Below are 45,601 nucleotides of genomic sequence, written 5' to 3' on the forward strand. Positions count from 1 at the left end.
GTTCCTGTACGTCACGCTGCCGCAGGCCCTGCGCGTGATGCTGCCGCCGCTGCTGTCGAGCTATGTGGCGCTGCTCAAGGACAGCTCGCTGGGTGCGCTGATCGCCACCAACGAGCTGATGCTGGCGGCGCGCGGTGTGGCCGGCCTGCGCAGGTGGGTGCTGCCCGATGCCGAGCGCGTGGACGTGGACCCCGAGGTGCTGGCCGCCTGCGATGAGGCCGTGCGCGTGCTCGAAGGCCTGGGCATGCGGCGCGTGGAGCGCACGCTGCCGCAGAGCCTGGCCGAGTCGATGCGCGTGGCGGGCAGCCTGATGAGCGCCGAAGGCTATGCGAGCCTGGGCGCGCTGTTCGAGCAGGAGGGGCTGGAGTTCGACCCGCATGTGCGCCGGCGCATCCTGTTGGGGCGCGACATCGGGGCGGCGCAGTACCTGCAGCTGCTCAGGCTGCGCGAGCAGGCCAAGGCCGAGATGCTGGCGGCCATGGACGGGGTGGAGGTATGCGTGTTTCCGACCAATGCCATCGCCGCCATCCCACTCGCCGAGGTGGACGAGTTGGCGACGCCGCTGTCGCGCTTCGGCCGCTTCGTGAACCTGCTGGACCTGTGTTCGCTGGCTGTGCCGGCGGGCTTCACGCGGGCGGGCATGCCGGTGTCGCTGCAGCTCATTGCCCGGCCGTTCGACGAGGCCACGGCGCTGCGTGTGGGCCAAGCGTTCGAGCGTGCGACACCTTGGCACCGGGCCGTTCCGCCGGGGTTGGACGGCTAGCCGGCCCCCTTCCATTGCCACCTGCCTGCTCTCGTCCGTGCCGCGCGCACGGCGGGGGCGACCTTGTTCCGAAGGAGCGAACCATGCGTGCCATCGTCGTTGTGAAGTCCCTGGCGTCCTTTATTACCCTGGCCCTGCTGGGGCCGCTGTGCCACGCGCAGAACGCAGGCGGTGGTGCCTTGGCCCGCATGGCGCGCAGCGGCACGGTGCAGGTGGGCTACATCCCCACGCCCGGCACGTTTGCCTTCCGCGATGCGGCAGGCCATACGGTGGGCTATTCGATCGATGTCTGCATGAAGGTCGTGGAGGCCCTGCGCAAGCAACTGGGCCGGCCGGACCTGCGCGTGGAGTTTCGCCCGCTGGAGGCGGCGCAGCGCATCCCACTGCTCAAGGCCGGCAGCATCGACCTGGAGTGTGGTGGCAACACCAACACCGTGGGTCGGCAAAAGGAGGTGGATTTCTCGCACACTCTGTTCACCACGGGAGTGCGCTTCCTCGCGCGCGATTCGGTGCAACTCGATGGTGGGCAGAGCCTGTGGCGGCGGCGCATTGCGGTGAGCAATGGCACGACGGCGCAGGAGACGGTGCAGCGCGAGCAGGAGATCGCCATGACCGTGGTGGCCACGGACGCCGAGGGCGTGCGGCTGGTGGAAGAGGGGCGCGTGGACGCCTTCGCGCAGGACGACATCCTGCTGTACGGGCTGATCGCTGCATCGGCGCCGAGGGACCGGCTGCACGTGACGGGCCGGCACCTGACGGTGGAGCCCTATGCCTTCATGCTGCCCAAGGACGATGCGCCGCTGCGCGAGGTGGTGGATCGCACGGTCCTGGGCCTCATGCACTCGGGCGAGCTGGCGGCCCTGTACCGCAAGTGGTTCGACACGGCGCTGCTGCGCATCCCGATGAGCGCCCACATGCGCGAAAACATCCGCTACCCCAACAAGCACGGCATTCCCTGAAGCGGTGCCCTGGGGCTCCTTCGCTTCCTCTCTCTCTTTCTTTCCATTCCTGTCTCTGCAGAGCATCCCATGAGCAACAGCATTCCCTTCATCAGTGACCAGCAGGTTTCCGAGGCCCTGGACTACCGCTCGGTCGCCGCCGTGCTGGACGAGGCCTTTGCCAGCCTGGCCGCCGCAGGTGCCGCCGTGCACCGCCGCCAGCGCACCGACTGCCGCCACCTGCGGCTGAGCACCATGGGTGCGGTGTGGGCCGACCGGGGCGTGGGCGGGGTCAAGGTCTACCCCACGGTGCGCGGGCAGTTCAGCTTCTCCATCCTGCTGTTCGACCTGGCGAGCAACCGGCCGCTGGCCCTGCTCGACGGCAACGAGCTCACGCGGCTGCGCACGGCGGCCATCACCACGCTGGTGGCGTCCAAGGCGGCCGCACAGCGCCCGCGCAAGCTGGCGCTTTTCGGCACGGGGCTGCAGGGGCGCGCACAGGCCGATGCGCTGTGCGGTTGGTTCGGGTTCGAAGAGATCGCGCTGGTGGACCCGGCTGGCGATGCGGCCTGGGGCCAGGCCCTGGCCGTGCGCACGGGCAGCCGTGTGGCCTTCACCACGGCCGAGGCGGCGGTGCGGGATGCCGACATCGTGGTCACGGCCACGCGTTCGTCCACGCCTGTCTTCGATGGCGCGTGGCTTGCGCCGGGGGCCTTTGTCTCGGCCATCGGCACCAGCACACCCAAGGGGCGCGAACTGGACGACGCCACCATGGACCGCGCCGGCCGCATCATCGTGGAGTGGAAGCCGCAGAGCCTGGAGGAGGCCGGCGAGGTGGTGCTGTGGCCGGGGCAGAGCGCGAACTCGCCCTTCATCGATCTGCCGCAGCTGTATGCGGGCGAGGCCCCGTGGCGGCCCGCCGGCCCGGCCATCACGGTGTTCAAGTCGGTGGGCATCGGCCTGGCCGACGTGGCGGTGGCGCAGCTGGCCGTTTCGCGCATCCTGCATGCAGGGGCGCAGCCATGAAGGTCTGCGTCATCGGCGCCGGCGTGATCGGCTGCGCCACGGCCTACCAGCTTGCACGCCAGGGCTGCGAGGTGCAGCTGATCGATGCGGCACAGGCTCCAGGCCTGCAGACCAGCCACGCGAATGGTGCGCAGCTGAGCTACAGCTATGTGGAGCCTTTTGCTTCGCCGGCCACGCTGCGGGCGCTGCCGGGGCTGCTGCTGTCGCGCCATTCAGCGGTGCGCTTTCGCCCGCGCTGGGACTGGCGGCAGTGGGCCTGGGGCCTGCAGTTCCTGCGCGCCTGCACCGCGCGGCAATCGCTGAGCGGAACGGCGCAGCTGCTGCAGCTGGCGCAGTCGAGCCGGGTGGTGCTGGCGCAGTGGATGCGTGACGAGCACTGGGACTTCGGCTTTGCCGAGAACGGCAAGCTGGTGCTGTGCCCCACTGCCGATTCGCTGCGCCACCAGGAGCGGCAGGTGCGCCTGCAGGCCGGCATGGGCTGCACGCAGGAGGTGCTGGGCGTGCAGGAGTGCCTGGACAAGGAGCCCGCGTTGCGCGGTGCCACTGCGTTGCAGTTCGCCGGGGGGGTGTGGACGCGCGACGAATGCGTGGGCGACCCGCACCGCCTGTGCCTGGCCCTGGTGGAGAGCGTGCGGCGCATGGGCGGCACGGTGTCGCTGGGTGTGCAGGCGCAGGGCTTCGTGCGCCGGGGCGAGCGCATCGCGGCGCTGCGCACCGGCGTGGGGGACATCGCGGCCGATGCCTTCGTGCTGGCTGCGGGCCCGCGCTCGCCCCAGCTGGCGGCTCCGCTGGGCCTGCGCCTGCCCATCGAGCCGATCAAGGGCTACAGCATCACGGTGCCGTTCCGCTCTGGTGCGGTGCGGCCGCGCGCGAGCGTGACGGACCTGGGGCGCAAGACGGTGTTCGCGCCGCTGGGCGGGCAACTGCGCGTGGCTGCCATGGCCGAGGTGGGTGCCATGGGCCTGGCGGTGCCGGCCCGGCGCGTGCAGGCCATGGTGGAGGCGGTGGCGCAGACCTACCCGGACCTGTGCGTGCTGAACGACCCCGCCACCTGGGCGGGCCTGCGGCCGGCAACGCCGACCTCGGTGCCCATCGTCGGGCGCTGGCGCGGCAGCAACCTGTACCTCAATGTGGGGCATGGGGCGCTGGGCCTGACGCTGGCGGCAGGCAGCGCGGCGGCCTTGTCACAGCACGTGCTGCAGCCTGCCTGAGTCGATCGATCAGGCGCCTTGCGGGATCGGGCTGCGCATGCCCGCGTTGATCAGGTTCCAGGCGTTGATGGTGCCGATGGCAAAACCCAGCTCGGCGATCTCGGTGTCGTTGAACTGGGCCTTGAGCAGGGCGAACTCCTCGTCGCTGGCGTCGCTGTGCGGCGTGGCGGTGATGATCTCGGCCCAGCGCAAGGCGGCACGCTCGCGCTCACTGAAGAACGGGGCTTCGCGCCAGCCGGCCACGGCGTTGAGGTGGCGCGGGTCCATGCCGTCCTTGACGAGATAGGTCCAGTGCATGTCCATGCAGTAGGCGCAGCCGTTGATCTGCGAGACGCGCAGGAACACGAGTTCGGCCAGGCGGGCGCCGAGGCTGCCCTTCTTGATGGTTTCGGACAGGTTGACGAGGCCCATGAAGGCCTTGTTGGCGAGCTGGTGGTAGGGCAGGCGGGCGGTGTGCTGGGACATGGTGAAGACTCCTGGGAGATGAAGGGTTGATAACTGGAAGGCGCCGGGCCTTTCGTTGCCTTCCATACCCTTCAAGACGCGCGGGCCTGTGCCGTTGTGACAGCCGGGTCCAAAAATTCTTCAATCCAGCGTGAGCGGGATGCCCTGCAGCTTGTCCGGGTTGCGGATCGCGTAGATGGCGACGATGCGCTCGCCATCGGTCACGATGGCCTGGGCCGATTCGAGGCGGCCGTCGATGTAGCGCAGCAGGCCCGGCTCGCCGTTGATGAGCACGGTGCGGTAGACCACCTGCTCGGCCATGCGCCGCCACTGCGCCCAGAACAGGTTGGCGATGCGGAAGGCGCCCACCAGCGGGTGCGGGAAGGACTGCACCTTGCCACCGCCGTCGCCGATCAGCATGGCGTCTTCGGACAGCAGGGACTCGATGGCATCGCGCTGGCCGCTGTGAGCGGCTGCGATGAAGCGTTCGAGCAACTGGTGGTGCACCTTGCGCGGCACCTCGAAGCGGGTGCGGGCCTGCTGCACGCGTTCGCTGGCGCGGTGCACCATCTGGCGGCAGGCGGCTTCGCTCCTGTTCAGCTGGGCGGCGATCTCGGGGTAGTCGTAGTCGAAGACCTGGCGCAGCAGAAAGGCGGCACGCTCCTCGGGGCCCAGGCGTTCGAGCACGTAGAGGAAGGCCACCGACAGCTCGCCCGCCAGTTCGGCCGCGGCTTCTGGCGTGCGCTCGTCGAGCTGCTCCACCAGCGGCTCGGGCAGCCACCAGCCAACGTAGGCCTCGCGCTCGGCCTTGGCGGCACGCAGCCGGTCGATGGACAGGCGCGTGGTCACGGTGACCAGCCAGGCCTCGGCCGATTGCAGGGCCGCCGTGTCCGTGGCGCTCCAGCGCAGCCAGGCGTCCTGGACCACGTCCTCGGCATCGGCGCGCACGCCCAGCATGCGGTAGGCGATGCCGAACAGGCGCGGGCGCAGGGCGGCGAAAGTGGCGTCGGCCTCGGGGGCCAGGGGGGCTGCGGTCATGGTCGGGCTCCAAGCATAGTCTGGTGCATACCAGACGTGCGAGGGGTCCGTTCTGTGACAGCTTCTTTCTAAAAGATCAGAGCGTGCGGCGCAATGCTTCGAAGAACAGCGCCGACTGCAGACGCTCGCCCATGGACTGTTCGCTCACGTGCTGGGCGAGTGCGGCGCTGGCCGGGGCCAGGGGGCGGCCGGTGGACTGCGCCAGCACCTGCGCCATGCAGGCGCGCTCCAGGTAGTACAGGTCGTCGTAGGCGTAGTCGATGCGGTCGCCGCAGACCACCACGCCGTGGTTGCCCAAAAAGCCGATGTCGGCGGCCTGCAGCACGCCGGCGATGCGCTCACCCTCGCGCACGTCGAGCGCGAAGCCGTTGTAGTGCGGGTCCACGGCCGTGCGGCCATGGAAGCGCATGGCGTTCTGCGAGAGGGTGGTGTCGAGCGCACGGTCGGTGGTCAGCGTGAGCGCCGTGGCATAGGGCATGTGGGTGTGCAGCACGCAGGCCTTCTTGCACAGGCGGTGGATGGCGGCATGGATGAACATGGCCGTGGGCTCCACCTCGTGGCGGCCGGCCAGGCGCTGGCCCTGTTCGTCGATGAGCACGATGTCCTCGGCCTGGACCTCGCTCCACATCAGGCCGCGCGGGTTGAGCAGGAAGCGGCCGGATTTATCGGGCAGCTCCACGCTGAAATGGTTGCATACGCCTTCGGACAGGCCGTGGTGGGCGGCGGCACGAAGCGCCAGGGCAAGGTCTTCGCGCAGCTGGCGCACGCTGGGCGAATCGAAGTCGAGGGTGGGGGTGCTGTGGTTCATCGGGGTTCCTGAGGTCATGGGTGCATTCATTGTCACGCGTGCAATGGACGTGCCTGCCACTCGGCCTGGGCCTGCAGCACGCTGGCGGGGCTGCGGCCGGTGATGGCTTCGTAGACGCCCGGGGCGGTGGCCCCTTCGGTGCTGATGAGCAGTACGCGCGCGTCCGGCCCCAGGCCGGCTTGGGCGGCAAGGGCGGGGTCGGCCATGAGGGCGGCCAGCCCGGCCAGGCCTGCGGCGCCCGATTCGCCGCTGAGCACGGGCACGTCACCCGCCGCGCCGGCGGCCAGGGTGCGCATGGCCTCTTCGGCCTGGGCGTCGCTCACGGTCATGAACAGGTCCACCGCGGGCTGCAAAAAGCGCCAGGCCAGGGGCGAGGTCTCGCCGCAGGCCAGACCGGCCATGACCGAGTCCACGCCGCCCGTGGCGCGGCTTGCGCGGCCTGCGATGGCGCTTTGCAGCAGGCAGTCGGCCTGATCGGGCTCCACGGCGATGAAGGTGGGGCGCTGCTCGCCGTAGCGCTCCCACAGGGGCGCCACGACGCCGGCGGCCAGGCCGCCCACGCCGCCCTGCAGCAGCACGTGGGTGAAGGGGCAGGCACCGTCGCCGCGTTCGGGGGCCTGTTCGAGCAGTTCATCGACCAGGATGCCGTAGCCCTGCATCACGTCACGAGGGATGTCCTCGTAGCCCTCGTACGAGGTGTCGGAGACCACCCACCAGCCGTGGGCACGGGCCAGGCGCTCGGCCTCCTGCACGGAGTCGTCGTAGTTGCCGGTGATGCGCACGACCTCGGCGCCCAGGGCGCGGATGGGTTGTTCGCGCTCAGCGCTGACGTGGGCATGCAGCACGATGACGCAGCGGCAGCCCATGCTCTGTGCTGCGGCGGCCAGGGCGCGGCCGTGGTTGCCATCCGTGGCGCTGATGGCCGTGAAGCTGGCCAGGACATCGGCGTGCCGGCCCGCGAGCAGATCGACCGGGGCCCAGCCCGCACCGGGCCATTGGCGCAGCACCAGGCGCAGCAGAGCGACGGGAGCACCCAGCACCTTGAAGCTGGCCAGGGGCGAGCGCGCGGATTCGTCCTTGAGGTGCAACTGCCCCAGGCCGAGCTGGCGAGCCAGGTGGGGCAGGGCGTACAGCGGCGTACCGCCACTGCGCAGCTGGCGCCAGCCGGCCAGCCACTGGCGGCTTTCGCGGGCGGTGGCGAGGTTCATCACGCGCTGCAGGGCGGGGCCGTAGGGTCGGCGCGAGGCCGCAGGGTTGGTGAAGAGCATGGGTTTCCACGGTCAGACGGTGGTGGGCAGGCGCACGCGCGCGAGTTCGGCGAAGTAGCGGGCGCCCATGGGCAGCACGGCGTCGTTGAAGTCGTAGGCGGCGTTGTGCAGCGGCACGCCGCCGGGCGTGCCGGACTCGCCGTTGCCGATGAACATGAATGCACCGGGGACCACTTGCAGGAAGGCACCGAAGTCCTCGGAAATCATCATGGGCGTGACGTCGGTGTCCAGCCGTTCGGCGCCGATCACGGCCCGGGCAGCAGCCACGGCCACCTCCACGCAGGCGGGCCAGTTCACGGTGGGCGCGAACTCGTGCGTGTAGGTGAAGTTGCACGTGGCGCCATGGGCGGCGCAGATGCCCTCGCAGATCTCGCGCATGCGCTTTTCAAGCAGGGCCTGCACGGCGGGCGAGTAGCTGCGCGTGTCGCCCTTGATGGTGGCGTGCGTGGGCAGGGCGTTGCGGATGCCGTCGGTGGTGAACTCGGTGCACGAGACGACGGCCGGCTGGCTCGGGTCCACCGATCGCGCCACCACGGTCTGCAGCGCGAGCACGATCTCGGCACCGATGACCAATGGATCGATGGCCATGTGCGGGCGCGCCGCATGGCCGCCGCGGCCGGTGATCTCGATGGCGAAGTTGTCCTCGCTGGCCATGATGCCGCCGCTTCGGATGGCCATGTGGCCGGCCGGCATGCCGGGGATGTTGTGGGCGCCGTAGATCTCATCGACCGGAAAGCGCTCGAACAGGCCGTCGGCCATCATCGCCGCCGCCCCCTTGCCGTGTTCCTCGGCGGGCTGGAAGATGAAGTGCACGGTGCCGTCGAAGTCGCGCCGCTCGGCCAGCAGCTGCGCCGCGCCGAGCACCATGGCCATGTGGCCGTCGTGGCCGCAGGCGTGCATGCAGCCCGCGTTCTGCGAGGCATGGGCCCGGCCCGGGGCCGCCTCGCCCATGGCGAGGCCATCCATGTCTGCGCGCAGGCCAATGCTGCGCGGGCTGCTGCCCACGCGGAGGCTGGCGACCACGCCCGTGCCGCCGATGCCGCGGTGCACCGTGAGGCCCAGGGCCGCGAGGTGGCGCGCCACATAGTCGGCGGTGTCCACCTCGTTGAAGCCGGTCTCGGGATGGCGGTGCAGGTGGTGGCGCCAGCGCACGAGCTGCTGGTCGAAGTCGGTGGGGGTGGGCGGGTTGGTGGTCATGGCGGGCGCTCCAGGTGTCGGACGGTTCTTACCCATTGTTGGGGCGCATGCCCGGTTAAAACCACCGCAATACCGCGTTCAATGAAGGATCTGTCTCACAATCGGAAGAACCGTGATGCATTTGTTCCATCGCCCTTTGGTATCGTGGGTGGACCCATGAACCTCGACCGCCTGGACATCCAGATCCTCAACCTGCTGCAGGAAGACGCTTCGCAGCCCTTGCGTGTGCTGGCCCGGAAGGTCAACAGCTCTCCAGCCACCTGCCAGCGCCGCATCGCCATCCTGCGGGCGGAGGGCATTCTGCTGCGGCAGGTGGGGGTGGTGAACCGGCAGCGCGTGGGGCGCCCGCTCACGGTGTTTGTGTCGGTGGAACTGGACAAGCAGAACGATGCGCTGCTGCGCAACTTCGAAGCCAAGATGGCGGCGCAGGACGATGTGATGGCCTGCTACGAGGTATCGGGCGAGTTCGACTTTCTGCTCATCATCAACTCCGCGTCGATGGAGCGCTACCACGCGTTCACGCGCGAGGTGTTCTCGTCGAACAACAATGTGCGCAACTTCAAGAGCACGTTCGCGATGAACTGCTCCAAGTTCGAGACGCGCGTGGCGCTGGATGTGCCACCTGAACCCGAAAAGAACGACGACGAGGACTGATCAGGCCGCAGGCCGGGTGAGGTCTTCGAGCCGGGTCAGGAAGGCCATGGCATTGTGCGTGTTGTCGGCGCACATCTCGGCCGAGGGCTGCAGGCCGCTGCAGACTGCGGGGCGCTCGGGCTGCCCAAAAATAAGGCAGCGTGCATCGTCGCCGAGCTGGATGCAGCGCACGCCCGCCGGCTTGCCCTCTGGCATGCCAGGGATGGGCGAGCTGATGGACGGGGCGGTGCAGCAGGCGCCGCAGCCGGGTCGGCACTGCATCGCTATTGCTATTGTTTTGATAGCTCAGGCGGCGTTCAGGCGGCTGGATGCCCAGAGTACCTGGTCGACCACCGCGCGCACGCGTTCGCGGTGGACTGGCTGCACCAGGGCGCCCGCCTCGTCGAAGGCCGCACTGGCCTGGCCCAGGGCAAAGGCCTTGGGCGCGAGCCAGCATTCCAGGTTGACCAAAAGTGGGGCCAGATGGCTTTGCGAGCGCAGGCCGCCCAGGCCGCCGTTGGAGGCGCTGAGCATGCCGACCACCTTGCCGCGGAAGGACTTGGTGCCATCCTGCCAGTCGGGGTTGCCGGCCACGGGGCTCGAAGCCCAGTCGATGGTGTTCTTGAGCAAGGCGGTGTAGCTGCCGTTGTACTCGGGCGAGCAGATGATCCAGGCGGGATGCTCCCACAGCACCTGCTTGAGGCGTACCACGTCGGCCGGCGTGCCCTGGGCTTCGAGGTCGGCGTTGTACATGGGGATGTCGTAGTCCGACAGCTCCAGCAGCGTGACCTCGGCGCCGGCATCGCGGGCGATCGCGGCGGTTGCGTGGGCCAGGCGGCGGTTGAACGATTGCTGGCGCGTGCTGCCGGCGAAGACGAGGAGGGAGTTTGCGTGCATGGTGCTGCATTGGAGCACAGGCGCCGGGCAGGATTCCTGCAAGCGCTGGGCTATCTGTGCCCCTGCGGTGGAGCCAATCGCCACACCAGCGTGACCAGGGCCAGGACAAAGGCCGCCAGACTGAGCAGGGCGCGCCACAGGTGGCGGCATTCCCCTGTGCTCGCATCTGGGCTCAGTCCTTCGGAAGGGCCCGCGGAGTGCGGGCATGTGCCTACTGTGCCCGTGGCAATGTTGTGCTGCCTTGACCATTGATAAGACCCATCTCGCTGCGCACGCGCGAGAGCGTGACATCGGTGACGTCCAGGTAGGACGCCAGGTGCCGCAGGGCGATGCGTTCTGACCAGTCGGGGAGCTGGGCCAGCAAGCGGGCGTGGCGCTCGCGCGCACCCCGTTGCAGGAACTCCTGTTCGCGCTGCATCTTTCCGTCCAGCAAGGGCGCACAGCACCCGGTGTTCGAGTGCGGCCCAGGGCGCCCAGCCATCAGTGGGCGTGGCGGTGCAGGGGGCCGGCAAGGCCAGCGCCCATACCCGGCTGTCTTCCAATGGTTCCACGTGGAACATCGCGGGCTGCTGCCGCAGGCTTGGGGTGATGGGCCAGAACAGGGCCCCATCGAGAAAGAAGTTCTTGTTGGTCTCCGCACCGTCCCTGTCCACCAGATACAGGCGCAGGGCGCCGCGCTCCACCCACCACAGGTGGCGCTACGACTCTCCCGCGCGCAAAAGGGGTTGGCCACGCATGGCCTGGGCGCTGGCCCACGACGATGCCACCGGTACGGGCGGATCGCCCACCAGTCCGGTGAGAAAGCGGGTCAGAGGGCTGTGGGCAGACACGGTGGGCGCAAAGTGGGAAAATCCCGGGTTGCCCGCCGGGGCAGGGTGCAGGTTGGCACCCCCGCACCGGGCGGGGCCGGTGCGCACGGCAGGCCCAAGGCGGGGCCTGCCCCATGCGCCGCATCGGGATTTTTGATTATCGGGCCCGACAGGCCCCCGGAGCGCTCCCATGTTGTACCCCCAGGAATTTGATGTGATCGTCGTCGGCGGTGGCCATGCCGGCACCGAGGCCGCGTTGGCCGCCGCCCGCATGGGCAGCAAAACGCTGCTGCTCACGCACAACATCGAGACGCTGGGGCAGATGAGCTGCAACCCCAGCATCGGCGGCATCGGCAAGGGCCACCTGGTCAAGGAGGTCGATGCGCTGGGCGGTGCCATGGCGCTTGCCACGGACGAGGGCGGCATCCAGTTCCGCATTCTCAACAGCTCCAAGGGGCCGGCCGTGCGTGCCACGCGGGCCCAGGCCGACCGCATCCTGTACAAGGCCGCCATCCGGCGCATGCTGGAGAACCAGCCCAACCTGTGGCTGTTCCAGCAGGCGGTGGACGACCTGATGGTGGAGGGCGACCGCGTGGTGGGCGCCGTCACCCAGGTGGGCATCCGCTTCCGCTCGCGCACGGTGGTGCTCACGGCCGGTACCTTCCTCGACGGCAAGATCCACGTGGGCCTGAACAACTACTCCGCCGGCCGGGCAGGGGACCCGCCAGCCGTGTCGCTGTCGGCACGCCTCAAGGAACTCAAGCTGCCCCAGGGCCGCCTGAAGACGGGCACCCCCCCGCGGCTGGATGGGCGCAGCATCGACTTCTCCAAGTGCACCGAGCAGCCCGGCGACGGCATGCCCGGCGGCGTGAACGAAGGGGCTGTGCCGGTGTTCAGCTTCATGGGCAATGCGGCCATGCACCCACGGCAGATGCCCTGCTGGGTGACGCACACCAACGAGCGCACGCACGAGATCATCCGCAGCGGTTTTGACCGCAGCCCCATGTTCACCGGCAAGATCGAGGGCGTGGGCCCACGCTACTGCCCCAGCGTGGAAGACAAGATCAACCGCTTTGCCGACAAGGACAGCCACCAGATCTTCCTCGAACCCGAAGGCCTGACCACGCACGAGTTCTACCCCAACGGCATCAGCACCAGCCTGCCGTTCGACATCCAGTACGAACTGGTGCGCAGCATGCCCGGGCTGGAGAACGCGCACATCCTGCGCCCGGGCTACGCCATCGAGTACGACTACTTCGATCCGCGCTCGCTCAAGAGCAGCTTCGAGACGCGCCAGATCGAGGGCCTGTTCTTCGCCGGCCAGATCAACGGCACCACGGGCTACGAAGAGGCGGCAGCCCAGGGGCTGTTCGCCGGCATCAATGCCGCACTGCAGTGCCGGGGCGACGCGCCCTGGTTGCCCGGCCGCGATGAGGCCTACCTGGGCGTGCTGGTGGACGACCTGATCACCAAGGGCGTGAACGAGCCTTACCGCATGTTCACCAGCCGCGCCGAGTTCCGCCTGCAGCTGCGCGAGGACAACGCCGACCTGCGCCTGACCGAGATGGGCCGCAAGATGGGTCTGGTGGACGATGCGCGCTGGGATTCCTTCAGCCGCAAGCGCGATGCGGTTTCACGTGAAACAGAACGCCTCAAGGCCACCTGGGTGAATCCGCGCAACCTCCCAGCCGCTGAATCCGAGCGCGTGCTTGGCAAGAGCATCGAGCACGAATACAACCTGTTCGAGCTGCTGCGCCGGCCCGACGTGGCCTACAACGCGCTGGTGGGCATGGATGGCAGCAAGTATGCATCCGCCGAAGTTTCACGTGAAACACTGGGTGATCTGGCAGAGTCCGTGATCGAGCAACTGGAGATTGCTGCCAAGTATTCGGGCTATATCGACCGGCAGAAGGACGAGGTGGAGCGCGCCGCCCACTACGAGAACCTCAAGCTGCCCGACGACCTGGACTACATGCAGGTGGCGGCACTTTCCATCGAAGCGCGCCAGATCCTGACACGCCATCGCCCCGAAACGCTGGGCCTGGCCTCGCGCATCTCGGGCATCACGCCTGCGACGGTGTCGCTGCTCATGGTGCACCTCAAAAAGGGTGCCTTCCGCGGTATTGCCGGTGCACGGACGACGCATGCTGAGCCCGCCGCGCATTGAACGGCCCGTGGCCCGAAAGGGCACGGCAGGGCGACGCACACGCCAGCGGGGCGAGCTGCTGATGGTGCGCACCGTGGCGGTGGTGGCCGTGCTCTTGCTGTTGCTGGGCATTCCCTTGTGGATGAAGCACGAACGTGACAAGCGTGCGCCGGTGGCCAAGCAGCCCACCGCTGCCAAGGTGGCGACGACGCAGGCTGCCCCAGTGGCGGCCGCAGCCCCTGCAGCGGGGGGCATCGGCCATGGCCTGACCTTTGCCTTGCTGGTGGACGAGGCCAAACTGCCGGCCGAGGTGGCCCGCCTGGGTTGCGCGGGCGAGCCCCGCGCGACGGACCGCCCTCTGAAAGACGACCATCCCTGCAACCATCGGCAGGGCGATACCTCGTGCCGCGTGGTCCTGCCGGTGCTGTGCATACAGCCCGGTACCGCAGCCAAACCTGCGGGCGGCACCGACACTACCTATGCTGGCTGGACCGGTGGGCAGCTGGCGCCGACCCAGCCCGTGATGGGGGCGATTCTGACCTCTGCTGCCTTGGCATCGGCACGGTGCGAAGCGGAGCTGGGCAGCGGCTGGCGCATGGCCAGCGTGCAGGATGGTTTGAACACGGGAAGCTTGAGCGGCACGCGCACCACCAATACCAGCCTGGGCCAGGGCACGCGCTACTGGGTGCAGACCAAGGACCAGCCCGCCAACTGCTGGGACAGCGCGGGTTCCTGAGCGCACCCATGCCGCGGTGGTTCCACGTGAAACCATCACGGCATGCTCTGCGGCCCCGGCTGCCTACCGAACAACGGACACCTCGAATTCCATGAACACCCCTTCCTCCATCACCGAGGCGTTTCGTCCCTCGCTGCTCTCGGCCGCCCAGCAACTGGGCGTGCCATTGTCCGAAGCGCAGGCCAATGCCCTGCTGTGCTACCTGGACCTGATCCAGAAGTGGACCAAGGTCTACAACCTCACGGCGGTGCGCGATCCGAAGGAGATGCTGACCCACCACCTGCTCGACAGCCTGGCTGCGGTGCCACCGCTGCGCCGCACGCTGGCACAGGCCGCCTTGCCGCCAGGGCAGGGCGCCCGCCTGCTCGACGTGGGCGCCGGCGCCGGCCTGCCCGGGGTGGTGATCGCCATCTGCTGCCCCGATGTCGATGTGAGCTGCGTGGACACGGTGGCCAAGAAGGCGGCCTTCATCCAGCAGGTGGCGGTATCGCTCAGGCTGACCAACCTGCGCGGGGTGCATGCCCGGGTCGAGAACCTCGACGGTCCTTTCGATGTGGTGACCAGCCGCGCCTTTGCCTCGTTGGTGGATTTCACCACCTGGTCGCGCCAGGCCCTGGGGCCGCACAGCGTCTGGCTGGCGATGAAGGGCAAGCACCCGGCCGAGGAAATCGCGGCCCTACCGGCCAGCGTGCAGGTGTTCCACGTGGAACCACTGGCCGTGCCAGGGTTGGATGCAGAGCGTTGCATCGTCTGGATGCGACCCGCATAAGCAACGCCGCGGGAAAAAAGCCGGTCCCGCATCGGCGGGTCGCTTAAACTTCCCCGCTCACCGGCTGGATTCGCGGCAGGCTCTTTCCAGGGGATTTTCATGTTTGGCATTGCAGATTACGGCGCTTTCGTGGCGGCCATCGTGTTGTTCCTGGCGATTCCCGGTCCGGGCAACCTGGCGCTCATCACGTCCACCAGCAAGGGCGGCATCCGCGGTGGCCTGGCCGCCACGATGGGGGTGATCGCCGGTGACCAGGTGCTGATGTGGGCAGCGGTGGCTGGCGTGGCCGCCCTGCTGTCCACCTACCCCGCAGCCTTTCATGCCGTGCAGTGGCTCGGCGCCGCCTACCTGGCCTGGCTGGGCTTCAAGATGCTCACCGCCAAGCCTGGGGCCCAACCCATCCTCAACATCGAGCCGCGCCACTACTTCAAGCAGGCCGGCCTGATCACGCTGCTCAACCCCAAGGCCATCGTGTTCTACATGGCCTTCTTTCCGCTGTTCGTGGACCCGGCCCGCCACCAGGGCCTGCTGACCTTTGGCGTGATGGCGGCCACCGTGGCGGCGCTGACATTTGCCTACGGCCTGATCGCCGTGCTGCTCACCCACCACCTGGCGGAGCGCATGCGCGCCAACCCCACCATCGGCCGCGTGCTCGAAAAAGTCGCTGGCGTGTTCCTGATAGGTTTCGGAATCAAGCTGGCCATTTCGAAGTAAACGAGGCACTCAAACCCCATGGCCCAGATCTTTTGCATTGCCAACCAGAAGGGTGGCGTCGGCAAGACCACCACCACCGTCAACCTCGCCGCGGGTCTGGCCAAGATCGGTCAGCGCGTGCTCATGGTCGACCTGGACCCGCAGGGCAATGCCACCATGGGCTCGAACCTGGACAAGCGCAAGCTCGACCTCACGGTGTACGACGTGCTGCTCGAATCCGCCTCGGTGCGCGAGGCGGCCGTGCTGAGCGAGAAGTGCGGCTACCACGTGCTGGGTGCCAACCGTGAATTGGCCGGTGCCGAGGTCGAACTCGTGGCGCTGGAGCACCGCGAAAAGCGCCTCAAGGCTGCGTTGGCCGAGGCCGCTGCAGACTACGATTTCGTGCTCATCGACTGTCCGCCCTCGCTGTCCATGCTTACCTTGAATGGCTTGTGCTCGGCCCATGGCGTGATCGTGCCCATGCAGTGCGAGTACTTCGCGCTCGAAGGCCTGACCGACCTGGTCAACACCATCAAGCAGGTGCATGCCAACCTCAACCCCGACCTGCAGATCATCGGCCTCTTGCGCGTGATGTTCGACCCGCGCATCACCCTGCAACAGCAGGTGAGCGAGCAGCTCAAGGACCATTTCGGCGACAAGGTGTTCAACACCGTGATCCCGCGCAACGTGCGCCTGGCCGAGGCCCCGAGCTACGGCCTGCCGGGCGTGGTGTTCGACCCGCTGGCCAAGGGCAGCCAGGCCTTCATCGAGTTCGCGCAGGAGATGGTCGAGCGCGTGCAGAGCATGAAGGCGCTGGGCAAGAAGCCCGCCGTTGTCTGATCGAACATCTGCCTGTTTGCTATCAAATTCATAGTATGAATGTGACCCCCGATATCGTCCTCGTGCTGCCCGGCTGGCAGAGCTCCGGGCCCGAGCACTGGCAGAGCCGCTGGGAGGCGCTGCATGGCTTTGCGCGTGTGGAGCAGCATGACTGGATGCGCCCGCTGCGCGGTGACTGGACGGCGCGGCTCGAAGAAACCATCGTCGACGCCCCTGGCCCCGTGGTGCTGGTGGCGCACAGCCTGGGTTGCATCCTCACCGCCTGGTGGGCCGCGCATTCATCCAACACCCACCGGGTGAAGGGGGCGCTGCTGGTAGCCCCCGGCGATGTGGAGCGCGAGGACATCGCCGGCTACCTGCCGGGCTGGTCGCCCATCGCGCGCCAGCCGCTGCCGTTCCCTGCCGTGCTGGTGGGCAGCCGCAACGACCCGTATTGCAGCTTCGAACGGGCCGAGGGCCTGGCCCAGGCCTGGGGCGCGCGTTTCATCGACTACGGCGAGCGGGGGCACATCAATGCCGAGTCGGGCCTCGGTGACTGGCCCGAGGGCCAGGCCCTGCTGGCCGGGCTGCGGTCGTCCGCCATGCCGCTCTCCACGTCCTGATCCACCATGTCCAAAACCAATCTCCTGGAGACGGCGCGCACGTTTCCCAAAGCCTGGTCGTCCCGCGTCATCGGCCGAGCCGCCAATGCCAACGTCAAGGTGCTGCGCATGGACGACGGCGCCTACCCCGACGAATCGCACGACTTCGACGAGGCCCTGCTCGTGGTCGAGGGCTGCATGCGCCTGGACCTGCAGGGTGAAGTCACCGAGGTGCAGGCCGGCGAAGTGTTCATCGTGCCTGCAGGCGTGCCGCATGCGGTGGCACCGGGCAGCCATGGCACGCTGGTGATCATCGACCAATGATGCGCGCGCGGCGCCGTCCCTGAATTCCAGAACACACAAGAAGAAAGCGATCTTTCATGGTCACCAAGAAACCCAAGGGCCTCGGACGCGGCCTCGAAGCCCTGTTGGGCCCCAAGGTCAGTGAAGCCACCGAGCAGGCCCAGGCCGCCGATGCCGGCCTGCCCAACACGCTGACCCTGGCCGAGATGGTGCCCGGCATGTACCAGCCACGCACGCGCATGGACGAGGGCGCGCTGTACGAGCTGGCCGAGAGCATCAAGGTGCAGGGCATCATGCAGCCCATCCTGGTGCGCCGCCTGGCCGATGGCGAGAACGCCGGCAAGTACGAAATCATCGCCGGCGAGCGGCGCTTCCGCGCCGCGCGCCTGGCCGGCCTGGACCGGGTGCCGGTGCTGGTGCGCGACGTGCCCAACGAGGCGGCGGCGGCGATGGCGCTGATCGAGAACATCCAGCGCGAGGACCTGAACCCGCTCGAAGAAGCGCATGGCCTGCAGCGCCTGGTGCGCGAATTCGGGCTCACGCACGAGCTCGCGGCCCAGGCTGTGGGCCGCTCGCGCAGCGCGGCCAGCAACCTGCTGCGCCTGTTGAATCTGGCCGAACCGGTGCAGACCATGCTCATGGCCGGCGACATCGACATGGGCCATGCGCGCGCGCTGCTCTCGCTGGAGCGTGCAGCACAGATCACGGCTGGCAACCAGATCGCAGCCAAGAAGTTGTCGGTGCGCGAGGCCGAGGCCCTGGTCAAGAAGATCGGCGCCGAGTTCAGCCTGGTGCCGCAAAAGCCCAAGAAGGATAATTCGCGCGACATGCGCCGGGTGGAGGAAGAGCTGTCCGACCTGCTCATGGCCGAGGTCGAGGTGCGCGTGAAGAAGCGCGTCAAGCGCGCCGGCAAGGTCGAGGACATGGGCGAGCTGGCGATCCAGTTCGGTTCCATCGATGAACTCAATGGATTGATCGAGCGCCTGCGCGGCTGACGGCCGCCCACCCCGGGCGGGTGGGGGTGCGAGCCCCTTGGTTTGGGGCCACGTGACAAAGTGCACACAATCTTGCCGCAATGGTCGGCGGGGTGTGTTGCGGTGCGCCATGCCGGCCTACACTGCGCTCCATTCCATCCCGCGGCACCAGCTGCGGGGGAGTTTCTGGAGAGACCATGCCATCGCGCACCCCCCCATCGCCACTGCCAGCAACCGCGCCCTCCCTGGGCCGGACCGGCGTTGCGCTGGCCGATGGCGTGATCGCATGCTCCCGCTCCACGCCAGCCTGGCAGGGGCCTTGCGGCCGCTGATTCCCATGCCTCTGCGCCTTCTGCCCTGGCCCCTTCCTGCGCTGCTGGCGTGGGCCGCCGCGTGGCTGCTCTATGCCGGACTCCTGCGGTCCGTGCCGCCCGTCGCGGCGCTGCTGGCCGCTTGTCTGTTGGGCACGGCGGCCAGCCTGCTGGGCAGCAGCTGGTGGCGCCGTGCGCTCATTGCCCTGGGCTTTCCGCTGTCGCTGGCGGCCAGCGGCATGGCCAGCCTGCCGGCCTGGGCCTGGCTGGTGCCGCTGGCGCTGCTGCTGGCGGTCTACCCCCTCAATGCCTGGCGCGATGCGCCCATCTTTCCCACGCCGCGCAATGCGCTGCAGGCGCTGGCCGTGCAGGCGTCCGTGGCGCCGGGCGCGCGCATTCTGGATGCCGGTTGCGGCCTGGGCGACGGGCTCATTGCCCTGCGCCATGCCTACCCGGACGCACGCCTGGAAGGGCTGGAGTGGAGCTGGCCGCTGCGCCTGGCCTGCGCTCTGCGCTGCCCCTGGGCCCAGGTGCGCCGCGGCGACATGTGGCAGGCCGACTGGAGCGGCTACCAGATGGTCTACCTGTTCCAGCGCCCCGAAAGCATGGCCCGCGCCGCCGCCAAGGCCCAGGCCGAGATGGCGGCCGGCACCTGGCTGGTGAGCCTGGAGTTCGCCGTGCCCGGCCTGCTGCCCCGTGCCCAGCTGCGCGCACCGGGCGGCCGTGTGGTGTGGATCTACCGCTTGCCCGTTACCGCCAGGGAGGGCTGAAATGCAGCGCTACAACTGTTTTTCCTACCGGCCGGCGGTTACAGAAAAGATACATCCTTTTGCTACATTGCGCCCTGGCTACAGACCACACAAGAACCTAGAAATTCACAGCCACAGGGGGCTTGCAGCAGCAGCAGCGAGGACCAGCGCCAGGAGGGAGCGCTCGGGCCTGCACAGCCTTCCTTGTCCGGTCGACAACCTCCCTCGCCAGCGGCATGCCGCGCGCGGCACCCTCTGCGGTGCCTGCCGCAGCATTTCTGTTGCAGGGGCACGTCGCCGGGGTTTTCTGGTGAACACCCGATCCATTTGCAAGGAGTATCCATGACATCCCGACCCCAATTCCGCCCGCGCCTGCTGTGGGTGCTGGCGCTGAGCGCCGCCCTCACGGGCTGCGCGACGATGCAGAGCCACGACAAGCTGGCCAGCGACGTGCAGGGTGCCGGCCGCAGCGGCGGCATACCAGCGGCCATTGCGCAGCTCGAATCCTCGGCCAAGACCGAGGAGGAGAAAACCGCGCTGCTGTACAACATGGAACGCGGCGAGCTGCTGCGCATGGACCGCCGCTACGCGGACAGCACGAATGCCTTCCTGCTGGCCGACGTGAAGGTCAAGGAATGGGAAGACACGGCCAAGAGCAACCCGCAAAAGCTCATGGGCACCGTGGGTGCCGCGCTGATCAGCGAGCGCCTGAAGGCCTATGAAGGCCAGGACTACGAGAAGGTCTGGCTGACCACGCGCCTGGCGCTCAACCGCGTGGCCGTGGGCGACGTGGAGAACGCCCGCGTGGACATCAAGCGCACCCATGAGCGCGAGGCCATCATCGCCGAGTTCCGCTCCAAGGAAACCCTGGCGGCCGAGCAGGAAGCCAAGTCCAAGGGCGCGACCTCGGGCGGCAAGGAACTCAACGGCTACCCCGTCGAGACCTTCAACGACCCCGAAGTGCTGGCCCTGAAGAACGGCTACCAGAACGCCCTGAGCCACTACCTGGCCGGCTTCCTGTACGAGATGCTCAACGAGCCGGGCCTGGCCGCGCCGGGCTACCGCAAGGCGATCGAGCTCAAGCCCGAGACCGGCGTGCTTGAAGAAGGCCTGCGCGGCCTGGACAGCCGCACCAGCTTCACCTGGAAGCGCCGCCAGCGCATGACCGACGTGCTGTTCGTGGTCGAGGCCGGCGACGCCCCCGCGCGCAAGCCCCGTGCCTTCACCCTGCCGGTGCCCGTGGGCAGCCGCTGGACCACGGTGAGCGTGTCCTACCCCGTGATCGAGCCCTCGCGCGATGCGCCGCTGACCAACCTGTCGGCTGCCGGCACGGACTTCAAGCTCGAGAAGGTGGTGGACGTGAACGTGATGGCACGCCGTGCCCTGAAGGACGAAATGCCCGGAATGGTGCTGCGCGGCTTCACCCGCGCCGTCGCCAAGGGCGTGATGCAGGACCAGCTGCAGAAGAAGGGCGGCCTGCTGGGCGGCATCGTGGGTGCCGTGGCAGCCTCGGCCACCGAACAGGCCGACGACCGCATGTGGCGCATGCTGCCCGGCCGCGTCTACGTGGCCCGCGGCTACCTGCCACCGGGCGAGCACACCGTGACCATCAACGGCCGCGCGCTGCCCCAGCCCGTGAAGGTCGATGGCCAGTACGCCCTGGTGCCCCTGCGCCTGTACGACAACAGCGTGCTCATGGGCGACGTGGCATCGGTCGGCCAGCTGGCCGCCGCTGCGTCGACTGCCGCCGTGGCGCCAGCGGCCGTCGAGGTGCCTGCATCGTCCACCAAGACGATCTCCACGACGACGACGACCAGGACAAGCACCACCACTACCACCAACCGCACGCGGCCTGCGGCCAAGCCCGCGCAAGCGCCCGTGACCCCGGCCAAGAACTGAACCTGACAGACGTTTTCCAAGGAGCCTATCCATGACCATCCGCACCCACCTGACCGCCATCGGCGTTGCCCTGATGGCACTGACCGGCGCAGCGGCGCACGCCCAGCTGCACGACCCGGCCACCCCGATCGCCGTGGCGTCCAAGGTGGCGCTGCGCGGCGAGGCCAACAACATCGCCGTGCGCGAGATGCGCATCGTGCGCACCAACGACATCCTGGTGGTGCAGGCCGACATGGCCAACATGGGCCGCACCGACCGCACCGTGTTCTACCGCTTCAAGTGGGTGGACCAGGTGGGCAACCAGGTGGGTGACGGAGAGTCGTGGAAGCAGATGAGCGTGCTCGGCCTGGGCCAGCAGACCGTCAAGAGCGTAGCCCCCACCAGCGCCGCAGTCGACCTGCGCCTGGAAATGAACGTAGAACCGCGCTGAGCATTCCAGCGCCGACCGGAGAAACAACCATGCAACGCAATCACAGCATCCAGCGCACCGCGCTCGTCCTGGCCTTCGCGGCCAGCACCCTGGCCCTCTCGGCCTGCCAGAACCTGTCTTCGCCCACCGTGCGCTTCGACCGCCAGGTCAACTACGGCGACGCCAAGGCCGTGGAACTGGTGACCAACGAGTTCGGCTCCACCGACCTGCAGATGATCGCCGAGAAGATGACCGGCGGCCTGCTCGAAACCGGCATCTTCCAAGGCCGCCCCACGGTGACCATCTCCACCGTGAAGAACAAGACCAGCGAGTACATCGACACCACCAACGTGATGAACTCGATCCAGACCGCGCTGGTCAAGTCCGGCAAGGTGCGCTTCGTGCGCTCCATCAACGAGATGCAGCAGGGCGTGGACGAACTGCAGCGCCAGAACCAGAGCGGCCTGTACAAGCAGGGCACCACCGCCAAGGTCGGCCAGATGACGGCTGCCAAGTACACCATGGAAGGCGAGCTGACCAGCATCGTCAAGCAGAGCAACACCACCAAGGACGTGTACTACAAGTTCACCCTGAAGCTGTTCGACGTGCAGGAAGGCACCGTGGAATGGCAGGACGAGAAGGAAATCCGCAAGACCAGCAAGCGCTGAGCCAACGCGGCACTGAAAGGACTTCACCATGCAACGCAGAACCACCCGGGCCGCCGCACTGAGCGTGCTGGCCATCACCTTCGGCGCCAGCAGCGCCCAGGCACAGAACGCAGCCCCGAAGATCGCCGTGACCGACCTGGCCTATGCCCAGCAGGTTTCGGAATACTTCGTGGCCGGCGCCTACCAGCGCAGCGCCCAGATGAGCGCTGGCGGCAGCGCGAGCCACGGCATGTACGGTGGCTCGGGCAGCCACTCCATGCAGGCCTCCGAGCAGGCCAGCGGCACCTTCGTGGCCGGCCGCTACAGCTACATCGAGCAGCGCGAGCTCGGCGGCTACACCAACGACCTCAAGGGCGCGCTGCTGCAGGGCACCTACTTCCGCCTGGTGCAGGGCAAGGGCTTCGACGCCGGCAAGCCGCAGAACAGCAAGGCCGAACAGGTGCTCAACCAGGTGCAGACCGGCAAGATGGCCGCACCCCAGGCGCAGAACCAGGTGGCCAACGTGATCGCGCGCATCAAGAAGGGCGAGTTCGCCGGTGCCGACTACGTGCTCTTCGGCGTGGTCTCCAGCATCAACTTCACCGATGCGCTCTCGCCCCTGCAGGGCACGACCAGCGCCACGCGCCAGTACGGCCTGCAGCTCTTGGCCGACTTCTCGCTGATCAACACCCGCACCTACGAGATCAAGGCCGCGTTCTCCGCACAGGGCGAAGGCAACGACACCAAGATCCTGTCCAACCGCGGCGACATCGCCCCGCCCAACCGGGCCAAGGTGATGAGCGAGACCTCGCGCAGCCTGGCAGGCAGCGTGTACGAACAGCTGGCCACCCAGCTGGGCTATACCGACGCCCACCTGGCCCGCGGCGTGCGCCCGGCCGCTCCCCCGCCACCGCCCGTGGTCTACCAGGGCGGCGGCCAGCCCATGCCGGCACCCCAGGCCGACCAGGTGCTGATCCTCAAGTGATTGCCCCTCGCGCAGCGTGGATGGCCAGCGCCATCCCGACCCGCGCCCTCAAGGCCAGCCTGGTGCTGGCCTTTTTTGTGGGCGGCTGCGCTGCAGCGCCCGAGCCGCCAGCGTCGGCTGCAACGGCCTTCGCGCCCTATTCCTTGCCGGGGGCGGGCGGGGCGGGCGTGCAGGCCTTGCAGCGGCCCGCGCGCACGGCGCCGCTGCGCTACCGCGTGATCGTGGTGCCCGGTTCGGGCTGCGCCGGCATGGGCCCGCTGGCCGACCGCTACTTCGCCGGCCTGTTGCATGCCGAGGTGCTGGTGCTGCACAAGCCCGGTGTCGATCCAGGGGCCCGCACCGCCGCCGGTGCATGCCCTGCCGACTTCGTGCAGGCGGATCGCCTTTCTGCCTGGCGTGACCATGCCCGGGCCGCGTTGCGCGCGGATGCCCGCCTGCGACAGGCGCAGGGTCTTCCAACCATCCCCCAGCTGCTGGTCGGCATCTCCGAAGGGGCCGAGCTGCTGCCTGCGCTGGCGCCCGAGGTGCCGGGCCTGGCGGGCCTGGTGTTGTCGTCGGGCAGTGGCCTGGACCCGCGCGAGGCCGGGGCCCTGCAGGCGCAGCGCCTGGGTGCCGCAGCCGACTGGGAGGCCCTGGGCCGCCTGCAGGCCGGCCTCCAGCCCGACAGCACGCTGGCGCAGGGCCGCAGCCTGGGTTATTGGCGCGACCTCTGGCACTGGCCACTGGCGCGGCCCCTGCGCGAAGGGCCCTGGCCTGTGTTGCAGGTCTGGGGTGCGAACGATGCCTTGGTGCCCGTGGAGGCCTTTCGCCGCGGGGCCGGGCAGGCGCAGGGCCGCCAGGCGCCCTGGTGCGCGCGTGAACTGCCCGGTGCCGACCATGGCCTGCAAGGCCCCGGCGGTGACGGGGTGCAGCAGCTCTGGGCCTGGCTGGAACAGTGGGGCAGGGCGCCGCTGCAAGGCCTGTGCGCACCGCTCTCCCGTTGAAAAGGCCTCAGGGGACCGCGTAGATCAGCTGGAATTTCGTGTTGTTCAGCATGTCCGCCAGGCTGGTGCCGTAGCCCAGGAAGAACTGCGTGCCGCGCAGGCCGCTCACATTGACCAGCTCCAGGATAGTCACGGTCTGCGACGCCGTCAGCGTGCCCTGCCAGGCCGGCGCCGGTGTCGATGCGCCGTTGAACAGCGCCCAGCCCTGCGGCGTCAGCACCGCCACGCCCACGCCGGGCACCAAGGCCACGACATAGACCACGCCGCCCTGGCCCACGTCGCGCGATGCCGGCTGCACGCGCCCGGTCAGGCGCAGCGATTGCACCGTGCCCTCGGTCGTGCCCGAGAAACTGGCCGGCGTCAGCGGCCCGCCGCCGGGTGCGGGCGGCACGCGCGCACTGTCGGCGCTGAAGCCCACGCGCGTGGTGATGGGTGTCAGGTCCACCGCCTCGAAGGCCGTGTGCGGCACCGTCTGCACCTGGGTGATGGTGGCGCTCTGCCACAGCCGGCTCGGATCGCCCGTGATGTACATGTCCGAGCCGCCGTCGGCGATGTACATGCCATAGCGCTTGAGCGCGTTGAGGATGGCCTTGGCCTGCGCCGTGTAGTTCTCGGGCACCGGGTAGTCGGCACGCAGGCGGAACAGCTGGCCCATCGCCGGCTTGGCGGCCGAGGCATCGCCATTGCGCGTGAGGTGGCGCGCCGGCCAGGTGTAGCTTGTGCGGATCTTGCTGCTCTGGATGGTGAAGCGCAGCGCGTGCTGGATCTCGCCGGTGCTGGCCTCCTCGGCGCGCAGCAGCAGCGGGAAGATCGGAAAGCCCGCTGCGTCCGACGAGGTCCAGCCCGCGGGCCGCAGCGCGTTGGAGCGCAGGTCGAACGCCGCGCTGCTGTAGATGTCCCAGCCGCCATCGGCGCGGGCATAGCTCAGGTAGCTCTCCCACAGCATGCAGGTGTCGGTGTCGACACTGAGGATGTGGTGGTCGTTGTAGATGGCCTTGTTGCTGCTGATGCCGCCCTCCACCTTGGGCTGCAGCGGGAAGGGCAGGCGCGCCGGGCTGGTCAGGCCCGTGCAGGGGCGCGCCAGGCTGCCGTCGGCACGCGCGCAATCGCTTTCATCGGGTGCGCCATCGCGGTCGAAGTAGACCGCCGGCCAGGTGATTTGGCTGCCCTGCACCACGTTGTACGGAATGCCCCAGTACTCGCTGCTGGCCATGTCCTCGCTCTGGCCCAGGTCCAGGTGCAGGCGCCGGCTGCCGGTGCTGATGGTCTGCAGGAAGGCAGCGGACTGCGGGTGCACCGGCAGCTGGTCGATGCGGGTGTTGAACACATGGTCCGCCGGCAGCACGGGGCAAGGCCCCACGGTGGGCGCGGCCACGGCGGCGCTGGCCAGCAGCGCCAGCGAGGCCAGCAGGGCAAGGTGGGGGCGGGGCATGGCGGGGTCTCCTGGGTACTCGCCAGGATGCTGCCACGCCTTGTTACATCGTGGCGGGTGCAGTTGTAACGGCCGGCAACCAGCAGCTGCAGCTTCTAGGGAGAATCGTATCTCGGCTGCAGTCCCGCCCATGCCTGCTGAAGGCGAAAACCGGCTTGCTCAAGCCAGTGCTCCCGCGCAAGGGCCGCCCCGCCGCGCCTTCACCCCCTCCCGACCCGCGCAGGGGTTCGAGTGGGGTTTAAGGCGCGAAGCGACTCAGGGGGTGTGCGCTATCTTGGTCGGTACATCTTGAAGAGCTGTTCGGGGCCCACGGTGAAGTAGTCGGCGGGGCCCCCTGCGCGCAGGATGTGGCCCGCGGCGGCCGTGTCGTAGATACCCTCCTTGAGCAGCGCCTTGTCGATGTGGATCGCCACCACCTCGCCCAGTACCAGCCAGGTCGGCACCTGTGCGCCATCGGCGCCCTGCAGCTGCAGGATCTGGGTGCGCCGGCATTCGAAGGTGACGGGGCTCTCGGCCACGCGCGGCGGCGCCACCTGGGTGCTGGCCAGCGGCGTGAGGCCCGCCAGCTGGAATTCGTCGACCTCGGGCGGCACGGCGGCGCAGCTCTGGTTCATGGCCTCGGCCAGGCTGCGCGTGGCCAGGTTCCACACGAACTCGCCCGTCTCCTCGACATTGCGCACCGTGTCCTTGTAGCCGATGCTGGCAAAGCCCACGATGGGCGGCACGTAGTTGAAGGCGTTGAAGAAACTGTAAGGCGCCAGGTTCAGCGCGCCTGCGGAGCTCTGCGTCGAGATCCAGCCGATGGGGCGTGGCCCGACGATGGCATTGAACGGGTCGTGCGGCAGGCCATGGCCTTGGCGCGGCTGGTAGCTGTGGATGGAGGCGGGGGCAGTTGTGGCCATGGGGCGGAGCGGGGTGGGAGAGGCGGAACCGCCACCATACGTGAAGCGCGACGTGTTTGCACGGACAGGGTGAAGTGCCTCCCTGCGCGCATGGGCGGTCTGTGGCCTGTGGGCCGGTGGTTCGGCGATCAGGACGGCGGCATGGCCCTGGCCTGCGCCTGCAGCCAACTGCAGAACACGTCCAGGCGCGGGTGGGCTGCGGCACTGCGTCGCAGCGCCAGGTATTCATAGCCCGAGGCGTTGAACCCCATGGGCGCCACCAGGCGTCCGGCCTGCACGTCGTCCATCACCAGGTGCCAGGGGGCCATGGCAATGCCCAGGCCGCGCACGGCAGCCTCCAGCGTGAAGTAGTAGTGCTCGTACACGGGGCCGGCGGCGGCCACCGCCTCGGGCCAGGCTGCGCCGGTCGAGGCGGCCCACAGGGCCCAGGCATTGCGCCGCGCGCGCGTGTGCAGCAGCGGCTGGCCGGCCAGGTCGGCCGGTGTGTGCAGCGCACCCGTGCGTGCGGCCAGTACGGGGGACAACACGGGGCCCAGGCGCTCGGTGAAAAGGGGCTGTGCGGTGGGGCCATCGCGGAGCGCGCCTGCTGCCTCCTCGGCAGTGATGAGCAGGTCGCAGCCCTCGCGCGCGGCGTCGGTGCCGGTGTCGGTGGTGCGCAGGCGCACCTCGATGCCCGGGTGCTGTGCGTGGAAGTCGAACAGCCGTGGGATCAGCCACTTGACCGTGAAGGTGCTGAAGCAGGCCACATCGAGCGGCCCCTGGTGGGCATCGCCCAGCGCGCGCACCGTGTCCGCGATCTGCTGGAAGGCCGTGGTCAGCACGGGTTGCAAGGTGCGCGCCGCGGCCGTGAGGGTGGGGCGGGCCTTGGTACCGTCGAACAGCGGCAGGCCCAGGTGCTCTTCGAGCTGGAGCACCTGGCGGCTGATGGCGCCGGGCGATACCGAGAGTTCCTCGGCCGCGGCCGTCATGCGGCCCAGGCGGGCGGCGGCTTCGAAGGCGCGCAGGGCGCCCAGCGGGGGCAGGCGAGGCTTCATTTCTATGTGATTCTAGATCACATAGGGTGGGCGTATAAATCGCTTTTCTGCTCGGATGCGTGGGGGAAGAATTCAAGCTTTCCCAACCCGTTTATTTGACTCAAAGGACATATCCGATGCCCTTCATCCACACCCATGTGCCCCAGGCAAGCTCCGATGAAACGCGCGAGGCCATCGTGCAGGCCATCCACCAAGCGCTGGTCGAAGGCATCGGCATGCCCGAGGACGAGCTGTTCAACATGGTCACCGGCTATGCCCCGGGGCAGTTCGCCTTCAGCCGCAGCTTCAATGGCGTGGCGCGGTCGGATGCCGTGGTTGTCGTCGAAATCACCCTGCGCCGTGGCCGCAGCGATGCGATGAAGCGCGCGCTGTACGCCGCCATTGCGCGCAAACTGCAGGAGATGGCGCACGTGGCCCCGGCCGACGTGTTCATCTTCATGCACGAGAACGACTATTCCGACTGGTCCGTGGGCCATGGGCGCGTTGCACTGGCGCGGGTGCAGCAGGTGGGGGCGCCGGGGTGAGCCGGGGCGCCTTGCCTCGAGCTGTTACTTCTTGCTCAGTTCCCGGAGCTCTTTTTCCAGCGCGTCCACGTTGGCCTGCAGCTCACGTGTGCGCAGCTCGCAGGCCGCGGCCGCGGCCTGCATCTCGGAGGTGACGGCCTGCTCGGACGTGGCAGGGGCGGTGCCGGTGCGGGCCTGGGTGCGGCGGGCGGCCCGCTCGCGCTGATCGGCCGCGCAGCGCTGCTGGTGGGCCTGGAGCGTGCCACGCGCTTCGCGGATCAGGCGTTGCTCCAGATCGGTCTTGCGGCGCCAGGTTTCGCCAAAGGCGCCTTCCTTGCGCGGAGCCGGTGCCGTGGCGGCAGCCGGTGCGGCAGGGGCCGATGCGGCACCCGCTGCAGGTGCTGCGGCCGATGCGCCCGAGGCCGGGGTGGTGGCTGCTGCAGGGGCCGGCGCAGCGGTGCCAATGCCGCTGCTCGACAGCCGGACCTCGACCTTCTCGCCCTTGCCCCCACCGGCGCAGGGCGCATCCTGAAAGGACACCTTGCCATCCGGGCCCGTGCACTTGTTGATGGCCCACGCCGGGGCCGCCAGCGCCAGGCAGGCCGCCGTGCCCAGGAACAACTGTCGAATCATGCTTTCCCTCTCCCCTGAAACCTGTTGTTGCAGCTTCCCAGTATCGCCGCATCGGAATGGTAGGGCACCGCCTGCTGCCCCGGCGGTTGCCCAAAGCGCACTGGCGGTCACGCGGAAGGCGGCCCGTGGGCATCGCTCCTGCCCATGAACCAGCTCGGCGGCTGCCCCATGGCGGCCTTGAACATGGCCGAGAAGGCGCTTTCGCTGGCGTAGCCGCTGGCGGCGGCCACGGCGGTCACCGATTCGCCGCGCGCCAGGCGGGGCAGGGCATGGGCCAGCACCGCCTGCTTGCGCCAGGGCGCAAAGCCCATGCCGAACTGCGCCTGGAACAGCCGGGCCAGGGTGCGTTCGCTGGCGCCGCTGTCGGTGGCCCAGTCATGCAGCGTGGCATGGCGGCCGGGGGCCTCCAGCACGGCCTGGCACAGGGCGCGCAGGCGCTTGTCGCTGTCCGGCCCGGGCAGGGGCACGCCCAGGGCCAGGACTTCGGCCTGGCCGATCTCGTCGAGCACCAGGGTGGTCAAGGCCGCCTCACGCGCAGGTCCCGGTGGCGGGCCGCCCACGGGGTCCAGGGCCGACACCAGTTCGCGCAGCAGCGGCGTCACGGCCATCACGCGGCAGACGGCTCCGTCGGCGGGAATCACCGAGGGGTCGACGTACAGGGTGCGAAAAGCCGCCGCCTCCAGCACGGCAATGGCGTGCAGGGCGCCGGGGGCGATCCACACCGCACGCGAGGGCGGCACGATGTACGTCGTGGGCGCAACGGGGGCCACCACGCTGACCTGGATCACGCCGCTGGCGCAGTAGGCCAGCTGCCCCCAGGCATGGCGGTGCGGCTCGAAATGCGTGTCGGCCGGCATGTTGCGCGCGCGCACCCGCACCGGCTGCGCCGGGGTGGGCACGAAGGGGTCCATGTCCCCGAGCGGGGCGGCGTGGCTGGTGCGTGCCATGGTGGGGGTGGGTTTTGTATACGGGGTTGGCGCAAATTCGCTGAAACCTGTCTTTCCGTCGCATTCCAGAAATCCAGGCGCGATATTACGATTTCGCCATGACTTCTGCCAACCCCACCGCCAGCCCTGCCGCTGCCGTCCCCCTGCGTGCCGACGCGGGCGTGATCGGCCTCGTGGGCATCGCCCACCTCATCAGCCACTTCAGCCAGCTGCTGCTGGCTCCGCTGTTCCCGTGGCTCAAGGACGCTTTCCAGGTCGGCTATACCGAACTGGGCTTCCTCATGACCATATTCTTCGTGGTCTCGTGCGCCGTGCAGGCGGGCTCGGGCTTCGTGGTCGACCGCTTCGGTCCGCGCCCCATCCTGTTCGGCGGCCTGGCATTGCTGGGCCTGGCGGCGTTCGGCTTTGCGGCCAGCACCAGCTATGCCATGCTGGCCGCGTTCTCGGTGCTGGCGGGCATCGGCAACGGCGTGTTCCACCCGGTGGACTACACGCTGCTCAACCGGCGCGTGAGCGCGCCACGCCTGGGCCATGCGTACAGCGTGCACGGCATCACCGGCAGCCTGGGCTGGGCGCTGGCGCCGGCCATGCTGGTGCCGTTGGCGATCGCCTTCTCGTGGCGCGTGGCCCTGGTCTGCGCCGGCGTGCTGGCGTTTGCCGTGCTGGCGCTGTTGCTGTTCAAACGCCGTGTGCTGGAACTGCCGCCCGTGCCTGCGGCAGCGACTGCCAAGGCCGGGGCCGCAGGGCAGCAGGGCAACTTTGCCTTCCTGCGCATTCCGGCCGTGTGGATGTGCTTTGCGTTCTTCTTTTTCTACGCCGTGTCGCTCAACGTGGTGCAGGCCTTTGCGCCCGAGGCCGCGCGCCAGCTGCACGCTGTGCCGGTGGCCCTGGCGGCCATGTGCCTCACGGTCTACATGGTGGCCAGCGCGGGCGGCATGGTGCTGGGTGGCTTCCTGGCCGCCGACCCGAGCCGCTGCGAGCGCATCGTGGGCGTGGGCTTCGGCCTGGCCGCCTGCGTGGCAGTGGCCCTGGCCCTGGCGCACCCGCCTGGGGCCCTCGTACCCGTGATGTTCGGTGTGATGGGTTTTTGCGCCGGCATCGCCGGCCCCTCGCGCGACCTGCTGGTCAAGCGCTCCACGCCCGAGGGCTCCACGGGCCGGGTCTACGGCATTGTCTACTCGGGCCTGGACATCGGCCAGGCGCTGTCGCCGCTGTTGTTCGGTGTGCTGCTCGACCAGGGCCGCTTCACGGCCGTGCTGCTCGGTCTGGCCGTCGTGCAGGGCGTGCTGATCGCCAGTGCCTTCAATGTGCGCCGCGTGCGGCGCACCGCGACGCCGGTTCCCGCCTGATTGGCGCAGAGTGTCCCGGGCAGCGCCCGGCACATCAGACCACGGCGCGGTGCCGTGCAATGCAGGTGTCCAGCGTGTCCTCGCCGGTGCGCTGCCACCAGTCCAGCGCCGAGAAGATCTCCACCTCGGCATAGCCTTCGAAGCCCGCGGCCTCGACCCACTGGCGGATTTTCTTCAGTTCGATCACGCCGTCGCCCATCATGCCGCGGTCGCTGAGCAGGTGACGCGTGGGCAGGCGCCAGTCGCACACATGGTAGGCCAGCAGGCGTTCCTTGCCGGCGCGTGCGATCTGCTGTTCCAGCTTGGGGTCCCACCACACGTGGTACACGTCCAGGGCCACGCCGAGCGCACCGGTCTTCTGCGCATCGAGCGCATCGCAGATGTCCAGCGCCTGCTCCAGCGTGTTGATGCAGGCGCGGTCGGCCGCCTGCATGGGGTGCAGCGGTTCAATGGCCAGGGGCATGCCCACCTGCCGTGCGTATTCCAGCGACGCGGCGATGCCGTCGAACACCTCGCCGCGTGCGCGGGCGAGGTCGGTGTAGTGCGGCGTGCCCTCCAGCGCGCCGGGCAGGGCGCCCACCACCAGCACCAGGCAGGCGGCGTCCAGGGTCTTGGCTTCGTCGATGGCGCGGCGGTTGTCGTCCAGCGCGGCGCGCAGGCCGGCCGCATCGGCCGCCGGGAAGAAGCCGCCCCGGCAGTAGCCCGACAGCGCCATGCCATGGGCGCGCAGCTGGCGCGCCGTGGCGTCCAGGCCGGCCGCTGCCACCTGGTCGCGCCAGGGGCTGATGGCGCGGATGCCGCGTTCAGCGCACTGGTCGATGATGCGCGACAGCGGCACCTCCGCCCCCTGCTGCTTGCGCACGGTGGCGGTGTTGATCGAGAGCCAGCGGTGGTCTTGCGAGAAGTCACGCATGGTGCCCAGGCGGCCACGCCGTGCAATGCGAGCAGGTGGCCCATGCGCTGCACGGCCAGTTCGGGCTGCTCCAGCAGATCGGCCTGGTCGGCCAGGCGGAACAGCTCGGCGAAGTGCACCAGCGAGCGCGTGCTCTGCTGCCCGCCCACCATGGTGAAGTGGCTCTGGTGGCCGTTGAGCCAGGCCATGAAGACCACGCCCGTCTTGTAAAAGCGCGTGGGCGCCGCGAAGATGTGGCGCGACAGCGGCACCGTGGGCCCCAGGATGGCGTGGAAGCGCGCCATGTCGCCCGCCGCCAGCGCTGCCAGCGCCGCGCTCGCGGCCGGTGCGATGGCGTCGAAGATGCCCAGCAGCGCATCGCTCTGGCCCTGGCGCGGCGTGCCGCCGGCGCCGTCACCGGCGATGAGTTCGGCGTAGTTGAAGTCGTCGCCTGTGTACATGCGCACGCCCTGGCCGTCGGTGCCGCCCGTGGCGGGCAGGCGGCGGCGCATGGCGACCTCCTTGTCCTTGTCGAGCAGCGAGATCTTGATGCCGTCGACCTTGTCCGGGTGCGCGGCAATCACGGCCAGGGCTGTGCCCATGGCCGCATCCACATCGCGCGAACCCCAGTAACCGGCCAGGGCCGGGTCGAACATGTCGCCCAGCCAGTGCAGCACCACGGGCTGGCGCGCCTGCGCAAGGATGCGGTCGTACACGCGCTCGTAGTCGGCCGGGCCCTTGGCCACGCGGGCCAGTGCGCGGCTGGCCATCACGATGAGCTTGCCGCCCAGCTTTTCGATGGCCTCCATCTGCTCCTCGTAGCCGCGGATCACATCGTCCACCGACTTCACGTCCTCCAGCACCAGGTGGTCCGTGCCGCAGCCCGAGGCCACGAGCGCGCCCGGCCCGAAGTCGCGCGCCGCGTCGAGCGAGCGGCGGATCAGCTCCAGCGAGGTCGGCCAGTCCAGCCCCATGCCGCGCTGCGCGGTGTCCATGGCCTCGGCCACGCCCAGGCCCAGCGACCACAGGCGGTGGCGGTAGGCGATGGTCGCATCCCAGTCCACGGCGCACTGCAGCCACGGGTCGATGGCGGCCAGCGGGTTGGCCACCACATGGGCGGCCGAGTAGGCGATGCGGTTGAACACGGCCCCCTTGGGCGGAGCCACCGGCGGGCGGCCTTGCAGGGTATAGGGGCTGGTGCGGCCGTCGGCCGCGGGCAGGGAGAGGCGAAGGGCCATGGTGAACTCGGGAAATGGGGTAAGAAATGGATCAGGCGTTGAGGGGCGCTACGTCCACCCAGCGGCGTTCCTTCCAGCTTTCCAGCGCCGCCTCGACCAGTTGCACGCCCTTGGCGCCTTCGGGCAGGGTCCATTGGTAGGGGGCGTCTTCCACCACGTGGCGGATGAAGTGTTCCCACTGGATCTTGAAGCCGTTGTCGTAGACCTGCGAGTCGGGGATCTCCTGCCACTGGTCGAAGAAGTTCATGGTCTGCTTCTCGTCGGGGTTCCACACCGGGCGCGGCGTGGCCACGCGGCTTTGCGCGCGGCAGCTCGACAGGCCGGCCACGGCCGAGCCGTCGGTGCCGTCCACATGGAAGGTGACCAGGTCATCGCGGCGCACGCGCGTGGCCCAGCTCATGTTGAGCTGCGCGATCACCGGCTCGCCGTTGTGGCCCGTGAGTTCGCAGGTGGCGTAGGCCGCGTCGTCGGCCGTGGCTTGGTAGGGCTGGCCGGCCTCGTCCCAGCGCTGCGGGATGTGCGTGGCGCCGATGCACGAGACGGACTTCACCTCGCCGAACAGGTTGTCCAGCACGTAGCGCCAGTGGCACATCATGTCCAGGATCATGCCGCCGCCGTCTTCGCTGCGGTAGTTCCAGCTCGGGCGCTGGATGGGCTGCAGGTCGCCCTCGAAGACCCAGTAGCCGAACTCCAGGCGCACGCTGAGCATGCGGCCAAAGAAGCCCGCGCGGCGCAGCATGTCGAGCTTGCGCAGGCCGGGCAGGAATAGCTTGTCCTGCACTGCGCCGTGCTTGAGGCCCGAGCCTGAGGCCAGGCGCGCGATCTCCACCGCCTCGTTCAGGTTGGTGGCGATGGGCTTCTCGCAGTACACATGCTTGCCCGCGCGGATGGCCTTGGCCAGCAGGGTGGGGCGCATCTGCGTGGTGCCGGCGTCGAAGAACACGGTGTCCTCGGGGTTGGCCAGCGCGGCATCGAGGTCCGTGCCCCAGCGCGCGATGCCGTGGGCCTTGGCCAGGGCCTCCATCTTCTCGGCATTGCGGCCGATGAGGATGGGGTCGGGCATCACGCGGTTGCCGTTGCCGAGCACCACGCCGCCCTGCGCGCGGATGGCGCAGATGGAGCGGATCAGATGCTGGTTCATGCCCATGCGGCCGGTGACGCCGTGCATGATGAGTCCGAGTCGTTGGGTGGCCATGGTGTCGGTCCGTTTCAGTTCAAAGGTTGCAAAAGGAATGGGCAAAGGCGCGGCCTGGCCACCCCATGGCGGGGCGGGCGTTGCTGTGCGGCGCGCAGGGAATTACTGGGTAGGCTGCAGGCCGGCTGCCTTGACCAGCGCGGCGTTGTTCTTGATCTCGTCCTTGATGTAGGCGTCGAACTGCTCAGGCTTGAGCGTCCAGGCATCGGCGCCGAGCTTGAGGAAGCGCTCCTTCACCTCGGGCGTGGCCAGCGCCTTGACCACCTCGTCGTGCAGGCGGTTGACGATGTCGCGCGGCGTCTTGGCCGGCACCATCATGCCGATCCAGAAATTGAATTCCGAGCCCGGCACGCCGGCCTCGGCCGTGGTGGGCACGTCGGGCAGGGCGGCGGCGCGCTTGGGCGAGCCCACGGCCAGCGCCAGCAGCTGACCGTCCTTGATCTGGCCGATGACGGGCGCGATGGGCGAGAAGTAGTAGTCCACGCGGCCCGACAGCACCTCGGTCACGGCCTCGGCCGAGCCCTTGAAAGGGATGTTGGTCGCATCGATCTTCGCGGCCAGCTTGAACTTCTCGGCGTTCAGGTGCGTGGCGCTGCCCTGGCCGGCCGAGGCGAAGTTCACCGTGCCGGGCTTGGCCTTGGCCGAAGCCACCAGGTCCTGCAGCGTCTTGATGCCCTTGGCGGGCGAGATCACCAGCGCATTGGGCAGCGAGGAGATCGGCGTCACGCCCGCGAAGTCGCCCGTGGTGTCGAAAGGCAGCTTGGCAAAGGTCAGCGGGCTCACCGTGTGCGAGGAGGAATGGATCATCACCGTGTAGCCGTCGGGCGCGGCCGTGGCCACCGCCTGCTGGCCGATGGTGCCGCTGGCGCCGCCGCGGTTGTCCACCACCAGCGACTGGCCCATGCTCTGGCCCATCTTGTCGGCGATGGCGCGCGCAATGATGTCGGTGGTGCTGCCCGCCGCGAAGGGCACGATCACACGGATGGGCTTGGTGGGGTAGCCGCCCTGCGCGAGGGCGCTGAACGACAGCGACGTGAGCGTGGCTGCCGCCAGGGCGGTGGCGGCAGCGCGGCGGGTGGTGCGGATGAAAGGCATGGATTTGTCTCCGTTGGCAGGCTTGGACTTGCTCTTTAATTCACTGATTGGTGAATAGAGCAGATTTTTAGGCATTGCTGCGCCTGCGTCAACGTAGACGCGTTCAATGGAGCTAGGTATTTACCCGTGGGCCGGGTGGGGCAGGGACCGAGGGCAGCGGTGCGCGGCACCCAAGGGCGCGCGCTGCGGCTGCAGGTCAGCGAGGCGGCTTCTTGCGCAGCCTGGCGAGTGCATACCCGGTAAAGCCCTGGTGCACAAAGCCGCCGAGCGCCATGAGCGGGATCCATGCGGCGGCATAGTGCGGAAGGCAGAGCAGCAGGCCGAGGGCAAGCAACAGGCTTGCGGCAAAGAGCAGGTCGCGCCATGCAAACAGGCGCGCGCAGCCTTCTATCCCTTCGGGCGGGCGCACAATCCACTGGCGCGTGAGTTCGACACGCTTGCCGGTGCCCATTTGGTAGGCGCGCCAGAGGAGAAAGGCGGCCATGGCTGCGGGTGCGATGACGAAAAGCAGGAGCGTTGGGATGTACATGGAGCGTAGTTTCCCTCAGCCCTTCAGCACATAGCCCAGGATCACATCGCACATGTGCGTGAGCCGCTCGTTGCGAGCCTTGGGGGTCATCAGGTCGCGCCCGAAGATGGCCGACAGGGTGTGGTTGTTCGACAGGTAGAAGTACGACAGCCCGGCAATCGACACGTACAGCTGCAGCGGGTCCACCCCACCGCGAAAGCTCCCTTCGCGCCGGCCGCGTTCCAGCACCTCGCCCAGCATGGCGATCAGCGGCGAGTTCATCTCGCGTGCGCGCTGCGACTCCTGCAGGTGGCGCGCCTTGTGCAGGTTGGCACTGTTGAGCAGGGTCAGGAACTGCGGATTCTCCAGGTAGTACACCCAGGTGAACTCCACCAGCCGGCGGATCGCGGTGGCGGGCTCGAGCTCCAGCAGGTTGAGCTTGCGCTCCTCCTCGCGGATGTGCCGGTAGGCCTGCTCCAGCACGGCCTGGAACAGGGTTTCCTTGTCCGCGAAGTAGTAGTAGATCAGCCGCTTGTTCAGGCCGGCGCGCTCGGCGATGCGGTCCACGCGGGCACCGCCCAGGCCGTGCTCGGCAAACTCGTCGCGCGCCGCGGACAGGATCGCCCCCTGGGATCGGTCTGCGTCCCGCTGGCGCTCGGGGGCGGTGGTCTCGGTGTCTTTGCTCATGCCCGAATAATTCACTAAATGGTTAACAAAATCCAATCCTGCAGCGACCAGGGACGGGTTTTGTGGCGGCGGTGCACGGTGTGGCGAAGGCTTTTCGCGGGAAAGGAGGACTATAGCGAGCGCGAGGCCGGACCCCCGGCTTGCGCAGGTCCATATGCGCAGCGTATGGAGCTGCCCTGTGCAGGCTATTTGACGGGGCGCGGGCTGCTTTCTACGATGCGCCACGGCCCTTGTTGCCTGCGCTTGCCCAGAACCACACAACACACCCTGGAGACGAATTGCCCATGCACTCCCTGTCCGCATTCCTCGCGCCCGCGTTGCGCCTGTCCGTGCCTGCCCTGGCCGCAGGCCTGCTGGCCGCCTGTGCTCCGATGAAGAACCCGCCCGCCGCAGGTGTCGGCACCGCCGTGCCGGCCAGCAAGGAGGCGGCCCCCGTCGCCACGGCCTGCCCCAAGGACATCGAAGCGATTGCGCGCTGCCTGTCGGGCCAGGACTCGGCCGGCGCCTACTACCTCATCGCCATGCCGAACCAGTGGAACCAGGTGCTGGTCATGCACTCGCACGGCGGCCCCACGCTGGGCGCGCCCAAGCCCGAGCGCGCGGTCGAGGATCTGGAGCGCTGGTCCATCATGGTCCGTGCCGGCTATGCCTGGGCCGGCAGCACTTTTCGCCAGGGCGGCGTGGCCGTGCGCGCTGCGGCCGAGGACACGGAGCGCCTGCGCCGCATCTTCGTGTCGCAGGTGGCCCAGCCGCGCCGCACCATCCTGCACGGCCAGTCCTGGGGCGCCAGCGTGGCCGCCATGGGCGCCGACATGTTCGGCCACGGCGCGGTCAGCCCCCGGCCCTATGACGCGGTGCTGCTCACCAGCGGGCTGCTGGCCGGCGGCAGCCGTTCGTACGACTTCCGCACCGACCTGCGCGTGGTCTACCAGCATCTGTGCAACAACCACCCGCTACCCAACGAGGCGCAGTACCCGCTGAACATCGGCCTGCCGGCCAGCGCCAAGATGACAGGCGCCGAGCTCACGGCCCGGGTCAACGAGTGCCTGGGCCTGGACAAGCCGGCCGCACAGCGCACGCCCGAGCAGCAGCGCAAGGTGAAAACCATCGTCGACGTGATCCGCATCCCTGCCAGTTCCATCCAGAGCCACCTGAACTGGGGCACCTTCCACTACCGCGACGTGGTGCACTTGCGCACGGGCGACGCCAGCCCCTTCGGCAACATGGGTGCACGCTACACCGGCTCGCCCGACGATGCGGCGCTGAACGCCGCTGTGCTGCGCTACAAGGCCGACCCGCAGGCCCTGGCCCGCTTCGCCGAGGATACCGACCCCACGGGCCGCATCGACGTGCCGGTGCTCACCGTCAAGGGCGTGGACGACCCGACGGCCTTTGTCGAACTGGACGCCTTCTTCAAGGGCACCATGGATCGCGCCGGCAGCGGCGCCCGCCTGGTGCAGACCTTCACCCAGCACAACACCCACAGCTACCTCAGTGACCCGACCTACCCCACGCTGATGACCGCGCTGCTGCGCTGGGTGGACGAGGGCGCCAAGCCCACGCCCGAGGGCATTGCCCAGCAGTGCCCGGCCAACGAAGCCAAGTTCGGCAAGGGCTGCGCCTTCCTGCCGGCCTATGTGCCCAAACCCCTGAACAGCCGTGTGGTGGACCGGGACCGCCCCTGAATTCCCCCCAAAATAAAAAAAGGCCCCGCGATGCGGGGCCTTTGCATTGTGGGTGCCGAAAGGATCAGGCGGCCGCAGCAGCCAGCGCCTTGTTCAGCGTCTCGCTGGGGCGCATCACTTTGTCGAGCTTGGCCACGTCGGGCTGGTAGTAGCCGCCGATGTCGGCGGGCTGGCCCTGCACGGAAGCCAGTTCGGCCACGATGGTCTCTTCCTTGGCCGACAGTTCCTTGGCCAGTGGAGCGAAGTGCGCGGCCAGGTCCTTGTCGTCCGTCTGCGCGGCCAGTTCCTGGGCCCAGTACAGGGCCAGGTAGAACTGGCTGCCGCGGTTGTCCAGCTGGCCGGTCTTGGGCGAGGGGTTCTTGTTGTTGTCCAGGAGCTTGCCCGTGGCCGCGTCCAGCGTCTTGGCCAGGACCTTGGCCTTGGCGTTGCCGGTCTTGATGCCGAGGTCTTCGAACGACACGGCCAGCGCCAGGAACTCACCCAGCGAATCCCAGCGCAGGTGGTTTTCTTCCACCAGCTGCTGCACATGCTTGGGGGCCGAGCCGCCGGCACCCGTTTCGTACATGCCGCCACCGGCCATCAGCGGAACGATGGACAGCATCTTGGCCGAGGTGCCCAGTTCCATGATGGGGAACAGATCGGTCAGGTAGTCGCGCAGGATGTTGCCGGTGGCGCTGATGGTGTCCAGGCCGCGGATCACGCGCTCCAGGGTGTAGCGCATGGCACGCACCTGGCTCATGATCTGGATATCGAGGCCGGTGGTGTTGTGCTCGTGCAGGTACATCTTGACCTTGGTGATCAGCTGCGCCTCGTGCGGACGGTACGAGTCGAGCCAGAACACGACGGGCATGCCGGAGTTGCGGGCGCGCGTGACGGCCAGCTTGACCCAGTCGCGGATCGCGGCGTCCTTGACCTGGCACATGCGCCAGATGTCGCCGGCTTCCACGTTCTGGTACAGCAGCACTTCGCCGGTCGCCAGGTCGTTGATGTTGGCCACGCCGTCTTCGGCGATCTCGAAGGTCTTGTCGTGCGAGCCGTACTCTTCGGCCTGCTGGGCCATCAGGCCCACGTTGGGCACCGTGCCCATGGTCCTGGGGTCGAAGGCGCCGTGCCATTTGCAGAAGTTGATGATCTCCTGGTAGATGCGGGCGAAGGTCGACTCGGGCATCACGGCCTTCACGTCCTTGAGCCGGCCGTTGGCGTCCCACATCTTGCCGCTGTTGCGGATCATCGCGGGCATGGACGCGTCCACGATGATGTCGTTGGGGGAGTGGAAGTTGGTGATGCCCTTGGCCGAGTCGACCATGGCCAGCTCGGGGCGGTTCTCGTGGCAGGCGTGCAGGTCGCGCTTGATCTCGTCGCGCTGGCTTTGGGGCAGCGTCTCGATCTTGGCGTACAGGTCGACCATGCCGTTGTTCACGTTCACACCCAGCTCGTCGAACGTCTTGGCGTGCTTGGCGAACGCGTCCTTGTAGAAAATGCGCACGCAGTGGCCGAACACGATGGGGTGGGACACCTTCATCATGGTGGCCTTCACGTGCAGCGAGAACATCACGCCGGTCTTGCGCGCGTCTTCGATTTCCTTCTCGTAGAACTCCAGCAGCGCCTTCTTGCTCATGAACATGCTGTCGATCACCTCGCGGTCGAGCAGCGCGACCTTGGGCTTCAAGACAATGGTCTTGCCGCTCTTGGTGATCAGTTCCATCTTCACTTCACGGGCGCGGTCCAGCGTCATGGACTTTTCGCCGTGGTAGAAGTCGCCGTGGTGCATGTGCGAGACGTGGCTGCGCGATGCCTGGCTCCACTCACCCATCGAATGGGGATTCTTGCGCGCGTAGTTCTTCACGGCGGCGGGCGCGCGGCGGTCGGAGTTGCCTTCGCGCAGCACGGGGTTCACAGCAGAGCCGATGCACTTGCCGTAGCGCGCCTTGATCTCTTTTTCCTTGTCGTCCTTGGGCTGGTCCGGGTAGTCGGGCAGTGCGTAGCCCTTGCCCTGCAGCTCGGCGATGGCCGCCTTGAGCTGCGACACCGAAGCGCTGATGTTGGGCAGCTTGATGATGTTGGCGTCGGGCTGCAGCGTCTTCTTGCCCAGCTCGGCCAGGGTGTTGGGAACGCGTTGCTCTTCCTTGAGGAACTCGGGGAACTCGCCCAGCACGCGGGCGGCCACGGAGATGTCGGACTCCGCCACGTTGATGCCGGCAGGCGCCGCGAAGGTACGGATGATGGGCAGGAAGGAAGCCGTGGCCAGGCGAGGCGCCTCGTCGGTCAGGGTGTAGATGATGGTCGGTTGCTGGGTCGTCATGGCTTGTCTCACGAACGGGTGTGTAAATGCCCTTGGCCGCAGGGTACGGCAGGGGCCAAACGCGAATGCTCTCGCATTCTCGTCCTTTGGCGCTTTATCGGGCCCCGGTTTTTGCAATCGAATCCCACTATGCAAAATTTACCGACGGATAGGTGCAATTTTTTTAATGGGTTGCCTATAGCGGAAGCGGGTTTTGGACGGAAATCTGGTGGCCGCGACGCCGAAAAGCCTCATTGGCACAAGGGCCAAGCAGTGGGGCTCAATCGGGCTTGCCGGACGGTCGGATCGCCGCCACCCGATCCCCCACCACCGCAAACCGCTGCGCCTGTGGCGCGATGGATTGGCTGGATGTTCCTGTGAATGCCCCGAAGGCCGGCAGCACCAGCAGCCCCGGTGTGAAGGCGAAGCAGGGCAGACGCGCGGCATCGCGGGCCAGGCCGTAGAGGGTCACCGTGGGGTGCAGGTGGCCTGCCAGTACCGTGCCTTCGGCAACCGCCAAGGGGTGATGGCACGCAAGCAATTCGGCGTTCGCCAACGGTCGCCAGGGCTCGTCCGCAAGGGCCATGGCAAAGGCCGCGGGCGGGTCTCCAGCGTGCAGGTCGTGGTTGCCGCGCACCAGCGTCATGCGGATGCCGGCGTGGCGCGCGCGCCAGGGCAGCAACTGGGCCCACAGGGGTTCGTCGGCGCCGCTGCGGGCGTGCAGGAAGTCGCCGAGGAAGACCAGGTGCTGCGCGCCCGTGGCGGCCAGCACGGCGTCGAGCCGGGCCAGGTTGTCGGCCGTGGTGCCGTGGGGCACGGGCTGGCCGGCGCGGCGGAAGGTGGCGGCCTTGCCGAAGTGCACATCGGCCACGAAAACCGTGCGCGTGGCCGGCCAATACACGGCGCGTTGGGGCAGAAGCCACAACGCGGTGCCGCCGGGCAGGGTGAGGGCGTGGGCGCCCGGGGGCGCTGGTGGCATCACGGGGCGGCGGTGCCTTGCGGGGCGGATTCGAGGGTTCTCTCCAGGGCCTCGATACTGGGCAGGTTCCCTTGCAGGTCCGGGGGCAAGGCCTCCAGCAACTGGTACTCGGCGACGCCGATGGGTTTGCTCGAATCGCGCAGCGCATATTCGGCCACCACGTTGTTCCGGCTCTTGCACAGCAGCAGGCCGATGGTGGGGTTGTCGTGCTCGCCCTTCATCTGCGAATCGACGGCACTCAGGTAAAAGCCCAGTTGGCCCGCATGCTCGGGCTTGAACGGCCCCGCCTTGAGTTCGATGACCACATAGCAGCGCAGCTTGAGGTGGTAGAACAGCAGGTCGATGAAGAAATCGTCGCCTCCGACCTCGATGTGCACTTGGCGGCCCACGTAAGCGAAGCCAGCACCGAGTTCGATCAGAAAGCGTGTGATGTGCTGGTCGATGGCGTCCTCGATGCTGCGCTCCTGCGCATCCTCGCCCAGGCCGAGAAAATCCAGCCGGTACGGGTCCTTCAGCGATTCGCGCGCCAGGTCGGACTGGGGCGCTGGCAAACGGGCTGTGAAATTGGTCACCGCGCTGCCGCTGCGCTCCATCAGCTGGCGCTCGATCTGGATCACCAGCACGTTGCGCGACCAGCCATGCTCCAGTGCCTTGGCGGCATACCATCTGCGGGCGTCCGCACCTTGCAGCTTGTCCAGCAAGGCCAACTGGTGGTACCAGGGCAATTGTGCAAGCACCTCTTGCACAAATTCCTGCTCAGGCCAGGCCTCGGCAAAGGCGCGCATGTACTTGAGATTGCGCGGCGAAAAACCCTTCATGTCGGGAAACGCCGTGCGCAGGTCGTGGGCCAGGCGGTCGATGACCTTGGCGCCCCAGCCTTCCCGTGTCTGCCGGGCAAGGATGTCCTGCCCGATCTGCCAGTACAGAACCACCAGCTCGCGGTTGACGGCCAGCGTGGCGCGTTGCTGGGCGCTGTGGATGCGGCCTTTGAGATCGGCCAGCCAGGCCGCGTAGTCCACGGGCAGAGGCAGGATGTCGGGCATTGGTTGTGTCGTAACTTGCGAGGGCCGCAGGCGGGCATTCAGCCGTGGGAGGTTGTCACCATTCTAGGTTCGTGCCCGCTTGCTGCGGGCTGTTGCGGGGCCCAGACCCGGTGTCTCATCGGCGGCCTTCTCCAGCGCCTGCACCATGCGCGCCAGCCGGTCGGCCAGGGTCTCGGTGCTCAGGCGCTCGCGAAAACGTTCCACCATCAAGGGCAGGGCGAATGGGGTGGGGCGCGTGAGCGCATGGATGGACAGGGTCTGCGCCTGCATGCCGCGCAGGGTGCGCGCCAGGCGCTCCATGTCCAGCTCGTTGGCCAGCAGTTCGGCGCGGGCCTGGGCCAGCAGCAGGTTGCCGGGGTCGTACTGGGCGAACACGTCGTAGTACAGCGAGGACGAGGCCTGCAGCTGCCGGCTGCTGCGCTGCTCGCCCGGGTGGCTCTGGAAGATCAGGCCGGCGATGCGCGCGATCTCGCGAAAGCGCCGGCGCGCCATCTCGGTGGCGTTGAGGCTGGCCAGCACCTCCTCTTCGAGCCCGCTGCCGATGGTGGTGGGCGTGCCCTCGCCCAGGATGCGCGGCAGCAGCATCGCCCAGTCGATGGGCTTGGCCGACAAAAGCTCCAGCCCATAGTCGTTGACGGCGATGGAGAAGGTATTGGGCACCTGCTGCGACGCGCGCCAGGCCAGCAGGCCGGCCAGGCCCAGGTGCACCAGGCGCCCCGCCAGCGGGTACAGGTACAGGTGCCAGCCCTCGCGGGTGTGCAGGGTCTCGGCCACCAGCCGGCCAGGCGTGGGCAGGGCCGACCAGGCCTCCTGCACGGCCAGCAGGGGCCGGGCGCACTGCATCTCGGGCGAGGCATACACGCCGCGCTCGGCCTGCTCCAGCATTTCCAGCATGGCGTCGGCCAGCGTGTTCGACAGCGGCATGCGCCCGCCGTTCCAGCGCGGCAGCGCCGCGCTGCCGCGGGGCGCCACGCGCACGTAGGCCGTCATCTGCTGGGTGCGCACCAGCTCCAGCAGGCGGCCTGCGAACAGGAACACATCGCCCTTGCGCAGCCGCGCGATGAAGCTTTCTTCCACAGAGCCCAGGCGCCCGCCGCTCACGAACTGCACCTGCATGCTGGCGTCGCTCACGATGGTGCCGATGTTGCTGCGGTGCCGGCGCGCCAGCCGCGCATCGGGCACGCGCCATACGCCGGCGTCGTCGGGCACCACACGGTGGAAATCGGGGTAGCTGGCCAGCGAGGTACCACCCTGGCGCACGAACTGCAGGGCCCACTGCCAGTCGTTGTCGGCCAGCGTGGCATAGGCCGGGGCGCGGCGCACCTCGGCCAGCAGCGCCTCGGGCAGGAAGCCGCCACCCAGCGCCACGGTCACCAGGTGCTGCACCAGCACATCGAGCGGCGCACGCGGCGTGTGCCGGTCTTCAATGCGGCCCTGCGCCAGAGCGTGGCGCGCGGCGGCCGCCTCCACCAGCTCCAGGCTGTGCGTGGGCACCAGCGTGATGCTGGAGGTGCGCCCCGGCGCATGGCCGGATCGGCCTGCGCGCTGCACCAGCCGCCCCACGCCCTTGGCCGAGCCGATCTGCAGCACCTGCTCCACGGGCAAAAAGTCCACGCCCAGGTCCAGGCTCGACGTGCAGACCACCGCCTTGAGCTGGCCGGTCTTGAGCCCAGCCTCCACCCAGGCGCGCACCTCCTGGCCCAGCGAGCCGTGGTGCAGCGCCAGCGTGCCGGCCCAGTCGGGCCGCGCCTCCAGCAGCGCCTGGTACCAGCGCTCGGCCTGTGATCGCGTGTTGGTGAACACCAGGGTCGATGCGCAGGCCGCTATGGACTGCACCACCTGCGGCAGCAGCGCCAGGCCCATGTGGCCAGCCCAGGCAAAGCGGTCCACCTTGGGCGGCAGCATCACATCCACCTGCAGCGCCTTGTCGATGCGGCCCTGCACCAGCACGGCCGGTGGTGCCGTGGGCGCTTCCGGTGCCGAGCGGGGCAGCAGGGTATCCAGCGCCTCCCGCAGATTGCCCAGTGTGGCCGACATGCCCCAGACCTGCAGCGCCGGGTTCCAGCCCGACAGGCGCGCCAGTGCCAGCTGCGCCTGCACGCCGCGCTTGTTGCCCACCAGTTCGTGCCACTCATCCACCACCACCAGTTGCACATGGCGCAGGCGTTCCTGCGCATCGGCGCGTGCCAGCAGCAGCGAGACGCTCTCGGGTGTGGTCACCAGCAGCGTGGGCAGGCGGCGGTCCTGCGCGGCGCGTTCGCCGCTGGCGGTGTCGCCGGTACGCAGGCCGCTGGTCCAGGTCGGCGCCATGTCCGGCAGAGGCGCTTGCAGCGCACGCAGCGTGTCAGCCGCCAGGGCGCGCATGGGGGTGATCCACAGCACCGTGAGCGGCGCAGCGGCCGCGCGGCGGGCCTGCAGCGTGGCTTCCACCGGCGCCACGGCAGTGCCGGCCCGGGCCAGGTGCTGCAGCGCGCCCAGCCACACGGCATAGGTCTTGCCCGCACCCGTGGTGGCATGCAACAGTCCGGAGCGGCCTTCGCCCAGCGCCTGCCATACCTCGTGCTGGAAAGCGAAAGGCTGCCAGCCGCGCGTGGCCATCCAGGCCGCTGCCGCGCCCGGTGGTGCCGTCTTGCGCGAACGCCGAGCCGTGCTCATGCGGCTGCGTCCTGCCCAGGCAGAAGCGCCATCAGCGTCTGCAGGGTGTCAGCCTCGGCCACCGTCTTGTCCTGGCGCCAGCGCAGCATGCGTGGAAAACGCACGGCGATGCCGCTCTTGTGGCGCGGGCTCCTGCCGATGCCTTCGAAGCCGAGCTCGAAGACCATGCTTGCATCCACGCTGCGCACGGGCCCGAAGCTTTCCCGCGTGGTCTTGCGGACGATGGCGTCCACCTGCGCGATCTCGGCATCCGTCAGGCCCGAATAGGCCGTGGCAAAGGGCACCAGCTGCCGGTCCGGGTCGTCCTGCGGCCCGGTCCACACGGCAAAGGTGTAGTCGGTGTAGAGACTTGCGCGGCGGCCGTGGCCGCGCTGGGCGTACACCAGCACCGCGTCCACGCTGAGTGGATCGATCTTCCATTTCCACCACTCGCCGCCAGGACCGAGCTTCACGCGGCCGGCGCCATAGGCGGACTCGCGGCGCTTG

General features: G+C 68.5%; 45 protein-coding genes and 2 pseudogenes. 22 read left to right on the forward strand and 25 right to left on the reverse strand.

What is annotated here, in order from left to right; translation table 11 throughout:
- From ACK59X_RS26625 to ACK59X_RS26640, 4 genes are all read left to right on the forward strand, one after another.
- The coding region (locus ACK59X_RS26625) for an amidase family protein (RefSeq protein WP_409961540.1) at positions 1 to 763 on the forward strand (763 nt) is incomplete at its 5' end.
- 83 nt (positions 764 to 846) lie between these two features.
- Positions 847 to 1,722 carry an amino acid ABC transporter substrate-binding protein gene (locus tag ACK59X_RS26630; protein ID WP_409961541.1) on the forward strand — a complete coding sequence of 292 codons (876 nt, stop codon included), beginning with the start codon at positions 847 to 849 and terminating at the stop codon, positions 1,720 to 1,722.
- Positions 1,723 to 1,791: 69 nt separating this feature from the next.
- Positions 1,792 to 2,727, forward strand: coding sequence for an ornithine cyclodeaminase family protein (locus ACK59X_RS26635; RefSeq protein ID WP_409961542.1), 936 nt, complete (start codon positions 1,792 to 1,794; stop codon positions 2,725 to 2,727).
- Entirely contained in the window at positions 2,724 to 3,938 is a 1,215-nt protein-coding gene (locus tag ACK59X_RS26640; protein WP_409961543.1) for an FAD-dependent oxidoreductase, read from the forward strand. The genes ACK59X_RS26635 and ACK59X_RS26640 overlap by 4 nt, the downstream gene beginning before the upstream one ends.
- 9 nt (positions 3,939 to 3,947) lie before the next feature.
- On the opposite strand, the gene ACK59X_RS26645 is transcribed toward ACK59X_RS26640, so the two are convergent.
- The 5 genes from ACK59X_RS26645 to ACK59X_RS26665 form a co-directional block, all read right to left on the reverse strand.
- The gene (locus tag ACK59X_RS26645) at positions 3,948 to 4,403 is read right to left on the reverse strand and encodes a carboxymuconolactone decarboxylase family protein (RefSeq protein ID WP_409961544.1); all 456 of its coding nucleotides are present in this window, start codon (positions 4,401 to 4,403) and stop codon (positions 3,948 to 3,950) included.
- A 120-nt stretch (positions 4,404 to 4,523) separates the two neighbouring features.
- Entirely contained in the window at positions 4,524 to 5,420 is an 897-nt protein-coding gene (locus tag ACK59X_RS26650) for an RNA polymerase sigma-70 factor (RefSeq protein WP_409961545.1), read from the reverse strand.
- 76 nt (positions 5,421 to 5,496) lie between these two features.
- Positions 5,497 to 6,228, reverse strand: coding sequence for an aldolase (locus ACK59X_RS26655; protein WP_409961546.1), 732 nt, complete (start codon positions 6,226 to 6,228; stop codon positions 5,497 to 5,499).
- Between the two features lie 32 nt (positions 6,229 to 6,260).
- The gene (locus ACK59X_RS26660; RefSeq protein ID WP_409961547.1) at positions 6,261 to 7,496 is read right to left on the reverse strand and encodes a diaminopropionate ammonia-lyase; all 1,236 of its coding nucleotides are present in this window, start codon (positions 7,494 to 7,496) and stop codon (positions 6,261 to 6,263) included.
- 12 nt (positions 7,497 to 7,508) lie between these two features.
- On the reverse strand, positions 7,509 to 8,693 hold the full coding sequence (locus tag ACK59X_RS26665; RefSeq protein ID WP_409961548.1) for a M20 aminoacylase family protein: 1,185 nt from the start codon (positions 8,691 to 8,693) through the stop codon (positions 7,509 to 7,511).
- A gap of 156 nt (positions 8,694 to 8,849) precedes the next feature.
- On the opposite strand from ACK59X_RS26665, the gene ACK59X_RS26670 reads away from it, so the two are divergent.
- Positions 8,850 to 9,347 (forward strand): Lrp/AsnC family transcriptional regulator, encoded by a 498-nt coding sequence (locus ACK59X_RS26670; protein ID WP_409961549.1) that lies wholly within the window; start codon positions 8,850 to 8,852, stop codon positions 9,345 to 9,347.
- On the opposite strand, the gene ACK59X_RS26675 is transcribed toward ACK59X_RS26670, so the two are convergent.
- The 4 genes from ACK59X_RS26675 to ACK59X_RS26690 form a co-directional block, all read right to left on the reverse strand.
- Positions 9,348 to 9,608 carry a YkgJ family cysteine cluster protein gene (locus tag ACK59X_RS26675; RefSeq protein ID WP_409961550.1) on the reverse strand — a complete coding sequence of 87 codons (261 nt, stop codon included), beginning with the start codon at positions 9,606 to 9,608 and terminating at the stop codon, positions 9,348 to 9,350.
- Positions 9,609 to 9,632: 24 nt separating this feature from the next.
- The gene (locus ACK59X_RS26680) at positions 9,633 to 10,223 is read right to left on the reverse strand and encodes an NADPH-dependent FMN reductase (RefSeq protein WP_409961551.1); all 591 of its coding nucleotides are present in this window, start codon (positions 10,221 to 10,223) and stop codon (positions 9,633 to 9,635) included.
- A 211-nt stretch (positions 10,224 to 10,434) separates the two neighbouring features.
- Entirely contained in the window at positions 10,435 to 10,641 is a 207-nt protein-coding gene (locus tag ACK59X_RS26685; protein ID WP_409961552.1) for a hypothetical protein, read from the reverse strand.
- 280 nt (positions 10,642 to 10,921) lie between these two features.
- A complete protein-coding gene (locus ACK59X_RS26690) occupies positions 10,922 to 11,053 on the reverse strand; it encodes a hypothetical protein (protein WP_409961553.1) in 132 nt (43 codons plus the stop codon).
- A gap of 169 nt (positions 11,054 to 11,222) precedes the next feature.
- Here ACK59X_RS26690 and mnmG point away from each other — a divergent pair, with 169 nt between their 5' ends.
- From mnmG to ACK59X_RS26760, 14 genes are all read left to right on the forward strand, one after another.
- Positions 11,223 to 13,199, forward strand: coding sequence for a tRNA uridine-5-carboxymethylaminomethyl(34) synthesis enzyme MnmG (mnmG, locus tag ACK59X_RS26695; protein WP_409961554.1), 1,977 nt, complete (start codon positions 11,223 to 11,225; stop codon positions 13,197 to 13,199).
- Positions 13,177 to 13,914 carry a hypothetical protein gene (locus ACK59X_RS26700; RefSeq protein ID WP_409961555.1) on the forward strand — a complete coding sequence of 246 codons (738 nt, stop codon included), beginning with the start codon at positions 13,177 to 13,179 and terminating at the stop codon, positions 13,912 to 13,914. The genes mnmG and ACK59X_RS26700 overlap by 23 nt, the downstream gene beginning before the upstream one ends.
- 91 nt (positions 13,915 to 14,005) lie before the next feature.
- Entirely contained in the window at positions 14,006 to 14,683 is a 678-nt protein-coding gene (gene rsmG / locus ACK59X_RS26705) for a 16S rRNA (guanine(527)-N(7))-methyltransferase RsmG (RefSeq protein ID WP_409961556.1), read from the forward strand.
- A 99-nt stretch (positions 14,684 to 14,782) separates the two neighbouring features.
- Positions 14,783 to 15,397 (forward strand): LysE family transporter, encoded by a 615-nt coding sequence (locus tag ACK59X_RS26710; protein WP_409961557.1) that lies wholly within the window; start codon positions 14,783 to 14,785, stop codon positions 15,395 to 15,397.
- Positions 15,398 to 15,415: 18 nt separating this feature from the next.
- A complete protein-coding gene (locus tag ACK59X_RS26715; RefSeq protein WP_409961558.1) occupies positions 15,416 to 16,216 on the forward strand; it encodes a ParA family protein in 801 nt (266 codons plus the stop codon).
- Between the two features lie 35 nt (positions 16,217 to 16,251).
- The gene (locus tag ACK59X_RS26720; RefSeq protein ID WP_409961559.1) at positions 16,252 to 16,818 is read left to right on the forward strand and encodes an RBBP9/YdeN family alpha/beta hydrolase; all 567 of its coding nucleotides are present in this window, start codon (positions 16,252 to 16,254) and stop codon (positions 16,816 to 16,818) included.
- A 6-nt stretch (positions 16,819 to 16,824) separates the two neighbouring features.
- Positions 16,825 to 17,121 carry a cupin domain-containing protein gene (locus tag ACK59X_RS26725; RefSeq protein WP_409961560.1) on the forward strand — a complete coding sequence of 99 codons (297 nt, stop codon included), beginning with the start codon at positions 16,825 to 16,827 and terminating at the stop codon, positions 17,119 to 17,121.
- A 56-nt stretch (positions 17,122 to 17,177) separates the two neighbouring features.
- Positions 17,178 to 18,095 (forward strand): ParB/RepB/Spo0J family partition protein, encoded by a 918-nt coding sequence (locus ACK59X_RS26730; RefSeq protein WP_409961561.1) that lies wholly within the window; start codon positions 17,178 to 17,180, stop codon positions 18,093 to 18,095.
- A 316-nt stretch (positions 18,096 to 18,411) separates the two neighbouring features.
- Entirely contained in the window at positions 18,412 to 19,155 is a 744-nt protein-coding gene (locus tag ACK59X_RS26735) for a class I SAM-dependent methyltransferase (RefSeq protein WP_409961583.1), read from the forward strand.
- Positions 19,156 to 19,476: 321 nt separating this feature from the next.
- Complete coding sequence (locus ACK59X_RS26740; protein ID WP_409961562.1) at positions 19,477 to 21,033, forward strand: COG3014 family protein; 1,557 nt, start codon at positions 19,477 to 19,479, stop codon at positions 21,031 to 21,033.
- A gap of 31 nt (positions 21,034 to 21,064) precedes the next feature.
- The gene (locus tag ACK59X_RS26745) at positions 21,065 to 21,463 is read left to right on the forward strand and encodes a YcfL family protein (RefSeq protein WP_409961563.1); all 399 of its coding nucleotides are present in this window, start codon (positions 21,065 to 21,067) and stop codon (positions 21,461 to 21,463) included.
- Between the two features lie 29 nt (positions 21,464 to 21,492).
- Complete coding sequence (gene lpoB, locus ACK59X_RS26750) at positions 21,493 to 22,110, forward strand: penicillin-binding protein activator LpoB (protein ID WP_409961564.1); 618 nt, start codon at positions 21,493 to 21,495, stop codon at positions 22,108 to 22,110.
- A 28-nt stretch (positions 22,111 to 22,138) separates the two neighbouring features.
- On the forward strand, positions 22,139 to 23,074 hold the full coding sequence (locus ACK59X_RS26755) for a hypothetical protein (RefSeq protein ID WP_409961565.1): 936 nt from the start codon (positions 22,139 to 22,141) through the stop codon (positions 23,072 to 23,074).
- 20 nt (positions 23,075 to 23,094) lie between these two features.
- Complete coding sequence (locus ACK59X_RS26760) at positions 23,095 to 24,057, forward strand: alpha/beta hydrolase (RefSeq protein ID WP_409961566.1); 963 nt, start codon at positions 23,095 to 23,097, stop codon at positions 24,055 to 24,057.
- A 7-nt stretch (positions 24,058 to 24,064) separates the two neighbouring features.
- Here ACK59X_RS26760 and ACK59X_RS26765 read toward each other — a convergent pair whose 3' ends face one another.
- From ACK59X_RS26765 to ACK59X_RS26775, 3 genes are all read right to left on the reverse strand, one after another.
- Positions 24,065 to 25,489 carry a hypothetical protein gene (locus ACK59X_RS26765; protein ID WP_409961567.1) on the reverse strand — a complete coding sequence of 475 codons (1,425 nt, stop codon included), beginning with the start codon at positions 25,487 to 25,489 and terminating at the stop codon, positions 24,065 to 24,067.
- 269 nt (positions 25,490 to 25,758) lie between these two features.
- Positions 25,759 to 26,391 (reverse strand): flavin reductase family protein, encoded by a 633-nt coding sequence (locus tag ACK59X_RS26770; protein ID WP_409961568.1) that lies wholly within the window; start codon positions 26,389 to 26,391, stop codon positions 25,759 to 25,761.
- A 128-nt stretch (positions 26,392 to 26,519) separates the two neighbouring features.
- Positions 26,520 to 27,425, reverse strand: a complete 906-nt coding sequence (locus tag ACK59X_RS26775) for a LysR substrate-binding domain-containing protein (protein ID WP_409961569.1) — start codon at positions 27,423 to 27,425, stop codon at positions 26,520 to 26,522.
- A gap of 116 nt (positions 27,426 to 27,541) precedes the next feature.
- On the opposite strand from ACK59X_RS26775, the gene ACK59X_RS26780 reads away from it, so the two are divergent.
- Positions 27,542 to 27,949, forward strand: coding sequence for a tautomerase family protein (locus ACK59X_RS26780; RefSeq protein ID WP_409961570.1), 408 nt, complete (start codon positions 27,542 to 27,544; stop codon positions 27,947 to 27,949).
- 24 nt (positions 27,950 to 27,973) lie between these two features.
- On the opposite strand, the gene ACK59X_RS26785 is transcribed toward ACK59X_RS26780, so the two are convergent.
- Positions 27,974 to 28,561 (reverse strand): hypothetical protein, encoded by a 588-nt coding sequence (locus ACK59X_RS26785; protein WP_409961571.1) that lies wholly within the window; start codon positions 28,559 to 28,561, stop codon positions 27,974 to 27,976.
- Between the two features lie 107 nt (positions 28,562 to 28,668).
- Positions 28,669 to 29,508, reverse strand: a complete 840-nt coding sequence (locus ACK59X_RS26790; RefSeq protein ID WP_409961572.1) for an AraC family transcriptional regulator — start codon at positions 29,506 to 29,508, stop codon at positions 28,669 to 28,671.
- A gap of 98 nt (positions 29,509 to 29,606) precedes the next feature.
- On the opposite strand from ACK59X_RS26790, the gene ACK59X_RS26795 reads away from it, so the two are divergent.
- A complete protein-coding gene (locus tag ACK59X_RS26795; RefSeq protein ID WP_409961573.1) occupies positions 29,607 to 30,857 on the forward strand; it encodes an MFS transporter in 1,251 nt (416 codons plus the stop codon).
- Positions 30,858 to 30,891: 34 nt separating this feature from the next.
- On the opposite strand, the gene ACK59X_RS26800 is transcribed toward ACK59X_RS26795, so the two are convergent.
- The 6 genes and pseudogenes from ACK59X_RS26800 to ACK59X_RS26825 form a co-directional block, all read right to left on the reverse strand.
- The gene (locus tag ACK59X_RS26800; RefSeq protein ID WP_409961574.1) at positions 30,892 to 31,770 is read right to left on the reverse strand and encodes a sugar phosphate isomerase/epimerase family protein; all 879 of its coding nucleotides are present in this window, start codon (positions 31,768 to 31,770) and stop codon (positions 30,892 to 30,894) included.
- Positions 31,771 to 31,784: 14 nt separating this feature from the next.
- Positions 31,785 to 32,987, reverse strand: a pseudogene (locus tag ACK59X_RS26805) (dihydrodipicolinate synthase family protein); the annotation flags it as partial.
- A gap of 31 nt (positions 32,988 to 33,018) precedes the next feature.
- Entirely contained in the window at positions 33,019 to 34,182 is a 1,164-nt protein-coding gene (locus ACK59X_RS26810) for a Gfo/Idh/MocA family protein (protein WP_409961575.1), read from the reverse strand.
- A gap of 102 nt (positions 34,183 to 34,284) precedes the next feature.
- A complete protein-coding gene (locus ACK59X_RS26815; protein ID WP_145694214.1) occupies positions 34,285 to 35,277 on the reverse strand; it encodes a tripartite tricarboxylate transporter substrate binding protein in 993 nt (330 codons plus the stop codon).
- Positions 35,278 to 35,473: 196 nt separating this feature from the next.
- On the reverse strand, positions 35,474 to 35,806 hold the full coding sequence (locus tag ACK59X_RS26820) for a hypothetical protein (RefSeq protein ID WP_409961576.1): 333 nt from the start codon (positions 35,804 to 35,806) through the stop codon (positions 35,474 to 35,476).
- Between the two features lie 15 nt (positions 35,807 to 35,821).
- Positions 35,822 to 36,472: a TetR/AcrR family transcriptional regulator gene (locus ACK59X_RS26825; RefSeq protein WP_409961577.1), complete on the reverse strand. Its 651-nt coding sequence runs from the start codon at positions 36,470 to 36,472 to the stop codon at positions 35,822 to 35,824.
- 284 nt (positions 36,473 to 36,756) lie between these two features.
- On the opposite strand from ACK59X_RS26825, the gene ACK59X_RS26830 reads away from it, so the two are divergent.
- Positions 36,757 to 38,157 (forward strand): hypothetical protein, encoded by a 1,401-nt coding sequence (locus ACK59X_RS26830; RefSeq protein WP_409961578.1) that lies wholly within the window; start codon positions 36,757 to 36,759, stop codon positions 38,155 to 38,157.
- A gap of 64 nt (positions 38,158 to 38,221) precedes the next feature.
- Here ACK59X_RS26830 and ACK59X_RS26835 read toward each other — a convergent pair whose 3' ends face one another.
- From ACK59X_RS26835 to ACK59X_RS26855, 5 genes and pseudogenes are all read right to left on the reverse strand, one after another.
- Positions 38,222 to 40,459, reverse strand: coding sequence for an NADP-dependent isocitrate dehydrogenase (locus tag ACK59X_RS26835; RefSeq protein ID WP_409961579.1), 2,238 nt, complete (start codon positions 40,457 to 40,459; stop codon positions 38,222 to 38,224).
- A 259-nt stretch (positions 40,460 to 40,718) separates the two neighbouring features.
- A complete protein-coding gene (gene pdeM, locus ACK59X_RS26840) occupies positions 40,719 to 41,417 on the reverse strand; it encodes a ligase-associated DNA damage response endonuclease PdeM (RefSeq protein ID WP_409961580.1) in 699 nt (232 codons plus the stop codon).
- A complete protein-coding gene (locus ACK59X_RS26845) occupies positions 41,417 to 42,460 on the reverse strand; it encodes a YhcG family protein (protein ID WP_409961581.1) in 1,044 nt (347 codons plus the stop codon). The genes pdeM and ACK59X_RS26845 overlap by 1 nt, the downstream gene beginning before the upstream one ends.
- 63 nt (positions 42,461 to 42,523) lie before the next feature.
- Positions 42,524 to 45,115: a ligase-associated DNA damage response DEXH box helicase gene (locus ACK59X_RS26850; RefSeq protein WP_409961582.1), complete on the reverse strand. Its 2,592-nt coding sequence runs from the start codon at positions 45,113 to 45,115 to the stop codon at positions 42,524 to 42,526.
- Positions 45,112 to 45,601, reverse strand: a pseudogene (locus ACK59X_RS26855) (ATP-dependent DNA ligase); the annotation flags it as partial. The gene ACK59X_RS26850 and the pseudogene ACK59X_RS26855, both read right to left, overlap by 4 nt.

The sequence above is a fragment of the Acidovorax sp. genome (assembly GCF_046339755.1).
In the GTDB taxonomy this organism is placed as follows: domain Bacteria; phylum Pseudomonadota; class Gammaproteobacteria; order Burkholderiales; family Burkholderiaceae_C; genus Acidovorax.

What these genes read in the sequence shown, in the direction of transcription:
- ACK59X_RS26845 (WP_409961581.1), bottom strand. Translation starts at nt 42,460, where the DNA reads ATGCCCGACATCCTGCCTCTGCCCGTGGACTACGCGGCCTGGCTGGCC.
- ACK59X_RS26665 (WP_409961548.1), bottom strand. Translation starts at nt 8,693, where the DNA reads ATGACCACCAACCCGCCCACCCCCACCGACTTCGACCAGCAGCTCGTG.
- ACK59X_RS26815 (WP_145694214.1), bottom strand. Translation starts at nt 35,277, where the DNA reads ATGCCTTTCATCCGCACCACCCGCCGCGCTGCCGCCACCGCCCTGGCG.
- ACK59X_RS26710 (WP_409961557.1), top strand. Translation starts at nt 14,783, where the DNA reads ATGTTTGGCATTGCAGATTACGGCGCTTTCGTGGCGGCCATCGTGTTG.
- ACK59X_RS26820 (WP_409961576.1), bottom strand. Translation starts at nt 35,806, where the DNA reads ATGTACATCCCAACGCTCCTGCTTTTCGTCATCGCACCCGCAGCCATG.
- ACK59X_RS26685 (WP_409961552.1), bottom strand. Translation starts at nt 10,641, where the DNA reads ATGCAGCGCGAACAGGAGTTCCTGCAACGGGGTGCGCGCGAGCGCCAC.
- mnmG (WP_409961554.1), top strand. Translation starts at nt 11,223, where the DNA reads ATGTTGTACCCCCAGGAATTTGATGTGATCGTCGTCGGCGGTGGCCAT.
- ACK59X_RS26795 (WP_409961573.1), top strand. Translation starts at nt 29,607, where the DNA reads ATGACTTCTGCCAACCCCACCGCCAGCCCTGCCGCTGCCGTCCCCCTG.
- ACK59X_RS26730 (WP_409961561.1), top strand. Translation starts at nt 17,178, where the DNA reads ATGGTCACCAAGAAACCCAAGGGCCTCGGACGCGGCCTCGAAGCCCTG.
- ACK59X_RS26675 (WP_409961550.1), bottom strand. Translation starts at nt 9,608, where the DNA reads ATGCAGTGCCGACCCGGCTGCGGCGCCTGCTGCACCGCCCCGTCCATC.
- ACK59X_RS26745 (WP_409961563.1), top strand. Translation starts at nt 21,065, where the DNA reads ATGACCATCCGCACCCACCTGACCGCCATCGGCGTTGCCCTGATGGCA.
- ACK59X_RS26720 (WP_409961559.1), top strand. Translation starts at nt 16,252, where the DNA reads ATGAATGTGACCCCCGATATCGTCCTCGTGCTGCCCGGCTGGCAGAGC.
- ACK59X_RS26655 (WP_409961546.1), bottom strand. Translation starts at nt 6,228, where the DNA reads ATGAACCACAGCACCCCCACCCTCGACTTCGATTCGCCCAGCGTGCGC.
- ACK59X_RS26770 (WP_409961568.1), bottom strand. Translation starts at nt 26,391, where the DNA reads ATGGCCACAACTGCCCCCGCCTCCATCCACAGCTACCAGCCGCGCCAA.
- rsmG (WP_409961556.1), top strand. Translation starts at nt 14,006, where the DNA reads ATGAACACCCCTTCCTCCATCACCGAGGCGTTTCGTCCCTCGCTGCTC.
- ACK59X_RS26830 (WP_409961578.1), top strand. Translation starts at nt 36,757, where the DNA reads ATGCACTCCCTGTCCGCATTCCTCGCGCCCGCGTTGCGCCTGTCCGTG.
- ACK59X_RS26835 (WP_409961579.1), bottom strand. Translation starts at nt 40,459, where the DNA reads ATGACGACCCAGCAACCGACCATCATCTACACCCTGACCGACGAGGCG.
- ACK59X_RS26650 (WP_409961545.1), bottom strand. Translation starts at nt 5,420, where the DNA reads ATGACCGCAGCCCCCCTGGCCCCCGAGGCCGACGCCACTTTCGCCGCC.
- ACK59X_RS26825 (WP_409961577.1), bottom strand. Translation starts at nt 36,472, where the DNA reads ATGAGCAAAGACACCGAGACCACCGCCCCCGAGCGCCAGCGGGACGCA.
- ACK59X_RS26640 (WP_409961543.1), top strand. Translation starts at nt 2,724, where the DNA reads ATGAAGGTCTGCGTCATCGGCGCCGGCGTGATCGGCTGCGCCACGGCC.
- ACK59X_RS26760 (WP_409961566.1), top strand. Translation starts at nt 23,095, where the DNA reads ATGGCCAGCGCCATCCCGACCCGCGCCCTCAAGGCCAGCCTGGTGCTG.
- ACK59X_RS26700 (WP_409961555.1), top strand. Translation starts at nt 13,177, where the DNA reads ATGCTGAGCCCGCCGCGCATTGAACGGCCCGTGGCCCGAAAGGGCACG.
- ACK59X_RS26850 (WP_409961582.1), bottom strand. Translation starts at nt 45,115, where the DNA reads ATGAGCACGGCTCGGCGTTCGCGCAAGACGGCACCACCGGGCGCGGCA.
- lpoB (WP_409961564.1), top strand. Translation starts at nt 21,493, where the DNA reads ATGCAACGCAATCACAGCATCCAGCGCACCGCGCTCGTCCTGGCCTTC.
- ACK59X_RS26790 (WP_409961572.1), bottom strand. Translation starts at nt 29,508, where the DNA reads ATGGCACGCACCAGCCACGCCGCCCCGCTCGGGGACATGGACCCCTTC.
- ACK59X_RS26715 (WP_409961558.1), top strand. Translation starts at nt 15,416, where the DNA reads ATGGCCCAGATCTTTTGCATTGCCAACCAGAAGGGTGGCGTCGGCAAG.
- ACK59X_RS26635 (WP_409961542.1), top strand. Translation starts at nt 1,792, where the DNA reads ATGAGCAACAGCATTCCCTTCATCAGTGACCAGCAGGTTTCCGAGGCC.
- ACK59X_RS26775 (WP_409961569.1), bottom strand. Translation starts at nt 27,425, where the DNA reads ATGAAGCCTCGCCTGCCCCCGCTGGGCGCCCTGCGCGCCTTCGAAGCC.
- ACK59X_RS26765 (WP_409961567.1), bottom strand. Translation starts at nt 25,489, where the DNA reads ATGCCCCGCCCCCACCTTGCCCTGCTGGCCTCGCTGGCGCTGCTGGCC.
- ACK59X_RS26735 (WP_409961583.1), top strand. Translation starts at nt 18,412, where the DNA reads ATGCCTCTGCGCCTTCTGCCCTGGCCCCTTCCTGCGCTGCTGGCGTGG.
- ACK59X_RS26740 (WP_409961562.1), top strand. Translation starts at nt 19,477, where the DNA reads ATGACATCCCGACCCCAATTCCGCCCGCGCCTGCTGTGGGTGCTGGCG.
- ACK59X_RS26810 (WP_409961575.1), bottom strand. Translation starts at nt 34,182, where the DNA reads ATGGCCACCCAACGACTCGGACTCATCATGCACGGCGTCACCGGCCGC.
- pdeM (WP_409961580.1), bottom strand. Translation starts at nt 41,417, where the DNA reads ATGCCACCAGCGCCCCCGGGCGCCCACGCCCTCACCCTGCCCGGCGGC.
- ACK59X_RS26670 (WP_409961549.1), top strand. Translation starts at nt 8,850, where the DNA reads ATGAACCTCGACCGCCTGGACATCCAGATCCTCAACCTGCTGCAGGAA.
- ACK59X_RS26660 (WP_409961547.1), bottom strand. Translation starts at nt 7,496, where the DNA reads ATGCTCTTCACCAACCCTGCGGCCTCGCGCCGACCCTACGGCCCCGCC.
- ACK59X_RS26785 (WP_409961571.1), bottom strand. Translation starts at nt 28,561, where the DNA reads ATGATTCGACAGTTGTTCCTGGGCACGGCGGCCTGCCTGGCGCTGGCG.
- ACK59X_RS26800 (WP_409961574.1), bottom strand. Translation starts at nt 31,770, where the DNA reads ATGCGTGACTTCTCGCAAGACCACCGCTGGCTCTCGATCAACACCGCC.
- ACK59X_RS26630 (WP_409961541.1), top strand. Translation starts at nt 847, where the DNA reads ATGCGTGCCATCGTCGTTGTGAAGTCCCTGGCGTCCTTTATTACCCTG.
- ACK59X_RS26780 (WP_409961570.1), top strand. Translation starts at nt 27,542, where the DNA reads ATGCCCTTCATCCACACCCATGTGCCCCAGGCAAGCTCCGATGAAACG.
- ACK59X_RS26680 (WP_409961551.1), bottom strand. Translation starts at nt 10,223, where the DNA reads ATGCACGCAAACTCCCTCCTCGTCTTCGCCGGCAGCACGCGCCAGCAA.
- ACK59X_RS26725 (WP_409961560.1), top strand. Translation starts at nt 16,825, where the DNA reads ATGTCCAAAACCAATCTCCTGGAGACGGCGCGCACGTTTCCCAAAGCC.
- ACK59X_RS26645 (WP_409961544.1), bottom strand. Translation starts at nt 4,403, where the DNA reads ATGTCCCAGCACACCGCCCGCCTGCCCTACCACCAGCTCGCCAACAAG.
- ACK59X_RS26755 (WP_409961565.1), top strand. Translation starts at nt 22,139, where the DNA reads ATGCAACGCAGAACCACCCGGGCCGCCGCACTGAGCGTGCTGGCCATC.